Source organism: Tenacibaculum sp. 190524A02b (assembly GCF_964036645.1).
Taxonomy (GTDB): Bacteria; Bacteroidota; Bacteroidia; order Flavobacteriales; family Flavobacteriaceae; genus Polaribacter; species Polaribacter vairaonense.
The window spans coordinates 1,669,557-1,727,227 of record NZ_OZ038525.1 but is presented as its reverse complement, the minus strand read 5'-3'; the positions used below and the strand labels follow the sequence as shown (position 1 = coordinate 1,727,227).

Annotated in this window: 42 protein-coding genes (2 of these 42 cut by a window edge); 24 read left to right on the top strand and 18 right to left on the bottom strand. The window is 30.5% G+C overall.

Translation table 11 applies throughout. The features are described from left to right. The 7 genes from ABNT65_RS06715 to ABNT65_RS06685 form a co-directional block, all read left to right on the top strand. On the top strand, positions 1 to 1,083 hold the end of the coding sequence (locus ABNT65_RS06715; RefSeq protein WP_348747494.1) for a S8 family serine peptidase. 2,124 nt of this gene lie to the left of the window's left edge; the window shows 1,083 of its 3,207 coding nt (coding positions 2,125-3,207); the start codon falls outside the window, past its left edge; the stop codon is at positions 1,081 to 1,083. A 433-nt stretch (positions 1,084 to 1,516) separates the two neighbouring features. Beyond that, a complete protein-coding gene (locus tag ABNT65_RS06710; protein WP_348707375.1) occupies positions 1,517 to 3,508 on the top strand; it encodes a T9SS type A sorting domain-containing protein in 1,992 nt (663 codons plus the stop codon). A 174-nt stretch (positions 3,509 to 3,682) separates the two neighbouring features. Beyond that, a complete protein-coding gene (locus ABNT65_RS06705; RefSeq protein ID WP_348747493.1) occupies positions 3,683 to 4,687 on the top strand; it encodes an exo-alpha-sialidase in 1,005 nt (334 codons plus the stop codon). A gap of 29 nt (positions 4,688 to 4,716) precedes the next feature. Next, complete coding sequence (locus ABNT65_RS06700; RefSeq protein WP_348707372.1) at positions 4,717 to 5,463, top strand: DUF3667 domain-containing protein; 747 nt, start codon at positions 4,717 to 4,719, stop codon at positions 5,461 to 5,463. 40 nt (positions 5,464 to 5,503) lie between these two features. Next, on the top strand, positions 5,504 to 5,854 hold the full coding sequence (locus tag ABNT65_RS06695) for a DUF1801 domain-containing protein (protein WP_348707371.1): 351 nt from the start codon (positions 5,504 to 5,506) through the stop codon (positions 5,852 to 5,854). Positions 5,855 to 5,948: 94 nt separating this feature from the next. Beyond that, the gene (locus tag ABNT65_RS06690) at positions 5,949 to 7,547 is read left to right on the top strand and encodes a hypothetical protein (RefSeq protein WP_348707370.1); all 1,599 of its coding nucleotides are present in this window, start codon (positions 5,949 to 5,951) and stop codon (positions 7,545 to 7,547) included. A 250-nt stretch (positions 7,548 to 7,797) separates the two neighbouring features. Beyond that, positions 7,798 to 8,304, top strand: coding sequence for a hypothetical protein (locus ABNT65_RS06685; RefSeq protein ID WP_348747492.1), 507 nt, complete (start codon positions 7,798 to 7,800; stop codon positions 8,302 to 8,304). 145 nt (positions 8,305 to 8,449) lie between these two features. On the opposite strand, the gene ABNT65_RS06680 is transcribed toward ABNT65_RS06685, so the two are convergent. The 7 genes from ABNT65_RS06680 to ABNT65_RS06650 form a co-directional block, all read right to left on the bottom strand. Then, on the bottom strand, positions 8,450 to 9,526 hold the full coding sequence (locus ABNT65_RS06680) for a formylglycine-generating enzyme family protein (RefSeq protein ID WP_348747491.1): 1,077 nt from the start codon (positions 9,524 to 9,526) through the stop codon (positions 8,450 to 8,452). Next, entirely contained in the window at positions 9,504 to 11,114 is a 1,611-nt protein-coding gene (locus ABNT65_RS06675) for a sulfatase (RefSeq protein WP_348747490.1), read from the bottom strand. Before ABNT65_RS06675 ends, ABNT65_RS06680 begins: the two co-directional genes overlap by 23 nt. 24 nt (positions 11,115 to 11,138) lie before the next feature. After that, positions 11,139 to 13,109: a glycoside hydrolase family 97 protein gene (locus ABNT65_RS06670; RefSeq protein ID WP_348747489.1), complete on the bottom strand. Its 1,971-nt coding sequence runs from the start codon at positions 13,107 to 13,109 to the stop codon at positions 11,139 to 11,141. Positions 13,110 to 13,115: 6 nt separating this feature from the next. After that, positions 13,116 to 14,957 carry a glycoside hydrolase family 36 protein gene (locus ABNT65_RS06665; RefSeq protein ID WP_348747488.1) on the bottom strand — a complete coding sequence of 614 codons (1,842 nt, stop codon included), beginning with the start codon at positions 14,955 to 14,957 and terminating at the stop codon, positions 13,116 to 13,118. Between the two features lie 2 nt (positions 14,958 to 14,959). After that, positions 14,960 to 17,170: an alpha-N-acetylglucosaminidase gene (locus ABNT65_RS06660; protein WP_348747487.1), complete on the bottom strand. Its 2,211-nt coding sequence runs from the start codon at positions 17,168 to 17,170 to the stop codon at positions 14,960 to 14,962. A gap of 233 nt (positions 17,171 to 17,403) precedes the next feature. After that, entirely contained in the window at positions 17,404 to 18,939 is a 1,536-nt protein-coding gene (locus ABNT65_RS06655; RefSeq protein WP_348740300.1) for a RagB/SusD family nutrient uptake outer membrane protein, read from the bottom strand. Positions 18,940 to 18,955: 16 nt separating this feature from the next. Further along, positions 18,956 to 22,087 (bottom strand): TonB-dependent receptor, encoded by a 3,132-nt coding sequence (locus tag ABNT65_RS06650; protein ID WP_348747486.1) that lies wholly within the window; start codon positions 22,085 to 22,087, stop codon positions 18,956 to 18,958. A gap of 170 nt (positions 22,088 to 22,257) precedes the next feature. On the opposite strand from ABNT65_RS06650, the gene ABNT65_RS06645 reads away from it, so the two are divergent. From ABNT65_RS06645 to ABNT65_RS06595, 11 genes are all read left to right on the top strand, one after another. After that, positions 22,258 to 23,256, top strand: a complete 999-nt coding sequence (locus tag ABNT65_RS06645) for a GntR family transcriptional regulator (RefSeq protein WP_348707360.1) — start codon at positions 22,258 to 22,260, stop codon at positions 23,254 to 23,256. A 4-nt stretch (positions 23,257 to 23,260) separates the two neighbouring features. After that, on the top strand, positions 23,261 to 24,136 hold the full coding sequence (locus ABNT65_RS06640) for an aldose 1-epimerase (protein WP_348747485.1): 876 nt from the start codon (positions 23,261 to 23,263) through the stop codon (positions 24,134 to 24,136). Further along, a complete protein-coding gene (locus ABNT65_RS06635; RefSeq protein WP_348747484.1) occupies positions 24,129 to 26,132 on the top strand; it encodes an MGH1-like glycoside hydrolase domain-containing protein in 2,004 nt (667 codons plus the stop codon). The genes ABNT65_RS06640 and ABNT65_RS06635 overlap by 8 nt, the downstream gene beginning before the upstream one ends. Before the next feature lies 1 nt (position 26,133). Then, entirely contained in the window at positions 26,134 to 29,169 is a 3,036-nt protein-coding gene (locus ABNT65_RS06630; RefSeq protein WP_348747483.1) for an aminotransferase class III-fold pyridoxal phosphate-dependent enzyme, read from the top strand. A gap of 31 nt (positions 29,170 to 29,200) precedes the next feature. Further along, the gene (locus tag ABNT65_RS06625) at positions 29,201 to 32,470 is read left to right on the top strand and encodes an amidohydrolase family protein (RefSeq protein ID WP_348747482.1); all 3,270 of its coding nucleotides are present in this window, start codon (positions 29,201 to 29,203) and stop codon (positions 32,468 to 32,470) included. A 12-nt stretch (positions 32,471 to 32,482) separates the two neighbouring features. Then, positions 32,483 to 35,635, top strand: a complete 3,153-nt coding sequence (locus tag ABNT65_RS06620) for a glycoside hydrolase family 2 TIM barrel-domain containing protein (RefSeq protein WP_348747481.1) — start codon at positions 32,483 to 32,485, stop codon at positions 35,633 to 35,635. A gap of 4 nt (positions 35,636 to 35,639) precedes the next feature. Further along, a complete protein-coding gene (locus ABNT65_RS06615; RefSeq protein WP_348707353.1) occupies positions 35,640 to 37,223 on the top strand; it encodes a solute:sodium symporter family transporter in 1,584 nt (527 codons plus the stop codon). A 1-nt stretch (position 37,224) separates the two neighbouring features. Next, entirely contained in the window at positions 37,225 to 38,367 is a 1,143-nt protein-coding gene (galK, locus tag ABNT65_RS06610; protein WP_348707352.1) for a galactokinase, read from the top strand. 10 nt (positions 38,368 to 38,377) lie between these two features. After that, the gene (locus ABNT65_RS06605; protein ID WP_348707351.1) at positions 38,378 to 38,818 is read left to right on the top strand and encodes a nuclear transport factor 2 family protein; all 441 of its coding nucleotides are present in this window, start codon (positions 38,378 to 38,380) and stop codon (positions 38,816 to 38,818) included. Positions 38,819 to 38,901: 83 nt separating this feature from the next. Beyond that, positions 38,902 to 39,921: a UDP-glucose--hexose-1-phosphate uridylyltransferase gene (locus tag ABNT65_RS06600; protein WP_348707350.1), complete on the top strand. Its 1,020-nt coding sequence runs from the start codon at positions 38,902 to 38,904 to the stop codon at positions 39,919 to 39,921. A 144-nt stretch (positions 39,922 to 40,065) separates the two neighbouring features. After that, on the top strand, positions 40,066 to 41,091 hold the full coding sequence (locus ABNT65_RS06595; RefSeq protein WP_348707349.1) for a hypothetical protein: 1,026 nt from the start codon (positions 40,066 to 40,068) through the stop codon (positions 41,089 to 41,091). Here ABNT65_RS06595 and ABNT65_RS06590 read toward each other — a convergent pair. The 8 genes from ABNT65_RS06590 to ABNT65_RS06555 all read right to left on the bottom strand — a co-directional run bounded on the left by ABNT65_RS06590 (position 41,088) and on the right by ABNT65_RS06555 (position 46,579). Continuing rightward, positions 41,088 to 41,648 carry a hypothetical protein gene (locus ABNT65_RS06590; protein WP_348740288.1) on the bottom strand — a complete coding sequence of 187 codons (561 nt, stop codon included), beginning with the start codon at positions 41,646 to 41,648 and terminating at the stop codon, positions 41,088 to 41,090. The two genes, ABNT65_RS06595 and ABNT65_RS06590, sit on opposite strands and share 4 nt — an antisense overlap. 338 nt (positions 41,649 to 41,986) lie before the next feature. Continuing rightward, positions 41,987 to 42,490 (bottom strand): cupin domain-containing protein, encoded by a 504-nt coding sequence (locus ABNT65_RS06585; RefSeq protein ID WP_348707347.1) that lies wholly within the window; start codon positions 42,488 to 42,490, stop codon positions 41,987 to 41,989. 16 nt (positions 42,491 to 42,506) lie between these two features. Then, the gene (locus ABNT65_RS06580; protein ID WP_348747480.1) at positions 42,507 to 43,676 is read right to left on the bottom strand and encodes a hypothetical protein; all 1,170 of its coding nucleotides are present in this window, start codon (positions 43,674 to 43,676) and stop codon (positions 42,507 to 42,509) included. A 115-nt stretch (positions 43,677 to 43,791) separates the two neighbouring features. Beyond that, positions 43,792 to 44,127 carry a n-acetylglutamate synthase gene (locus tag ABNT65_RS06575; protein ID WP_348740286.1) on the bottom strand — a complete coding sequence of 112 codons (336 nt, stop codon included), beginning with the start codon at positions 44,125 to 44,127 and terminating at the stop codon, positions 43,792 to 43,794. Between the two features lie 98 nt (positions 44,128 to 44,225). Beyond that, positions 44,226 to 44,465, bottom strand: coding sequence for a hexameric tyrosine-coordinated heme protein (locus ABNT65_RS06570; RefSeq protein ID WP_348707343.1), 240 nt, complete (start codon positions 44,463 to 44,465; stop codon positions 44,226 to 44,228). Positions 44,466 to 44,533: 68 nt separating this feature from the next. Next, positions 44,534 to 45,157 carry a Crp/Fnr family transcriptional regulator gene (locus ABNT65_RS06565; protein ID WP_348740284.1) on the bottom strand — a complete coding sequence of 208 codons (624 nt, stop codon included), beginning with the start codon at positions 45,155 to 45,157 and terminating at the stop codon, positions 44,534 to 44,536. 71 nt (positions 45,158 to 45,228) lie between these two features. Then, a complete protein-coding gene (locus ABNT65_RS06560; protein ID WP_348740282.1) occupies positions 45,229 to 46,101 on the bottom strand; it encodes an aldose 1-epimerase family protein in 873 nt (290 codons plus the stop codon). Between the two features lie 4 nt (positions 46,102 to 46,105). After that, on the bottom strand, positions 46,106 to 46,579 hold the full coding sequence (locus ABNT65_RS06555) for a nucleoside deaminase (protein ID WP_348707339.1): 474 nt from the start codon (positions 46,577 to 46,579) through the stop codon (positions 46,106 to 46,108). A 216-nt stretch (positions 46,580 to 46,795) separates the two neighbouring features. On the opposite strand from ABNT65_RS06555, the gene ABNT65_RS06550 reads away from it, so the two are divergent. Next, positions 46,796 to 48,298, top strand: coding sequence for a hypothetical protein (locus ABNT65_RS06550; RefSeq protein WP_348747479.1), 1,503 nt, complete (start codon positions 46,796 to 46,798; stop codon positions 48,296 to 48,298). A gap of 172 nt (positions 48,299 to 48,470) precedes the next feature. Here the strand turns inward: ABNT65_RS06550 and ABNT65_RS06545 are convergent, their stop codons facing one another. Together ABNT65_RS06545 and ABNT65_RS06540 are read right to left on the bottom strand one after the other, a co-directional pair. Continuing rightward, positions 48,471 to 49,616: a tryptophan 7-halogenase gene (locus tag ABNT65_RS06545; RefSeq protein WP_348747478.1), complete on the bottom strand. Its 1,146-nt coding sequence runs from the start codon at positions 49,614 to 49,616 to the stop codon at positions 48,471 to 48,473. Positions 49,617 to 49,962: 346 nt separating this feature from the next. Next, positions 49,963 to 52,125 (bottom strand): LodA/GoxA family CTQ-dependent oxidase, encoded by a 2,163-nt coding sequence (locus ABNT65_RS06540; RefSeq protein ID WP_348747477.1) that lies wholly within the window; start codon positions 52,123 to 52,125, stop codon positions 49,963 to 49,965. Positions 52,126 to 52,308: 183 nt separating this feature from the next. Here ABNT65_RS06540 and ABNT65_RS06535 point away from each other — a divergent pair, with 183 nt between their 5' ends. The 3 genes from ABNT65_RS06535 (at position 52,309) to ABNT65_RS06525 (ending at position 56,046) form a co-directional block, all read left to right on the top strand. Then, complete coding sequence (locus ABNT65_RS06535) at positions 52,309 to 53,100, top strand: hypothetical protein (RefSeq protein ID WP_348747476.1); 792 nt, start codon at positions 52,309 to 52,311, stop codon at positions 53,098 to 53,100. A 476-nt stretch (positions 53,101 to 53,576) separates the two neighbouring features. Further along, positions 53,577 to 54,161, top strand: coding sequence for a hypothetical protein (locus ABNT65_RS06530; protein WP_348740275.1), 585 nt, complete (start codon positions 53,577 to 53,579; stop codon positions 54,159 to 54,161). A gap of 97 nt (positions 54,162 to 54,258) precedes the next feature. Then, on the top strand, positions 54,259 to 56,046 hold the full coding sequence (locus tag ABNT65_RS06525; protein ID WP_348747475.1) for a T9SS type A sorting domain-containing protein: 1,788 nt from the start codon (positions 54,259 to 54,261) through the stop codon (positions 56,044 to 56,046). Positions 56,047 to 56,357: 311 nt separating this feature from the next. On the opposite strand, the gene ABNT65_RS06520 is transcribed toward ABNT65_RS06525, so the two are convergent. Then, complete coding sequence (locus tag ABNT65_RS06520) at positions 56,358 to 57,038, bottom strand: hypothetical protein (RefSeq protein WP_348747474.1); 681 nt, start codon at positions 57,036 to 57,038, stop codon at positions 56,358 to 56,360. 138 nt (positions 57,039 to 57,176) lie between these two features. On the opposite strand from ABNT65_RS06520, the gene ABNT65_RS06515 reads away from it, so the two are divergent. Then, positions 57,177 to 57,548 carry a hypothetical protein gene (locus ABNT65_RS06515; protein ID WP_348705341.1) on the top strand — a complete coding sequence of 124 codons (372 nt, stop codon included), beginning with the start codon at positions 57,177 to 57,179 and terminating at the stop codon, positions 57,546 to 57,548. 8 nt (positions 57,549 to 57,556) lie between these two features. Beyond that, a protein-coding gene (locus tag ABNT65_RS06510; protein ID WP_348746436.1) for an IS3 family transposase crosses the window boundary here: on the top strand, positions 57,557 to 57,671 show its 5' end (the start). Its footprint extends 785 nt past the window's final position; only the first 115 of its 900 coding nucleotides appear in the window; the start codon lies at positions 57,557 to 57,559; the stop codon falls past the right edge of the window.

The following is a 57,671-nucleotide window of genomic DNA, read 5'->3' as shown; positions in this document are numbered from 1 at the left end:
AACATTATTTATCAGAATAAATGGTGGGCACAACTAACGGATACTCCAGGGAAAAGCAGTGTTTGGGAAAAGGTTAGAGAATGTGGAACAGTAGGAAATCAACAACCACAAGTTACAATAATAAATCCTAGTAATGGACAAATAATTGAACAAGAAACTCCAGAGTCTATTACTTTAACTGTAGATGCCTCCGATAATGATGGAACCATAGTTTCAATACAATTTGAAGTAAATAATGTTTCATTAATAGAAGGTAATAATGTTGAATGGACACCAACAAGTTTTGGTAATTATAAAATAAAAGCAACGGTTATAGATGATAAAGGAGCGTTAGCTTTTCAAGAAATAAATATCACAATAAAAAAGAAGACTCTAGGAAATCAATCTCCTCAAGTAACTATAACAAGTCCCATAAATGGAGAAGTCATTGAGCAAAAAACATTGGAGTCAATTACGTTAGTAGCTAATGCTTCGGATGCAGATGGGACTATAGAATCTGTACTATTTGAAGTAAATGATAATAAACTATCAGAAGGGAATAACAAAAGTTGGACGCCTGTTAATTTTGGAGATTATAAAATAAAGGTAACAGTAGTGGATAATAAAGGAGCAACAGGAAGCGATCAAATAAATATAACAATTAAAGAAAAAACAATAGGAGCAACTTGTGAAGGAATTACTGAGTGGAATGCGAATACAGAATATAAAGTAAAAGGTATACAAGTAGCACATAAAGGAAGTGTTTATGAAAGTAAATGGTGGACAAAAAATGAAGAACCTGGAACAGGAGGTAATTGGGGATCTTGGCAGTTTATCAGGTTATGCTCTCAGGATAAAAAAGAAAAAAAACTTACTAAAGTTTATCCAACCCCAGTTGATGAAACTTTGAATGTAAAGGTAAATTCGCCAAATGTTAAAATCACATTATACGATATAAATGGAAAACTGATAAAAGTTTTGCATAAAGGTAACTTAAATGGAAACATTTTTCAATATGATGTTTCCTCACTACCCAAAGGAATATATTTACTACAACTAAAAACTTTAGAGCAAGTGGAAAGGAAGAAGGTGATAATTAAATAAAAAATGAATTAGTAAATTCATAGACTTAAAGAACTAGTTCTTTTTTCATTGAGATGTCTTTAATAGTTTTATTTTGTCTAAAAGTTATTTTTGATTTTTATCAATAAGGATAAGGAAAGTATAATAAATAAAACTATTAAAAACTATCTTTCAGTAAAACATGAGATGGTTTTTTGTTTTTAGAAGTAAATATTAATATAACATTTTCATAAAAGATAAAATTGTCAGAGTAATAAAAAAAATATAAATTGCAAGCAGAAAGAACAAGTAAAAACACATTTATGAAAAACAAGAAGTTAAAAAGTGCTATAGCCAATACATAGTCCATACTATTTTAGAAAAACTAATATACCAATTGTAGTAAATAACTACGAGTGGTACTACTTATTATACGCAAAATAAAACCAATTTTTTAACACCAATCCCAATAACTATGAGGAAAAACTATTTTTTTATACTACTATTAGTAGTTTATTCAATAGGAGCAATTTCACAGAATGTGAACATTCCAGATGCCAATTTTAAAAATTACCTACTAGGTAAAAGCAGTATAAATACTAATAAAGATGACGAGATACAAATTAGCGAAGCAATAGCTTTTACAGGAGAAATCGATTGCTATGGAGATATGATTTCCGATTTAACAGGAATTGAAGAGTTTGTCAATTTAACAGTATTAGACTGTGCAAACAATCAATTAACAAATTTAGACCTATCTAAAAATATAGCATTACAAAATATCGACTGCTACAGAAATCAATTAACTAGTTTAATACTACCAGTAACAAATACATTAAAATATGTTTCATGTTATGAAAATCAATTGACCAATCTAGATCTGAGTAATAATGAAGGATTAAAAAACATTTCTTGTAAAAGTAACAAACTAACAAATTTAGTACTACCCAAAACAACCATACTAGAAAAAGTTAATTGTGATAAGAATGAGTTAACGAGTTTGGATGTAACAGCAAATACAGGGTTGATAGAGTTAGATATAGACGAGAATAAAATAGCTATTATAGATCTATCTCAAAACACAGCATTAAACAAATTTTATGGTAGAGGGAATTATATAAGATGTATTCAGGTTGCTGATGTAGCTGTTGCAGAAGGAAAAGCATATTGGTATAAATCTACTTTAGCAGATTATAATACGAATTGTAGTTTTCCTGCTTTTGTTAATGTTCCAGATGCAAATTTTAAAACTTTTTTAGTAGCATCTGAATACAGAGACAAGAATCAAGATGGAGAGATAGATATACATGAGGCAAGAGAAATAATAGATTTAAATTGTTCAAATAAGGAAATTCAAAACATAACAGGTATTGAAGCATTTGTTAATTTAGAAGCCTTACGATGTTATAATAATCAGTTAACAAAATTAGATGTATCAAAAAATACAAAGTTAAAAACGTTACGTTGCTATGATAACCTAATTTCAGAAATAAATATTAGCCAGTCTCCTTTAATAAAAAGACTTAATTTAGATAATAACTTATTAAGTTATATAGATATTTCTAACAATCCAAATTTAACAGATTTAAATTGTGCAAAAAACGGATTAACAAGTTTAGACTTATCAAAAAATACCTTATTGGAAGACCTATATATTCCAGAAAATCAGTTAGCAAGTTTAGATTTGAGTAATAATCTAAAATTAGATTACTTGGTATGTAGTGATAATTTACTAACCTCTTTAGATATTACAAAAAATACCTTATTAGAACGTATAAGTTTAAGAAATAATCAATTAACTGGTGATTTAGACGTATCACAAAATATAAAATTAGAGTATATAGACATTCTAAATAACAAAGTAACTAACATTGATGTTACTAAAAATACCCTTTTAGAGGAAATATTAGCGGGAGACAATCAAATTTCAACTATAGATTTCTCTAAAAATTTAAAGTTAGAAAGAGTGAGTCTTGATGAAAATAACATAACAAACTTAGATTTTTCGAATAATAAATTTTTAAATTATGTTTTAGTAAGTGAAAATAAATTAGCAACATTAAATGTTAAAAATGGATTTAACTCTAGATTAACTAAACTAATTAGTTATTTAAATCCAACACTAACATGTATTCAAGTAGATAACGTAAGCTTAGCAGAAAGTAAAGATTGGATAAAAGATGCTACGGCAAACTACAGTGTTGATTGTGGTTACTCGGTAGGAGTAGATGAGTTTTTAACAGATGCTATTACTATAGGAAACAATCCTGTTCAAGATTCCCTAACGATTAACTCAGCCATTGATTTAGATATTATCGCTGTAGAAGTGTATAATTTAGTAGGGAAGCAATTAGTAGTTACTAAGGAAACGGAGATAGATTTTAGAAGTTTTTCAAAAGGAATGTACCTATTAAAAATTGAAACTTCAGATCATAAAATAGCTTTAAAAAAGATTATTAAAGAATAAACAGGTGTATAATTAAACTGAATACATAAAAGAAGCTAACTGTTAAGTTAAAAAACAAATAATTCAGTTGAAAAAAATAGGTCTTTCTTAAAAAGAGAGGCCTATTTTTATATTCTAGTTTAACAAAAGTTTTTTAAGTAAGTTTACGTTTTAAAACCAAACAGAATCTTGATTATGAATCTATTCTTTTTATCAAAACAAGAAGTATTAAAAAACGTTATGTTTTTTACAGTTTTATTTTTTGCTTTTAGCTGTAAGAAAACTAAAAAAGACAAAACTTCTTCAAATATAGATTTAAATGTAACCTCAACAAAGCCAAGTTTGTTTGCAGAAGGAGAGGTGTCTACATCTTTATATGAAAGAGATATAGCGATAACTCCAGACGGGAAAGAGTTTACCTATACATTAGGAGATTATAAACAACACAAAAGATGTTTAGTAGTAGTAAAAAAAGAGAACAATAAATGGCAAAAACCAACAATTTTAAACATATCAGGTACATATCAAGATATAGAACCTTTTTATACAAATGATGGAAATCGATTGTATTTTGCTTCAAATCGTCCAATTTATGGAGATGAAAATAGAAAAGACTATAACATTTGGTATAGCGATAGAATTAAGGGAGGTTGGTCGGATCCTGTTGCGCTAGATTCTATAATTAATACTAAAGGCAATGAGTTTTTTCCTGCTGTAACCAAAAAAGGAAACCTCTTTTTTACGGCAACTAGAAAAAATGGTATAGGAAGAGAAGATATTTTTATAGCAAAATTTACAGATGGGATTTATAATGAACCAGAACCTTTACCAGAGACTATTAATTCTAAATTTTTTGAATTTAATGCCTATGTGTCACCAGATGAAAATGTGATGATTTTTAGTTCCTTCGGAAGAAAAGATGGATTAGGAGGAGGTGATTTGTATATAAGTCAAAAAGATAGTGTTGGAAACTGGAAAGAAGCTAAAAATATGGGCAAATTAATAAATTCTAAAAAGTTAGATTATTGTCCGTTTATAGATTGGAATGCAGGAAACTTTTATTTAACAAGTGAAAGAATGGAAATAGATAATATACCATTACAAAATGTAGAATCGTTAAAAAGGCAAGCTAATAGTACTATAAATGGTTTTGGAAATATTTATAGAATAGGTATTAAAGAGTTAGGTTTAGTAGAGTAAAACTTAAAATCAAAATATTTGATGATATAATGAACTGTAAAAATTGTAATGAAATAGTAAGAGGAAATTATTGTAATAATTGCGGGCAACGTACCAATATTGAAAGAATAACTATTTCAAGTTTTATGTATGAAGTAGTACATAGTGTTTTTCAAATTGATAAAGGATTTTTGTATACATGCACACAATTATTAATAAAACCAGGCTTAACTATAAAAGATTTTTTAAAAGGAAAGAGGAAAAGTCATTTTAAACCCATAGGTTATGTATTAACACTTTCTACGTTGTATTTTTTGTTAGCACAACTATTAGGTGAGAATACTTGGATGAATGATGTAGTATTAGGTTTTACAGAATCTGCTCAGGGTAATAAAAATAATAGAATAGAAGTCCCTGTTTTATTTACTTGGTTATCAAAAAACTTTGCCTATACAACTATATTACTATTACCCGTTTTTTCTTTTGCTTCATACATAGCCTTTAAAAATTTTGCTGTAAATTATATAGAGCATTTGGTTTTAAATGCGTATATAACAGGACAACAAGCTGTTTTTTATTCATTTTTTATAATTCTTAAGAAGCTTATAAAGATTGAGATTTTAGAATTAATACCTGTTGTCTTAGCTGTTCTATATACTTTTTGGGTATTTTGGGGATTTTTTAACGAAGGAAATAGATTAGTTAATATACTCAGAACTATAATTGTATATATATTATATTTAATATTCTGTTTAGGGTTACTATTCCTGTTTTGGTCAATTCAAGGGGGAAAATAAATTCTCTACTAACTAGTAACTTGATAAAGTAGTTTACAAAATGAAACCAATAGATCGATTTTATGAGGAAAAAGAAGAACCAATAAAAGGTTGTCTTATGGCTTTAAAAAGTATAATAAAGGATTACCATCCAGATATAGAACCAAGATGGTATTATCGATTACCATGCTTTATGTACAAAAATCAAATTTTTTGTTATTTATGGGTAGATAAAAAAACACAATTTCCATACATAGCAATAGGAAAAGGAATAAAATTAAAACACCCAGATTTGATACAAGGAAAAAGGACTTTTACAAAATTATTGCTGATAGATCCAAAACAAGATATTCCTATAGAAAAAATATACCAAATATTTGATATGGCTATGGAGTTTTACGGAGATAATTAAAAAGATTAAGAGCTTTATAAAAAGAAGAATTACATTGTGGATATAAGCCACCAAAAAGGAATAAAAAATAGTATTAGTAAAATAAAAATATGTTATGAGATTAAAAACCTCTCTGTTCGTAGTTACTTATATAATATCTAATGTAATGTTAGGTCAGGTTAATAATATGGTGAAAAAATTAGTAGAAGTAGAGTTAATTAAACCTGAAGATGAAAATTTATTAAAAGATGAGCTTTCAAAAACGGAAATAATAACCAAAGCACAATATGTTGATGTGTTGTTTCAACTTGAATTTAAAAAACAAACAGGATTTCAATATTCTGAATTAAATACATATTTCGATTTTAAAAGCGAAAAGCTAACTAAAGCTGAACAAAAAGAAGTAAATAATCAGCTTGTTGATTATGTAAAGAAGCTAAACAAAGTTCAAATAATAAATAATAAACAGTTAAAAAAGCAGATATATGAAATAAAAGATAGCAATTATGCACATTTATTTCAGATGCTTTTAGATATAATAGACCAGGTAGCCTTTGATTACTGGTTGTCAAATAGTAAAATAAACGAATTTCGTATTAAGCTTTACAATAATAAAATTATTACAGAAGAAGAAAACAAACAACTTGAATTGGCAATAAATACCAATACAATAAAATCTCCTTTTCAGATAATAAAATTTTGCAAGAAAGCTCGGTTTTTTGATTTGTCAAAATACTCAAATAATCCATTTGTCTATTTAAAAGAAATTCATCAAAAAACTTCTGAAATTTTACCAGAATTAAGTTTTAATAAGTTTAATTACCAAATAGAAAAAGATTCTTTACATGCGACTAATGGTTATATAACAAGTTATGTTGTTGTTTCTATCGCATCAAATGGAGAAGAGTACAGGTGTAAAAGTTTTATCGATTCGGATAGCATTGGAGGTGAACTGGGCTATTTGGGTAAGATAGAGGAACAAGAATATTATCAAATTTTTAATAAAATTCTAAGAGATTTAAACTCTTCTTATAGGCTACATTTAATAAGCTCATCTAATAGTTATAGAGAATGGAAGTCTAACCAATACTTTGGAATTGTAGCTTTAAAAGAGGATCAAAGAGAAATGTTTGAAGTTATAAACAGCCACTGGGAGCTTAGTTATGAAAACTATAATAATGAATTGAATACAAAAAAAATAAGAAATATAATTGAACAGTTTACAGTATTAGGTTTGTTAAATCATTTAGATAAAGAGGAAATAGGTAATAGTATAATAAAAATTAAAGAGAAGAAAATAAATAGTAAGAATGACATTTTAAAAACTTTTGCTAAATCAGTAATGTCTTTTGATTTTGAACTAGGGAATCTTGATAACCCTTATGAAGAAATGATTGAAGAGTACAAAATTATTTCTCACAATGATTTTAATCCAATTAATATCAAAGATAATTTTGATATACAAAAAGATAAGGTAGTTGTAAGTTTTGATTTTAAAGATAGACATTACCAAAAGGTATTTAGGGGTGATGGTGATTGGGTGGATACTGCTTTTTTTGAGTTTATGAATAAGATAGTTATAGAAAATAATTTAAAAGGGAGGTTTTATAGTTTGGATGGAGAAGGGAAAACAATAGTCTATTTAACAAAAGACCAGTATAATGTAATAAAGAAAAAGAAGCTTTTAGAGTTTGAAGTACCATTTGTAAAGTAATTCCCTATAATTTTTCCCGAAACGTTGCCGCATAAGTCAGGAAGGTTTCGGGTATTACCTAATTTGTTACTACCTTTTGCGGGAAGGTTTCGGGTAAAATAAAAAAGACATAATTTAAAGGCAAATAGATGTTTTCATGTTTTTTAGGTGAATTTTTTATATTACTTTGTAGGAGTAAGACACCTAAATAAGTATAAGATTTAATAAAAATCTGGTTATGAGGATTAAAATAGATTTGATATTGAGTTAAATGGATAATAAAGAAATAAAAGCATATAAAATATTTTTTACAGCAAGTATATTTTTAGGTTTTGTAAGTATGTTTTTTGGAATTATATATTATGAAAAAACTTTTATTAATGGTATGTTTTTAGTTTTTGTAGCTATAATTCCTTCACTATTATACTTTTTATTTATAAATAAAAAGTATAAAGAGGTTTATAATTCAACTTTAGTTATATACCCATTAATGCAAAGCGTGTTTTCAATAGGTTTTTTAATTGTATCATTGATTCTATTTGTTAACTGTTATTTTTCCTCAGTAGAAAGTAATATGATAACTCGCAAGATTATTCATGCAGGGAAACAAGGAGGAAGAGGTAAGCAATCTTATGGTATAATAAAATATAAAGGAATAGAAAAAAAGATACTTTTTAATAAAGATGTAATAATAAAAAAATCAGCTTATATAAAAATGAAAGTATCAAAAGGAGGGTTAGGTTTTTATATTATTAAAAATAAACAGATAGTTAATTAACCCACTTTTTAACTTAATAATGTTTTACATTGAAAAAATGTATCTATATTTAATTCTATTGAATAGTCGGTTTTTTGGTATTAATTCATTCCCGTTTTTTACGGGAAGGTTTCGGGTAAAATGTTTTAAAGAAGTGTAAACCTGCTTATTTCTGGTTATTTTTTAGCATGGCTACAGTAGCTACTGTTCTAAAGCCAATATGCTCCGTAGAAGAATTAACATCACTATTCATTTTAGCTGAGATTCGGTAACTAGCACAATAGGATGCATGGCATAAAAAAGAACCTCCTTTAATAACTTTTTGATTACCATTAGAAGTATTATCAGAAGAAAAACAAAAAGTAGGGTTTTTAATCGTTTGTTTAGAAGAAGCTAGCTCTCTATTTCTATTTTCATAATACCAATCAGAAGTCCATTCCCATACATTTCCAGCCATATCATACAAGCCATTAGTGTTTGGAGGAAATTGTTTTACAGGAGCCGTACGCTCAAATCCGTCATCAAGTGTATTAGAATACGGAAAATTACCATTCCAAGTATTTGCTTTTTGAGCTAGTACAGTAGCATCGTTCCCCCAAAAATAAATATCACTATTATTTTTTCCTCTAGCTGCATATTCCCATTCAGCTTCGGTAGGTAAACGTCTATTAGCCCATTTACAATATGCTATAGCATCCTCATAAGCAATATGAATTACTGGGTGGTTTTCTTTACCCTTTATAGAACTATTAGGGCCTTGAGGATGCATCCAGTTGGCATTAAGAGTCCATTTCCACCATTGATGATAATTAGTACGGTTTACAGTAGGCTGGGCTACCTTTTTAAAAGTTAGTGAACCAGGTTGTAATAGAGAATCATGAGGTTTTGGAGTGCCAATGGGGAGTTCTTTTTTTAGCTCATTCCATTTAACAGGTCTTTCAGCTACAGTAATATAACCAGTTTCTTTAATAAATTTAGAAAATTGTTTGTTGGTAACCTCGGTAATATCTATAAAAAAACCATTCATTTCTACGTTAAATGAAGGCAGTTCTCTAGACAATGCTAAACGATCATGAGGAACAGCACCTTGAGTAAAAGTTCCAGAAGGAATCCATATCATTCCCTCTGGTGTCTTTACTTGTTTTTCAGAAGGGTTTTTACAGCTAATATTGCTTAAAAAAACGAGTGAGCAATATAGCATATACCCTATTAACTTCCAACTATTTGTTTGATTGATTTGCATTAACTTTTACTAAAGGATCTTCTTTGCCAATAAAGGTAGAATCAATTAATTTAAATTTTTCACGTTTTAAATAAAACAGCTTACTAGCTAAGTTAGGAAATTTTTCTCTTAATATTTTATATTCTGGATTAACAGCATGCTTGCCCCATATACCTAACATTAATTTTAAATTTTCTTCATTTTCAGGATATTGCCCTTTGTCATCTGTTGAAGAAATCCAATTGTTTAAAATGGCAGCATGTTTTTGTAATATTTCTTTATGTTCAGTACTTTTAGCTAGGTTGTTTAGCTCGTAAGGATCATTTTTAAGATCGTATAATTCTTCAGTAGGACGCTCATCTGATAAAAACCTTGCTTGTTGAGGAGTTAGTTTGTTTTCAGTATACAACTTTCGCATAGTTTGAATAAAAGGAACGCTGTCCACATCCATATAGGTAGGTTGATAGTAAGGTCTATCCGTCATAAAATTACGGATGTATTTATAGTCTTTTGACCGAACTGCTCTAATACGATCAATGGTAAAATCACATCGGTCTCTAGTTGCAATTATATAATCTCTATTAAAATCATTAGCAAACATATTTTTTCCTTCTACGTTATCAGGTATTTTAATATTAGCTAAGGCTAAAGAGCTAGTTCCAATATCTAAGCCACTAATTAAATCTGAATTGGTAGTGCCAGCAGTTAGTTTAGGGTTAGATTTTGTAAAATCTGCAATAATAAAAGGTACATGAATTCCTCCATCATATAAAAATTGTTTGTTTCTAGTTAAACGCATTCCGTGGTCAGAAAAGAAGAAAACAATGGTGTTTTCAAGTACATTTCCTTCTTTTAATTTTTGAATAATTTTCCCAACACGTTCATCAGTAATTTGAATAGCGTCTAAATGATTGGCATATTCTTCTATAATGGTTGGATGATTTGGAAGGTAGGGAGGTAGTATTATTTTACTTCTATCTACAGGAGTTTTAACACGTTCTTTAAACTTAGATGAAAAGATTTCTTTTCCGCCATACAATTGAACTTGTCCAAAAAAGGGTTGTTTTTCTTTTAGTTTAGAAAGATCTAAACGAACACCGCTTTTTCCATACAAAGGGTGCATGTAAAAGTCTTGACTATACAAATCACGACGATTATAAATAAAATTATAATCATCTTTTCCATTATTAAAAGTAAAATACCCTGCTTGTTTAAACACTTCAGGAATGGTTTTTAAGTCCTCAGGAAGTTTAATACCTGATTCCTTAGTTCTTGAACTATGGTGGTTATGAGTTCCTGTAGTAGTAGACATAACGCCTGTAATAATACTAGAGCGACTGGCAGAACAAACTGGCGCAGGCATATATGCGTTTTTATAAGTTACTCCTTGTTGTGCTAAACTATCAATATGAGGTGTTTTTATAATGTCAGTTCCATAAGCACTCATTAAAGGAGCTGTATCTTCTAGAAAAAGCCATAAGATATTAGGCTTTTTGGTTTCTTTATTCTCGTTTTTAGTAGGTTTTGTTTTACACGAAGAAAATCCTGAAAAGAGAATAAGTATATAGAGATATAGTCGATTTTTAGAAGTCAAAATAGTTGATTTCATAATATTATAATAAAGTTAGATAGTTTATTGTTTTTTAATAATAGCTGACCATCCTCCGCCTTTGGCAAGTTTGGCAGTTAATGTGTCTTTTGAAGTAATAGTTTTTGTTATTAGTTTATAGTCTACAGCATTCCTATTTGCATTGGTTCCGTCTTTAAATATTTCTATCTTATAAGTACCTTTTTTTAAAAAAGAAAAATCAATGGTAAGTTCTTTTTCAGTTTCATTGGTCATTGCGCCTATATACCAAGTATCTTTATATTTTCTAGCTAAGGCAATATGTTCTCCTAATTTAGCATGTAACACCTTAGTTTCGTCCCAAATTGTAGGAATTTGAGCAATAAATTTAGTAGTAACATCTTCTTTTAAATAATTACTAGGTGAATCACAAAGCATTTGTAGCGGACTTTCATATACTACATACATAGCTACTTGATGTGCTCTAGTTCCTTTAGCCATTGGTCTTTTCCATGAGATTTTAAAATTAGCATCGTGTGCATTTCGCATAGCACCAGGCGTATAATCCATAGGACCCGCCACCATTCTAATAAACGGTAAAGTAACATTATGAGTAGGGGTAATGTATTTAGCCCATTTATTATTTTCTGCACCTTTTACACCTTCACGTGTTAATACATTGGGGTAGGTTCTTCGTAAACCAGCAGGTTTATATGAGCCATGAAAATCAACTAGTAATTCCCTGTCTGCACAGGCTTTGGCTACACGTTCATAATAAGTAACCATCCATTGATCGTCACGTTGCATAAAGTCTACTTTTATTCCTTTAGCTCCCCACTTTTGGTAGCTGTCTAGGGCTTTCTCTAGCTGTTGCTCTAAAGAACTCCAAGCAACCCATAAGATAAGACCAACATTTTTAGATTTACCATAGTTAATTAATTCTATAACATCAACCTCAGGCATAATACTTAAAACATTACCTAATTTATACCAACCTTCATCAAGAATGATATATTCAATACCGTATTTAGCCGCAAAATCTATATAATATTTATAAGTATCTGTATTGATGCCTGCTTTAAAATCAACGCCATAAATATTGTTGTCATTCCACCAATCCCAAGCAACTTTACCAGGTTGTATCCAAGAAGTGTTTTTTATTTTATTAGGAGCTGCTAATTGATAACTAAGTTGGTTAGTAATTAGGTCTTCATCATTCTTTGCTATAGCAATAATTCTCCAAGGAAACGTTCTAGTACCTTTTGTTTTAGCAATATAAGGAGCAGTTTGTATAGGTTTTAGGCTTCTATCGTCTTTCCATCTTTCAAAACGATTAACTTTAGTTTTTAAAACAAACTTAGGAAAAGTAGCTTTTAAACTATTGCTTTTGTTACCAGTTAACCACATACCAGGGTAGTCTAATAAAGCCGTTTCAGTTAATAATATTTTTATATTGTTTTTTGAAGAAACTAGAGTAGGTAAACTAGCTAAATCTTTAGTAGTTAATGTATCTAAAGCATTGTGTTCATACAAACGCTCATTATGTGAAAAAAAAGCGGCCTCTCTAGGGAAATAAGTTTTGTTATTTTGTGTAAAGTTAAACGTAGCTTCCTCATCTTTAACAATAATATCTTCTTTAAATTTTGTTTCAAATTGATAGGCAATACCATTATTGTAAGCTCTAAATCGAACAAGATATTTGTTCTTAAAAGTTAAGGTTAACTCGTTATAGATGTCTTGAATTTCTTTACTTTTTACACGAAGTACTGGTTTTAAAACTTGATTAACATTATTGGTTTTAGCAGTTACAATTATCGGTTTTTTACCTAAGTTAATACCATTGTCTAAAGTCAACGATAAACGAGAATCATCCATTACCAAATTATTATCAACCCAAATAGAGTATGAGATATGTTCACTAACAGTAATAATAGTTCTAATAGTTTTATCTGGAGAAACTAAGGTATAGTTTTGACCAACTATATATTGTGTAAAAAGAAACAAACAAATCTTTAAACAGTAGGCTAATTTTTTCATAAGAAATTAGTTGTTAATAGGATGAAAAGAAATACTTCCAGAAGCAGGTATATCAAAACCATATACCCCTTCTTTTAAGGTTATTTTTTGATTAGAGATTAATTTTCCCATACAATTATGTATATAACAGTTGTATTTTTGTTTGGTTCCTTTTACATCAAGAATAATTCTTTTAGATGATTTTGCGTTAATAATATCCTGTTTTAAATGATGATCAGTTTCAAGACTGATAGTTTTTGTATTGTAGGTTACTGTAATTTTTTTGTTTTTACCTTTAGCTTCAATTAAAGGATAGTTTTGTTGTGGTTTTTGAGGAAGAAATTCACCTTCTAACAAAATACTTCTATTTTCTAGCCAGTACTTAGTATAATAACGAATCATTTGAAACTGTTCCTTAGGGATGTCTGCTAATCTGACTGATATTTGAGGAACTGAGAACAATACATTTAAAAACTGCAAAGCAGCAACTTCTACAGGTTCGTCATAATGCCACATAATCATATCAGAATGTACAGCTGTTTTACCACTAATTAAGCGTAAATCAGTTGTTTCAATTCTATTGGTAACTGCCATATTGGGACAATCTGAGGCTCTAAGCATATTCCCATACTTTTTCATCAAAGGTCCCGTATACGGCTGTCTGAATTCTATTAGAATATCTGATTTTAAATGCTTTAAAGAAGCCATTAAATCAGTCATTAATTTATCTGTAGCTTCATTTACAGAAGCAAAATCCATCCCTTCTTTAGCTACTAATTTAGTGTCTTTAAAAGCTTTAAACCAACCAATAAAATCTAGTTTAAACCCATCTAAATTCCATTCTTTTACTGCTTTAATATACGTGTTGATAATAAATTTTCGTACTTCAGGATACCTTGGATCAACGACATAAGTTCCTTGACCTTTCCAATGAGTAAGGAACTTTCCTTTCATTTGGTTGTAAACACTTGACTTTTCACCAACAAAAGGAACAGCATACCAAAGCATAAATTTCATATCTAACTGATGTACTTTTTCAACTAATGATTTTATACCTTTTAAACGTTCCGCTTGCCAATCACCAGTATAGGCATAACCTCGATTGCTATCTAAAGTTTGCCAGCCATCGTCAACAATAACGGTTTCGTATCCCATGGCTTTAGATTGTTTACATTCTTTTAAAATGGCTTCTTCAGTTACATTTTGATGATAACTATACCAGGTAGAATATACAGGTAGTTTTGCTGCTTCAGGAACTTGAGCGGGTTTATAAATAGGAAAAGTTTCCCACCAGGTATTTACTTCATTAAGAGAAGTGGTATAATTAATAGGTCTAGCATCTAAACGGAGTTGTACTGTGTATTCTTTAAGTGCTTTGTGTTTTTCAGTGAACAATTGCACTTCATTATAAATCATACCGTTTTCTTCTTTAACAGAGGTGCTTGTAATTGCTGTATTTAAAGCATCTGATACCGCAAAAGTTTGTTGATTTATATCATCAAAACCAAATAGTGAAATAACAGGAGCATGCCTAGCTAACATTGATTTTACTTTAGCTGGTCCCCAGTCAGGTGTAATAGTTTTATTAAAAAAAGCTTTACTGCTCCAGTAGCCAGCTATATTATTTGAAGGAGTTGACCATTTAATAGATAGTTTTTTGGGGGTAAATTGTTGATTGCTTTTTAATGTAATGGAAGCAATGGCTAAACCCTTTTGAATATTTGCTGTTTTAATATCAATTGATGCATTATTGGAAGCATAATTAATAGTAATATTATTATTTAATAATGTGAAATTTTTCTGAGATTCTTGTGCGTTTATACATGTAATAAAGCAGAAAAGTAGGGTGTGCAGTAGAATTTGTTTCATGTTTATTTTGAGGATAGATTATTTTTATATTGGTTAAATAATTCAATTGATTTTCCCAAAGGGTTAGAAAAAGGTTGTATTGATGTATTGTATGGAGTTACAATCCATTTTTCTTCCCACTTTCTCATGTGTTGTTTTCGTTCATTAGAGTTGTCGTTATGGTAGTTTTCCCATCTAGGTATGTAATAATCTTTGATAAGCCCATTCCAAACACGTCCAGAATAATCGTTTACAGGGTCGCCGCCCCAAGTTGTAATCAATCTCTTAGCATTAGATTCGTAATAATTTTTTTCTTCTTTAGTATCTCCCCATTTTCTAGCAAAATCTATCCAATCATTTAATTTTCTATTAGGGTGAGAAGCTAAAAGTTTATCTATATTAAAAAGAATATGTAAAGGTTCCTTTAGAGGTTGCTCTTGAGAATTATCTAAAAAACGCAATAGTTGTTGGTCTGCAACTAAACCTAAATATTGAGTTACCATTTCAATAGCATCATAGGTATAAAGAGAGCTGTTTTTTAATTCTGGAGCACATTGTAAGAAAGCTTCAACAGCTTTACCAAATTCCAAAGAATGATGTACAGTTGCGTGATCTTCTACACCTTCAGGTTTGTGATAAGGTCTAAATTGATAACGATGCATTGGGTGATCAGTAAAAGTACCATAAGCAGACTTACGTAGCCAATCATAAGCTGTTTTCATGTTTTGAGGGTAGCTACCGTAGCGTTGAGTTGCGTAATTGGCTAACCAATTATCAAGGTTTATAGGTTGTGTTCTCCATGCAACATCAGATAAAAGCTCATAAATTAGTTCGTTATTTTCAATTCCCTCAGGAGCGAAACCAAAACCTATTAAATTCTTTTTGTTCTTATAATTTAGTGCATCAAAAGGGATAGAAGCATACGTGTTTAATTTTCCGTTTAAAGGAATTTTAGCTCCCATGTTTGGTATAAAAGAATAAATCCATTTTTTGTTAAAAAAACCATCATACATTTTCCAAGAAGGAGGTATTTTCCAAAAATCATGATTGTATTCATTGGCTAAATCAAGAATTAATAATTTATCATCAGGTACTTCAGATACCAAAGCTTTTAATCGTTCAGGAGTCCAAAAAAGTTTACCGTTTTTTTTATGATAAGGAAATGTCCAACCTTGCATAACCCAAGTAGCGTTAGGGTTAGCATTTTTAATAGATTGGTATACAGATTTTCCATAAGAAGCTAATTCGGCAAGTGCTTTTTCAGGTTCGTTAGAAAGAGGTGCGTCCATTTCATTAAAACTATCAGCTAAATAATATTCAGCTTCACCAAATTCTTTTTCCCATTCTTTAATATAAAGCGAACCAATTTCTAAAAATAGTTTACTAGTAGGCGAAAGGATAAAACCATTGTTTTCTAATGGTAATCCACCTCCCCAACCTAATTCTCTTACTTCTGCATCAGGAAAAACTCTTTTAATCCCTTTTGGGACAAAACCAGCAAAAGCATGAATAATAGGTGTTATATTTAAAGTACGCATTCGCTCTAACATCTGATGGGTGAGCTTAATCTGTTTTTGAAAGTAGCTTTTAGGTAAAGTACCGTCCCAACCATTTAAATTTCCCATTCTGTTCCAAGGGAAATGTGCTGGTCCTGAAAAATATTGATTAATTTCTTCTTCTTGTAATCCTATTTTTTTAAAAACTCTAGCTAAAATAGCCTCATGTGCTCCGCCTATTAAAGGCATATTGATACCATGCAAAGTCATCCAGTCAATTTCTTTTTCCCATCGTTCCCAATCCCAATAAGGAGTGGAGTAGCCATGAGTTACTACATTAAAATAATATCTGTATTGATAAGGAGATTGTACTTTTCTGTTTACAGGAGGAAGAGGAGAAGGAATTTGAATATTTTTTCCTGACCAACTATAAATACTATTACATTCATTTTTTAAATAATCATACACACCACGTATAAGTGCTACAGGAGAATTACCTTGGACTAATATTGAATCATTTCTATTTTCTAAAGAAAACCAGTCTGTGTTGGTACTGTCTTTAATTAACTCCAGAGAAAAGTGATTGCTATTTTTTGTTCCGATACTTCTATTTAGAACATTTTTAATAGTCATCATGGTATTGTCTTTTTGGGTTAAAGAAGATTGTTTGTTTGGTTTACATCCTAAACAATAAATAGTTGTAAATAGTAGTAATAGTTTTGTTTTTGAAAGGATCATTTAGTAGTTGTTGGCAGTGAGTTGTATACTAATGTAAGTGAATATAATTACAAAATAAAATTAGAAGACAACCTTTTGTAAAGGTGTTAAAATAATATGGTAACTAGGTTAATAAATAATTAAAATAAGCGCAAAACTTTAATTAAAAAGGAACAGCATGTATTTCTAAATTAAATTTCTTTCTTTTAGTTAGTATACATGCTGTTTTTATTAACTTGAGTTAATTATAGTTCTTAGTTTACTTCATTGTTATTATTAATTTCTGATAAAGGAACGGGTAAGTATGCGTGTGAATCAGATGAAAAACCGGTTCTTCCACTTGCATTCATAGCATTGTCTAACATTCCCCATCTTCTTAAATCGTAAAAACGAACAGATTCTAACGTTAACTCCATTGTTCTCTCGTGAATAATTTGGTTTTTAACATCATCTTTAGTTGTTACTGTAATTGGAGGCATTAAACCATGTTTAGCTCTTATTTCATTAATTAAATTAATGGCTTCATTTGTAGCGCCAGTTTCATTCAATGCTTCAGCATACATTAATAGGACATCTGCATATCTCATTAAAGTGACATTAAGACCTATATATGAATTGTTTCTGACATAATTAGGAAGCCATTTTCTAAAATATACTTTATTGTCATTGGTATTGTTATACTGGCTGTTCATAAGTGCATCCCAAGTAGAGCCTTGCATTTGTGATGTTGAGGTATCATTGTAAAAAGGATCTCTAAAATAGATGGTTCCATATAGTCTATTATCATATAGTCCATTAGTGGCTATCATTCCTTCAGATTTCATAGTGGTTTCTAAAGCTTTAGTAGCTTCAATGCCGCCCCATCCTCCAATAGACCAATCACCTATGAAGGCGTGAAGTCTTGTGGCATTCCATGAATTAGCATCTCCTGTTTTAAACTGTAATTCAAAAACAGATTCTTGATTATTCTCATTTTCACCATTAAAATTACTTAAAAAATCAGGCTCTAAACTGTAGTTTCCTGAGCTACCATCAGTAACTTTTTTAAATGCATCAGCAGCATTTTTAAAGTCATTAGTGTCAGCGGAACTAGCATCGCCTGCTTTATGTAGATATGCTTTACCTAAGTACGCATATGCAGCTCCTTTAGTGGCTCTTCCAGCTTCGGTCATTTCTTTGTTTTGTAGCATTGAAGCTGCGTCTTTGAAATCTTGAATGATAGCTTGCCAAGCTTCAGGCCTTGAAGCTAATGCTTTATCCAATGTTTTTTCTGAAATAATTTCAGTTCTTACAATTATTTTTTCATAGAGAGTTAATAATTTAAAATGATAATATCCTCTTAAGAAAGTTGCTTCTCCAATAATTTGTTTTTTATCGACATTAGAAATTTGCTCAGGTGTCATTTTATTTACCTTTGTAATTACTTGATTAGCAAAGTTCAGTCCTTTATAATTAGTAGTCCATAAAACATTAATAAATGTATGACCATTGGTGTAATTAAAATTAAATATTGACATCCAATGTGCGTAGTTTGAAGCATCTGGACCAGGTAAAGCATAGTCTGATCTGAAATATTCAACAACAGGTCTTCCTTCTTGCCATCCATCCCAAAAGTTACTTCTTGATTCTAATTCGGAGTATGCAGCGGTTAATCCAGCTTGTGCATCAGCTGCATTTCTCCAGAAAGAACCTGAAGTTAATTGATCAGGAGATTTTTGATCTAAAAAAGTATCATCATTACATGAAGTAAAAATGATTACAGTTAATAATGTGATTATTATATTTTTCATGTTATAAATTTTTTAGTTAAAATTGAAGTTGAGCCCCAAGAATTACAGATTTAAATTTTGGGTATAATGCTCTGTCAATACCTCTAGATAGGATAGAACCTGCAACTTCTGGATCTAGTCCACTATAATTAGTAAATGTGAATAGGTTTTGACCAGTTACAAAAAAGCGTAGTTTGCTTACATTTATGTTTTCTAGAATGCTTTTTGGAAGTGAATACCCTAATTGAATTGTTTTAATACGTAAGTAGTCACCTTTCTCTAAAAATCTAGTAGAGGCTCTATTGTTTCCGTTTGGATCACCAAGTACAGCTCTTGGAATATCTGTATTTGTGTTAGAAGGAGTCCATGCGTTTAACGCATCAGCTTCAAAGTTTCTACCAGTATCTAAGCCTAAAGACTGAAACCTGTTTCCGTTGTATATTTTATTACCTCCAACACCTTGAAAAAAGATATTAAAATCTATTCCTCTATAATCAGCTGTTAAGTTTAAACTGTATTCGTAACTAGGTAAAGCGCTACCTTGGTATGTTTCATCTTTATCATCTAATATACCATCGTTATTTTGATCAATAAAACGGATGTCACCTGGTTTAGCATCAGGTTGTAAAGTGCCATTTGGATCATGTTGATCTATTTCTGCTTGTGATTGAAAAATACCATCTGCAACAGGTAAAAAGTAAGCGCCTGGCTCGTATCCTACTTTGGTTTGATTAACAAAATGATCAGCACCAAAAAGGAGTCCATTACCTTTTAATATTTGATCAGCTCTACCAAGCTTTGTAACTTCACTATTTAAAGTTGAAAAAGTAGCAAAAGCAGAAAATTTAACTTCGTTAAAAGTGTCGTTATAGCCTAACTCAAATTCAAGTCCATTATTTTCAAATTCCCCTACGTTTACTACTGGATTTCTAACACCGCTAGAAGGAGCAACTTCTTTTACTATTAATAAATCTTTAGTTTGTGTATTGTAATAGTTAATAGAACCTTTTATTTTTCTATTCAGTATAGAGTAATCAATACCAATGTTTGAAGAAATATTAGTTTCCCATTGTAAATCTGGGTTTTCTAAGTCTCTTGCAATACTACCTGTAGATGAAGCTTGAGGAGTGCCAAATACATATCCACCATCCCAAGAATTTGGACCTTGAGAGATTAAAGCTTGATGTGCATAATAATTCAAAGCACTATCATTACCTGCTTGTCCCCAACTATAACGAAGCTTCAAAAAATCAAAAAAGTTTTGATCTTTCATAAAACTTTCTTCAGTAAGTTTCCAACCTAATGCAAATGAAGGAAAGATACCGTACTTACTGTTTTTACCAAATTTTGAACTTCCGTCTCTTCTTACACTAGTCTGAAATAAGTATCTATCTTTAAAAGCATAATTAATTCTACCAAATTGAGAAACAAGTGCATATGTAGCATTGGTTCCTGTTCCAGAAAAAGTAGCACCAGCAACTCTAAAGGCATTTAAGGTTTTGAAGTTTTCATCAGCCAAAGCAACAGGTTCCTTATCATCTAGGTCTCCATTTCCATCTAAATCAGTATCAGAAATTTTCCATCCTTCAGCTTGTGTGTTATTTTCTCTAAAAGGTTCATTTATTCTCTGATAACCAGCAAGTACCTCTAAGTTATGGTTGTCGGTCTCAAACTTGTAGTTAATAGTGTATTCTTGATTATTTCTTCTAAAGTTACTGTCGTATTCTGAAAGAAAGAAGAAACGATCAAGTTCGGCACCATTTCCATCAGTAATTTTAAATGGTTTGTGGAAATTATTAGTGAAATTTGATAAATTAGAAATAGAATAATTAGCGCCAAGAGTTAGGTTTTTAAATAATTCATATTTAACACCAACATTGGCTAAAAAATACTTTAATCTAGTGCTTCCTTCATTAAAAAAGTCTTCACCAACAGGGTTTCTGTGGTTTGGTATATCACCATCTCTATAACCAAAACCAGACTCTTTTGAAGGGTCGTATATTGGAATTAGTGGTGATATTTGGAAAGTTTCTCTTAACGAGAATTGATGAGTGCGTCTATTGGTTTCTGAATAATTAAAAGCACCAGTAACGGTTAATTTTTCATCTTTAAAAGAAGCATTTGCAAAAATTCCTCTTTTTTGAAACTCTGAGCCAATTAAAAGACCAGTTTCATTTGCGTAATTTCCACCTAAGCTAAAATTTAACTTGTCAGAAGCTCCACTTACTCTTGCATTAAGTATGTTTAAACTTCCGTCTCTATGCGTAGCATCTACCCAGTTAGAATTTATATTAGAAGGATTAGTAATGTAGTTTTTTAAAGTTTCACCTGCGTTCTCATACATTTGCCTGTGAACTTGTACATAACCGTTAGCGTCTAATAGATTAATTTTTTTTCTTTGTGTGTTAAAGCTATATGATTGTTCTATATTGACAGTAATTTTACCTTTTTTTCCTTTTTTGGTAGAAATTATAATTACACCATTAGCGGCTCTTGTACCGTAAATAGCAGCAGAAGCAGCATCTTTTAAAACTTCTATTGAGTCAATGTTACTAGGATCAATGAAGTATGGGTCAGCTTGGACACCATCTACAATAAAAAGAGGTCTGTTGTTTCCAAAACTACCAATTCCTCTAATTAAAATATCAGCAACGCTACCAGGAGAACCAGAGGAAGCAGTTACTGTTACACCAGCTACACGACCTTGAAGGGCATCGGTAGGGTTTGTTGTTGTTACTCTTGTTAGCTCTTTAGACTTAACTTGTCCAACAGCTCCAGTAACATCACTCTTTTTTTGGGTACCATATCCAACAATAACTACTTCATCTAAAGCTTGAGAGTCGTCTTCAAGTGTTGTATTAATAATTGTTTTGTTGCCAACTATAATGTTTTTCGTTTTAAATCCAATATAGCTGAAAATTAGAACTGTAGATGATGAAGCGTTTATTTTGTAATTTCCATCAAAATCAGTTTCTGTTCCTTTTACGGTTCCTTGAATAATTACGGATACTCCAATTAAGGGTTCTCCATCTTGTCCAATTACTTTACCTGTAATTTCTTTTTGTTGTGAAAAGGCAATACTCACTATCATTAAAAAAAACACTACTAGTAGGTTTTTTTTTGTGATAAAAAATAGTGGAATACTCTTTTTTAATTGTTTTAGTGTCATAGTAAAATAGGTTATTAAATTGTTTTCTTTTACCGTAAATACAAGTGTTTACCTGTTTTTTGTAATGATTTTGTATTAACGTTTTGTAGCCAATATATAAAAAAAGTAAAATAAAACAATACCAGTACCTACTAGTTTGGTTGTTTGTGTTTTTTTTGTACTTTTGTTTCATGAGTATAGTAGAAGTAAAGGAGCGAATAGGAATTCCAAAGTATAGACAGATAATTTCTTCTGTAGAAAACGCTATAGTTTCAAAGGACTTAAAGAAGGGAGATAAGCTGCCTTCAATAAATAGCATAAGGAATAAGTTTAAGTTATCAAGAGATACAGTATTGTTGGCTTATAATGATTTGAAAATTAGGGGTATTATAGAGTCGGTTCCAGGTAAAGGATATTATGTAAAGAGTGAAAGTATTAATGTTACTCAAAAGATCTTCTTGCTTTTTGATGAATTAAATACGTTTAAGGAAGATTTATATAATTCATTTTTAAATAATTTGGGAGATAATATAGAGGTAGATATTTTCTTTCATCATTTTAATTATGATGTTTTTCAAAAACTGCTTTCAGATAATATGGGCAAGTACAATTATTATGTAATTATGCCAGCAAAATTGAATAATATAATACCTGTTTTAGAAAGATTACCTAAGGATAAAGTTTATATTTTAGACCAGACAAAAGAAGAGTTATCTGAATACCCCGCTATATATCAGGATTTTGAAAAAGATATTTATAAAGGGTTAGAAGGGTGTAGGCATTTGATAAAAAATTATAAGCAATTAATTTTTCTTTTTGATAGAGATAAACAACCAGATGGCTTATTGTTTGGGTTCCAAAATTTTTGTAAAGATTATGGGGTTGCAGGAAAGCACATCAGTAGTATAAAAGAATACGAAATTCAAGAAGGAGATGCGTATATTATTCCTGATGATAGGAACTTAATACGGATTATAAAAAAATGTAAGGAATGTGAGTTTAGAATTTCAAAAGAGGTAGGAATTATATCATATAATGATACACTTTTAAAAGAAATTGTAGAAGATGGAATAACAACTATATCAACAGATTTTAAGGCTATGGGGGCCAAGTTGGCATCAATGCTACTGAATAAAGAAAGGGTTCAAATAGCCAATTCAAATAATTTAATACTTAGAAAATCTTTATAAAATATTGGAAGAAAAAAAGAATTCTAACTGTTTAGTTTCTTTAAGAAAGGGCGGATCACAGGCTTTTATATCTTTAGAAAATGGAGGTAGTTTAACAAGATTGTTTCTCAAGCAAAAAGAAATTATAAAAGACTTTTCAGCAAAACATCCATATGTAAATTCATTTGCCTCAGCAATATTATTTCCTTTTGCAAATAGAGTTTTTAAAGGAGAATATATGTATAAGAAAGAAAAGTATACATTAAAAACAAATCATGAAATAAACGCAATACACGGGTTAATTTATGATAAGAAGTTTGTTGTTGATGAAAGATATAATAATGTTAAGAGTCAGAGCGTGAGGTTGAAATATATAAATGAGGAGAGGATAAAAGGTTTTCCTTTTAGGTATAGTGTTATGTTAACATATATTTTATATGATGGTAGTATTTCATTAGAAGTGGAAGTTAAGAATATAGATGAAAAACCATTTCCGTTTACAATAGGTTGGCATCCTTATTTTTATACATACAATAAAGTAGATACGATGTTAACTTTTAAAGGGGAAAATGAAGTTATACATAATGATTATATGATTCCTATTGAATTTAAGAAAATAGATAAAGTTCAGAATTTTTCTATAGGTAGTCAAAAGTTAGACAATTGTTATGCTCTTCAAAATGGAGAAACATCTTTAATAACTCCAGAATATGCCATTGATATAAAATCATCTCATGATAACAATTACATACAAGTGTATACACCTGATTTAGATAATTATATTGCGGTTGAACCATTGACAGGTATTGCGGATAGTTTTAATAATAAAGTTGGTTTACAAGAATTAAACCCTGAAGAAATTTTTACCATTAAATGGACAATTGAATTACAAGATGCATAAAAAAATATACATATTAGTATTATTTATTGTTTTGTTTAGTTGTAAGCAAAACAAAAATGAAAAACCTAAAATTACTTACAAAAAAGAAAATTATTCAAATCTTTTAGATTATAAATTTTCACCCCAAGAAAAATTTGATAAAAAAGGATTGATCTTTTCAGATCAAGGTGCTTGGTTTGGTTATAGTATTCCTGAAAGTATTGGGGAGTCTATAGGGTTTAGTGGACCTTTTTTAATGACACAACAAAACGGGGTTTGGTTAACTACATCATTTAATGCTTTAACAATAACAAAAAAAGATAACTTTCCAATAGTGTTGCAAAGGTTAAAATCAAATGGATATGCAAGTCACTTAGCACAAGAGTATGCCAATAAAGACATTGAAATTACTCAAAAGTTAGTATATAAAAATGGACATACCGCACTTATAGAAACGGTATTAAAAAATATATCTAACAAACCAATTGAATTAAACTTATTATGGAGTCATTCACCCGTTTTTGCAGATGGATTATCTTTTGAGTTAAAAGATAAAGAGATTCAAATAAATTCAACTAAATCAAAAGCAAAAGGATATTTGAAATTTCCTGAAAATGTAACTGTTCAATTAAAAGGTAGTTTAGATTATCAAGCCAATACAACAGTTAATTTAAAACCAAAAGAAAAAAGAGAGTATATAATATCACAAACTTTTATTTTTCCTGAATATGATTGGAACGAAGAATTACAATCTATAGAAAAGGCTGTATTTAATGAGGTTTTAAATAAAAGAAAAAATGAAAAGTACCAAGAGTTATCAGCATTAACTAAGTATAGAAAAAAACAATTTCAGGAAGAGAAATACACAGAAGTTTTAGCAAAAGCAAAACTAACATTACAAAATAATTGGCGTATTCCTGCAGGTGAAATAAAAGAAGAGGGATTATTTCCTAGTTATCATTACAAATGGTTTAATGGCTTTTGGTCATGGGATTCATGGAAGCATGCTGTTGGACTGTCTTATTACAATACTACATTAGCTAAGAAACAAATGCGTTTAATGTTTGATTTTCAAATGGAAGATGGTTTTATTGTTGACTGTGTGTTTAGAGATACCTTGATAGAAAAGCATAATTATAGGGATACAAAGCCACCATTATCGGTTTGGGCAGTAGCAAAAATATTTGAGAGAGATAATGACATTTCTTTTGTAAAGGAAATGTATCCAAAACTTAAAAAATATCACGAGTGGTGGTATCTGAAAAGAGATCATGATAAAGATGGTTTATGTGAATATGGTTCAACTGATGGTTCTTTAGTGGCAGCAAAATGGGAAAGCGGTATGGATAATGCCATTAGATTTGATAGTGCTCAGATGTTAAAAAATCAAGAAGGCGCTTATTCAATGAATCAAGAGTCTGTTGATTTAAATGCGTATCTATATGCTGAAAAAATGTATCTAGCTACTTTGGCAAAAAGTATAGGGAAAGTATTTGACGCTACTAAACTAGAAGAGGAAGCAACTTTATTAAAAATAAAGATACAAGAACAGTTTTTTGATGAGGAAGACGGATGGTTTTATGATACAAACCTTGAAGGTAATAATTTTATAAAAGGAGAAGGAAGTGAAGGTTGGACTGCGCTTTGGGCTAAAGTAGCAACTCAAAATCAGGCAGAAAAAGTAAAAAATAAAATGATGAACCCTAAAAAATTCTATACAAAAGTACCTTTTCAAACAATGAGTGCCGATCATGAAAAGTTCAATCCACTAAAGGGATATTGGAGAGGGCCAAATTGGTTAGATCAGGCTTATTTTGGTGTAAAAGGATTACGAAATTATGGATATAATGAAGAAGCAAATAAAGCTACTCTTCAAATTTTAGAAGGAGCTGAAGGTGTATTACAAAAAGGGAAATCCATAAGAGAAAACTATCATCCAATAACAGGAAAAGGTTTAAATGCAAAGAATTTTAGCTGGAGTGCAGCACATATTATAATGCTTTTAATGAAAGATTAAAATGGTATATCAAGATATTAAAATAACTGCTAAACAAGCAGAAGAAATACTGCTAGATACTTTTAATATAAAAGGAACAGCGAGTGAATTGCCAGGAGAAATTGATTTTAATTTTAGAATTAATATAAAAGGAAATGATACCTATGTTCTTAAAATATCTAGACCAGATGAAGATGTTAGTTATCTGGACTTTCAACAGAAGTTATTACAATATGTAGCAGAAAATGGAGAAGATGTTTTGGCTCCTAAAGTAATTTTAGATAAAGAAGGGAACACAATAGCTACAATTAAAGATGAACAAGGAAATGAGAGAAAAGTACGTTTGTTAACTTGGATATCAGGTAGGGTTTGGTCATCAGTAAATCCACAACTTAATGATTTACGTTACAGCTTAGGACAACAATGTGGTAAATTAACAAAAGCACTACAAGGCTTTGATCATGAAGTTGCAGAAAGAACTTTTGAATGGGATGTTGCACAAGCATTATGGACTAAGAATCATTTAGATTTATTTGAAGGAGATAAAAAAGAAATAATAATTACTTTTCAAAACCAATTTGAAAGCAACTTAAAAAGTTATAAGAGTCTAAGAAAAGCAGTAGTACATAATGACGCAAATGATAACAATGTAATTGTTTCAGAAGCATTTATAAATCCTGAGGTAAAAGGCGCTATTGATTATGGAGATGCAGTATATACGCAAATAATTAATGATGTAGCCATTGCTAGTGCTTATACTATTATGGGACATAATGATCCATTAGAAGCTGCTTTGCCTATTGTTAAAGGATATCACGAAGAATTTCCTTTAGCGGAAGAGGAATTAAAACATTTATACAATGCAATAGCTATGCGCTTAGTAATCTCTGTTACTAAATCGGCTATTAATAAAGTAAAAGAACCAGATAATAAGTACCTGTTAATCTCTGAAAAACCAGCATGGGAGTTATTGAAAAAGTGGACTAAAATATCTTCTGAATTTGCGGAATATTCTTTTAGAGAAGCGTGCGGATTTGAAGCACATCCTAAACAACTAGCTTTTGAGAAATGGAGCAAAAATCAAGAAGTTAAATTAATCGATGTTTTTCCTAGTATACAAAAAGAAACTGTATACCCAATAGATTTAAGTGTAGAAAGTACTTGGCTAGGCCATAAAACTGAATTTTCAGATTTAGACATATTTCAATTTAAAATAAACCAATTACAAAAGGAAGAGCCTAATAAAATAATTGCAGGCGGTTATTTAGAGGCTAGAAGTTTGTATAATTCTAAAGAGTATGAAACTCAGGGGAACTATGGCCGTGAATCAAGAACAATTCATTTAGGTATTGATTTTTGGTTGCCTGAGGAAACACCAGTACATGTTCCGTTTGATGGCGTTATAACCACAATAGCTAATAATAACAGGTTCAAAGAGTATGGAGGATTGTTAATTATCAAACATGAAACAGAAGCATTTGATTTTTATACATTATATGGACACTTGTCATTAGCTAGTTTAGAAGGTAAAAAAGTAGGAGATAGCGTTAAAAAAGGAAACTGTATAGGTTATTTAGGGAGTAGAAAAGAAAATGGAAGTTGGGTGCCGCATTTACATTTTCAAATAATGTTATCTATGTTGAATTATGAAAATGACTTTGCAGGAGTAGCCTTTCATAATGAAGTAGCTGTTTGGAAGAGTATATGTCCAGATCCAAACTTACTTTTTAAGTCTGAAGAATTAACAAACATACAGCGAAAAACCAATGAAGATATAATTAAATACCGAAAAAAACACCTAGGGAAAAGTTTAAGCTTACAGTACAAAGTACCTATAAAAATGGTACGCGGTGAAGGGGTGTATTTAATAGATCAATTTGGAAATAAATATATAGATACCGTAAACAATGTAGCGCATGTAGGTCATGAGCATCCAAAAGTTGTTAAAGCTGGTCAACAACAAATGGCATTGTTAAATACGAATTCACGTTATTTACATGAAAACATTAATCAACTAGCAAAAGAGTTAATAGAAACGTTGCCTCCAGAATTGAATGTTTTACATTTTGTCAATTCAGGTTCTGAAGCCAATGAATTAGCTATTCGAATGGTGAAGGCAAATACTAGAGAAAGAGATATTATAGCTTCTGAAGTAGGTTATCATGGGAATGCTAATATGTGTATTGATATTTCTTCTTATAAGTTTGATGGAAAAGGAGGAACAGGTGTGCCAGAACACACGCATATTATTCCACTGCCAGATACGTTTAGAGGAAAATACACAAATGAAGATGCAGCTGAACGATATGCTGAAGAAGTATTAATACAAATTCAAAACATCAAATCAAAAGGAAGAAAGGTAGGAGCATTTATTATAGAACCTATTATCTCTTGTGGCGGTCAAGTTGAATTACCTGATGGCTTTTTAGTCAAAGCTTATGAATATATAAGAAAAGAAGGCGGGCTTTGTATTTCAGATGAGGTACAAACTGGATGTGGAAGAATGGGGAAAACTTTTTGGGGATTCCAGTTGCATGATGTTGTTCCTGATATTGTAACAATAGGAAAACCATTAGGAAACGGACATCCTTTGGCAGCTGTAGCTTGTACACAGGAAGTAGCAGATAAATTTGCTAACGGAATGGAATACTTTAATACGTTTGGAGGAAACCCTGTTTCATGTGCTGTAGGAACTGCTGTTTTACAAACAGTAAAAGACGAAAAATTAAAAGAAAATGCACAGGAGGTAGGAAATTATCTAAAAGAAGAGCTAAAAAAGCTAGCACAAGATTATCCAATTATAGGAGATGTTCGTGGACAAGGGTTGTTTTTAGGTTTTGAGTTGGTTACAGCTACTAAAAAGCCATTGACAAAAAAAGCTTCTTATTTAGCCAATAGAATGAAAGATCATAAAATATTGATGAGTACAGACGGTGTGGATAATAATGTACTAAAAATAAAACCACCAATAGTGTTTTCTAAGGAAAACGCAGATGAGTTGTTATTCTATTTAAGAAAAATATTCAAAGAGGATTTTATGGAGGCAATTGGAGCCTAATTCTATTGAATCTAAGAGATAAGACATAAAAATGAAACATACTACATACACACTATTATTATTTTTAATTACCACTATTTCTTTAGCTCAAAAAGAGAAAAAAGAAAAATGGGATGTAAACAATCCATATAAAAATTGGGGGTATAATACATTTACTTTAGATACAGATGAAGGAACTTGGATGAATTTAGATGTAAGCCCTGATGGAAAAACAATTGTTTTTGATTTATTAGGCGACATTTATACGCTTCCTATATCAGGAGGAAAAGCGAAAGTATTACGAAAAAACCTAGCTTATGAAGTACAACCAAGGTTCAGTCCTGATGGAAACTATATTTCCTTTACAAGTGATGCAGAAGGAGGAAATAATATATGGATAATGACTGCTGATGGAAAAGAAGCAAAATCTTTAACTAAAGAAAAATACCGATTATTAAATAATGCTGTTTGGACACCAGATGGTAAATCAATTATTGCTAGAAAACACTTTACATCAACAAGATCAGTTGGAGCAGGAGAAATGTGGCAATATCATTTGTCAAACTCTGGAGGAGTACAGTTAACAAAACGTAAAAATGATCAGCAGGATGTTAATGATCCAAGTATATCACCAGATGGAAAGTATTTGTATTATGCTGAAGATATGTATCCAGGAGGGTATTTTCAATACAATAAAGACCCTAACAAACAAATTTATGTAATAAAGCAATACAACCTTGAAAATGGTAAAACAGAACAAGTAACAGGAGGGGCAGGAGGCGCTGCAAGACCAGTAGTGTCAAAGAATGGTAAACTATTAGCTTTTATCAAGAGAATAAGAGAAAAAACAGTATTATATATCCATAATTTAGAAACAGGAGAAGAAACACCTGTCTATGATAACTTAAGTAAGGATCAACAAGAAGCGTGGGCTGTATTTGGAGTATATCCGCATTTTTCATGGCTGCCTAATAATAAAGAATTGGTTATTTGGAGTGGAGGAAAAATACTTAAAATAAATATTGAAAATCAAAAAATAACTAATATTCCTTTTACAGTTAAAGAAGAATTGAAGTTAGCTAAAACACATAGAATAGAAAAAAAGGTAAATGCACCAGAGTTTACTAGTAAAATGATTCGCGATGTACAAACTTCACCAGATGGAAAAATAGTTGTTTTTACTGCATTAGGACACATTTATAAAAAGATTTTACCTAATGGGAAACCACAGCGAATTACTTCACTAACTGATTTTGAAAGTGAAGCACAATTTTCAAAAGATGGAAAACAATTGGTATTTGTTACTTGGAGTGATGAAAGTTTAGGTGCTGTTTATACCTGTAATATAAATGGAGGTAACCTTAAAAAAATAACCAAACAAAAAGGAATTTATCGAACACCTTCTTTTTCTAATGCTGGAGATAAAATTGTATATAAAAAAGAAAAAGGTAATGGAGATCAGGGGTTTGATTATGATAAAAACACAGGTATTTATATAGTTGATTTAATAACCAATAATCACCAAAAAATAAGTAAAGAAGGAAACTATCCAGTATTTGCAAAAAATGATAAACGTGTATTTTATCAAACAGGAGGGTATTTCTTTGGTAAATTAACAAAGCACTTTAAAAGTGTGAATTTGTATGGGTATGACAAACAAAGTCATATAAAATCAAAACATGCAAATCGTTTTGTAGTAAGTCCAGATAATAAACACATTGCTTTTATTCATTTACACAAAGTATATGTTGCTCCGTTATTATTAAACGGAAAAGAATTGAATTTAGATAATAAATCAAAATCGGTAAAAGTAGAATCTTTGTCTAGAAAAGCGGGTATAAATCTACATTGGTCAACATCAAATAAAGTTCATTGGACTTTAGGCGATACCTATTTTAGTAAACATTTGTACAATACATTCACCCCATTTTCTGAATCAATTTTAAAAAGTAACTCAGAGGAAAATTCTATCAAAATAGGGTTAAAGGTAAAAAGTGATCTTCCACAAGGACGAATTGCATTTACTAATGCAAGAATAATTACCATGGAAGGAAACCAAGTCATAGAAAATGGAACAATTATTATTCATAAAAATAAAATAGAACAAATAGGAAAAACATCAGAAGTAACTATTCCTGAAAATGCTAAAGTATATAACATTTCAGGAAAAACCATAATGCCAGGTATTGTAGACGTTCATGCTCATGTTGGTGCTTTTAGAGAAGGGTTGAGCACCCAAAAACATTGGCAATTTTATGCAAACCTGGCTTTTGGGGTTACTACTTCACATGATCCATCAGTAAATACAACTACAGCTTTTACATTGGCCGAGCTACAAAAAAGTGGATTAACAGTGGGGCCAAGAATGTTTTCAACAGGGTTTATACTATATGGAGCTGAGGGAGATTTTAAAGCTCCCATCAATAATTTAGCAGATGCGAAATTTGCAATTGAAAGAACCAAAGCCTTTGGTGCACATTCTGTAAAAAGTTATAACCAGCCACGCAGAGAACAACGACAACAAGTAATGCAGGCAGCAAAAGAGTTAGAGGTGAATGTTGTTCCTGAAGGAGGTTCTAATTTCTTCGCAAATATGAGTATGTTATTTGACGGTCATACAGGTATTGAACATAATATTCCTATAGCTACATTATATAAAGATGTAAAAACATTATGGAAAAACGGTAAAACAGGATATACACCTACATTAGTGGTAAGTTATGGAAGTGTGAGTGGAGAATACTATTGGTATCAAAAAACCAATGTTTGGGAAAACAAAACACTGTTAAAATACACACCAAGATATGTAGTAGATTCAAGAGCAAGACATCGAATAATGATTCCTGATGAGGAGTATGAAAACGGACATATACTTGTGTCAAAAAGTGTAAACGCATTAGCTAAAGAAGGGGTGAAAATTAACTTAGGAGCACATGGACAATTACAAGGGTTAGGCGCACATTGGGAATTGTGGATGTTACAACAAGGGGGAATGAGTAATCATGAAGCCTTAAAAGCTGCTACTATTAATGGCGCATATTATATTGGAGTAGACAAGGAGCTAGGATCTTTAAAAGAAGGAAAGTTAGCAGATTTAATTGTGTTAGATAAAAACCCACTAGAAGATATCAAAAACTCAAATTCGGTGAAGTATACCATGGTAAATGGACGTTTATATGATGTACAAACAATGAATGAAATAGGAAACCGAAACTTAAAAAGAACAAAATTCTATTGGGAAAATAACCAATTTAACCAAAATGTACCACTAAACTATCAAACAAATAGCTTTTTACATGCTACTTGTAGTTGTCACGAGTAAAAAAGAATAACCATGAAAACCAAACTAACTATAGGTATTGGAGTTATAAGTATGTTGTTAAGCTTAGGAAGCTGTAAAACGGAACCTTTAACACCAGTAGCAGAGCAAACATTTCATTACAATCATAAAATTTTTGAAGATCAAAAACTAACGCCAAGAGCTACTTATTTTGCTTTTGAAAAGCCTGATATTTCAAGTAAAGAAGCATCTAAACGTTTTTTTAGTTTAAATGGAAACTGGAAGTTTCATTGGGTAAAAGACCCAAAAAAAAGGCCAACTACATTTCAAAATATAGACTTTGATGATACTGCGTGGAAAAATATTCCTGTGCCTGCCAATTGGGAGGTAGAAGGTTATGGATATCCAATTTATTTAGATGAACGTTTTCCGTTTACTACAAAATGGCCAGATGCACCTACAGATTATAATCCTGTAGGAACCTACCGAAAAAGAGTTGTATTGGATAAAAAGTTTTTATCACAAGACATTGTTTTGCATTTTGCAGGAGCAAAATCGGCAATGTATGTATATGTGAATGGGATTTATGCTGGTTATTCACAAGGAAGTAAAACACCAGCAGAATTTAACATCACTTCATTCTTAAAAGAAGGAGAAAATTTAATAGCACTACAGTTATTTAGATGGTCTGATGCAAGTTATTTAGAAAGTCAAGATATGTTACGAATGAGTGGTATAGAAAGAGAGGTGTATTTATACACGCAGCCCAAAACATTTATAGCAGATTTTCATACGCAAACAACTTTAGACAACTCTTATAAAAATGGAATATTTAAAGGTGAAATTTCCATAACTAATAAATCTGAAGTAAAGCAAAAAAGAGAATTAAAAGTATTGTTAAAACAAGAAGGAATACAATTATTAAAATTCAACAAAAAAATAGAAATACCAGCTAATGAAAGAATAAATATACCTGTAAATAAGGTAGTAGAGAATGTACAAGCATGGTCAGCGGAATCACCAAACTTATATAAGCTCGAAATTCATTTGGAAGATAAAGCTAACCCAAATTCAAATCAATATGTTAAGAGGAGTATAGGATTTAAACGAGTAGAAATTAAAAATGCACAAGTACTTATTAATGGGAAACCAATTTACATTCGTGGAGTAGATAGACATGAAACAGATCCTTATACAGGACATGTGGTTTCTAAAGAATCTATGGAGAAGGATATTCAATTAATGAAACAAAATAATATTAATGCAGTACGTTCAGCTCATTATCCAAATGATCCTTATTGGTTGGAGTTGTGTGATAAATATGGGTTGTATGTAGTAGATGAAGCCAATATTGAAAGTCACCCTTTAGCAATTAATAAAAAAACACAGTTAGGAAATGAAATGAGTTGGCTACCTGCGCATATGGAAAGAACACAACGTATGTATTACAGAGACCGTAATCATGTGTCAATTTATTCATGGTCTTTAGGAAATGAGGCAGGAGAAGGAGAAGTTTTTAGAAGAACTTACAAATGGCTTAAAGAACAAGATTCTAACCGAATTGTTCAATACGAACCAGCAGGAAAAGAAGACTATACAGATTTGTATTGTCCTATGTACCCTAAACCAGCGTATTTAATTAAGCATGGAGAGTCAGATTCAGATAAACCATCTATTATGATTGAGTACGCACACGCTATGGGAAATTCAGTAGGGAATTTACAAGATTATTGGAATATCATTGAAAAATATCCAAATTTACAAGGTGGTTATATTTGGGACTGGGTAGATCAAAGTTTAGAATATAAAGATGAAAATGGAAAACCGTATTTAGCATATGGCCATGATTATCATCCTGATTTACCAACGGATGGGAATTTCTTAAATAATGGATTAGTTGATCCTTATAGAAATCCACATCCACATCTTTCTGAAGTTAAAAAAGTGTATGAGCCAGCGCAGTTTTCTTATTTAGGAAATGGAAAGATACAGTTAATAAATAAGAATTTCTTTACAGACTTTTCTGATAAAACGATTTCTTGGGAATTATTAGAAGACGGAAAACAGGTAATTAAAACGGAAGGAGTAGTAGTTGATGTAAAACCTCAAAAAAGCATTATATTAACATTAGAACAATTACCTAAACAATTTCAAAAAACTAAAGAATATATATTAAGAACGTCTTTAGTACAGAGCAAGGCTACTCCATTAGTGCCAAAAGGACATGAAGTAGCTTGGGATGAATTTGTAATTAGTAAAGGAAAAGAAACAGTAATATCTGCAAATAATTTTGAAGATAAATTAACTGTGGAAATTGGTGAGTTTTATGAAATAAAAAATAAGAGTACCTCACTTAAAATAAATAAAGAAACAGGAGAGATAGTTGTTTGGAAATATCAAGGAAAAGAAATTACTTCTAGTCCAATAAAACCTAACTTTTGGCGTCCACCAACAGATAACGATTTAGGAAATGGAATGGACAAATGGGCCAAAGTATGGCAACAAGCTACCTATAATTACAAAGCAAAATTGGTTAAAAAACCTATAGTAGTAACTAATAAGGTTTCTTATGAAATAGAATATTATTTACCAGATGCTATTGCAAAAACAAATATACTTTACTCTATAAGTGCTAATGGAAATTTAAAAGCAGAGCTTAGATTTAAGCCTTTAAAGAACAAATTGCCTAATATGCCAAGATTAGGAATGTATGTAACCTTACCTAGCTCTTTTACTGATTTAACATGGTATGGTAAAGGACCAGAAGAGAGTTATTGGGATAGAAAAACAGGACAAAAAACCGGTATTTATACAGGTCAAATAAAAACACAATTTCATAGATATTCACGTCCGCAAGAAACAGGAAATAAAACTGAAGTACGTTGGGCACAAGTATCATCTAAAGAAATAAGTTTAAAAGTTACAGGGAATAAAACATTATTAAATACAAGCACTTGGCCATTTGGTATGAAGGAAATAGATTTCAGTAGTGAAGAGGCTGGAGCTTCAGCTTCAGGGTTAGTTCCTGTAACTAAAAAACATGGTGCAGATATTAAAGAAGGAAATACCATTCAATGGAATATAGACTATTTACAAATGGGTGTTGGAGGTGATACTTCTTGGGGAAGATTAGTGCATCCAGAATACACAATTCCAGCTAATAAACCTTATATTTATTCATTCACAATACAACCAAACAAACTATAAAATTATGCAGTTCGTTACATTTCTCGCATTTACAATTGCAGTAGCAGTTATTTCATATTATAAAAGTAAACAAACCAATGAACAAACTTCTGATGGCTATTTTTTAGGAGGAAGGAGTTTAACAGGGTGGGTAATTGCAGGTTCATTGTTATTAACCAATTTATCTACAGAACAAATTGTAGGACTCAATGGAGCAGCTTTTAAAGAAGGAATATTGGTGATGGCATGGGAAACCTTGGCAGCTATTGCTATGGTGGTTACAGCCATTGTATTATTACCAAAATATTTAAAAGAAGGAATTACTACAGTACCTCAGTTTTTAGAAACACGATATGATAAAATGACTAAAACAATTGCTTCAGGGTTGTTTTTATCAGGGTACGTAATCGTATTATTACCAATAGTTTTATATACGGGGGCTTTAGCTTTAAATAGTATGTTTGATGTCCCTGAATTATTAGGGGTAAATAAAACAGTAGCCTTATGGATTACAGTATGGGGAATTGGAATTATAGGATCAATATATGCCATATTTGGAGGGTTGAAAGCCGTAGCTGTATCTGATACCATTAATGCGATAGGTTTATTGATAGGAGGATTATTAATTCCTTTTTTCGGATTGCTTTTAGTAGGTAATGGTAGTGTATTCGATGGTGTGGCTATTTTAACAGAAAAAGCGCCAGAAAAATTTAAAGTTATTGGAGATTCAAAATCGTCAATTCCATTTGGGACTATATTTACAGGGATGATGTTGGTTCAATTATTTTATTGGGGAACCAATCAAGCAATTATACAAAGAGCATTAGGAGCTAAAAGTTTAAAAGAAGGACAAAAAGGATTAATCTATGCTGCCTTTATTAAAATATTAGGACCTTTAATTGTAGTATTACCAGGTATCATAGCTTTTTATGTATTTGGAAATAGTTTAGAAAACCCTGATGAAGCTTATCCAGAATTGGTTAAAAAGGTATTGCCAGTTGGTTTAGTAGGTTTTTTTGCGGCTGTTTTATTTGGAGCAATACTATCGTCTTTTAATTCAGCATTAAATTCGTCAGTAACTTTATTTGGTATAGATATTTATAAATCACATATCAATACAGAAGCATCAGAAAAAGAAGTTGTAAAAGCAGGGAAAAAATTCGGTGTTTTATTGGCTGTTTTAGCTATGTGTGTGGCACCATTATTAATGTATGCAGGAAGTATTTTTAATTACTTACAAGAAGCAAACGGGATTTATTCAATTCCAATTTTAACGATTATCATTGTAGGGTATTTTACAAAATATGTACCAGCTAAAGCAGCTAAAATAGGTATTGTATCAGGATCTATATTATATATAATAAGTCAATTTATATTAAAGCCTTACGTGTTTGGAGAGGAGAATTACCCTCATTTTTTACACGTAATGGCTATATTATTTGTGTTAAATACATTAATAATGTTGGCTATAGGGAAATTAGAACCTAGAAAAGATGCCTTTAATCTACCGTATACAAAACAAGTAAACATAACTCCATGGAAATACGTTTATGGTACGGGCATCGTTATTTGTATCATTGTAATTTATTCGTATATCCATTTTGCATAAAATGAACCAAAAACTAAGGAACAGCGTACAACAAGCATTTGTTGATAAGTTTGAACAAGAACCAATTCTTGTTTTTTCTCCAGGTAGAATTAACTTAATAGGTGAGCATACTGATTATAATGAAGGGTATGTTTTTCCTGCTGCTATTGATAAAGGAATCTATTTAGCTATACAAAAGAGCACATCTGTAAGTTGTATAAAAGCATTAGACAAAGAAGAAACATATGTGTTTGATACAAATAGTATAAAACCATCAGGAAAAGGAGGGTGGGAAAACTATTTGTTAGGAGTAGTTTCTGAAATGCAAAAAAAAGGAAAGCAAATACCTAATTTTAATGTGATTTTTTCTGGAGATATTCCGGATGGAGCAGGGTTGTCCTCATCAGCTGCGCTAGAGAATAGCATGGCTTTTGGGTTGAATACAATATTTGATTTAGGTTTTACTAAAAAAGAGTTGATTTTAATTTCACAATTAGCTGAGCATAATTATGTAGGAGTAAAATGTGGTATTATGGATCAATATGCTTCTATGTTTGGAGAAGAAGGTAAAGCGATTCATTTAGACTGTAGAAGCTTAGAAGGAGTTTCTTATCCAATTAATTTAAATCAGTTTGAATTGTTACTCATTAATACTAATGTAAAGCATAGTTTATCAGATAGTGCATATAATGATAGGAGAAAAGTGTGTGAAAAGGTAGCAAATTTGTTAGAAGTGAGTGCTTTAAGAGATGTTGTAGAAAAAGATTTAATATCTTTAAAAGAAACAATTACTAACGAAGAGTATGCAAAAGCATTATATGTTTTAGAAGAAAATCAACGCACGATACAAGCTACTGAAAGTTTGGTAGATAATGATATAAAAACTTTAGGTAATCTTTTGTTCGCATCGCATAAAGGATTGTCTGAAAAATATAAGGTAAGCTGCCCTGAATTAGATTTTTTAGTGGCTAAAGCTAAAGCTTCTACAGCAGTTGTTGGGGCACGAATGATGGGAGGAGGTTTTGGAGGTTGTACAATAAATATAATTGAAACTCAAAAAAAAGAAGTCTTTATTAAAGAAATAAAACAAGAGTATCAGAAAAAGTTTAATCACAATTGTTCCATATATGAGGTAAAACTATCTAATGGAACACAAAAAATATAAATCCAAACAAATGAAAAAACTATTACTCGTAAGCCTTACATTTCTAGTGATGGCTTGTGCTAAAACTACTAAAAAAACATCTGAAGTAACAGATAAAAAAGAAATTATTACCATAATGAAAGCACAAGAAAAAGCATGGTCTAACCATGATTTGGAAGGATTTATGGAAGGATATTGGAAAAGTGATTCTCTTAAGTTTTATGGAAGTAATGGGTTAACTTATGGATGGAAAAAAACATTAGAAAACTATAAAAAAGGATATCCTACCAAAGAATATTCAGGAACATTAAATTTTAAAATTAATGATATCTCTAAGATTAAAGAGGAAGCTTATTATGTAATGGGAGAGTATCATTTAACTCGTAAAGTAGGAGATGCAAATGGTGTCTTTATGATTATTTTTAAGAAGATTAATGGAGAGTGGAAAATTGTAGCTGATACTTCTTGCTAATACAAGACAAATTAATAAGCTTTAATTATTAAGTATTCAATTAAACACAAAACTACTTTTGTAGGTATTATTCAATACAGATAATGAATTCACATTTAGAAGATTATTCCCATAAACGTTTAAACATTTTAACGGGGGAATGGGTGTTGGTATCACCACATAGAGCTAAACGTCCATGGCAAGGGCAAGAAGAAGAGGTAGTGTCAATAAAAAGACCAAGTTATGACCCTAATTGTTATTTATGTCCAGGTAATACAAGGGCTAACGGAGAGGTAAATCCAGAATACACAGATACTTTTGTATTTACAAATGATTTTGCTGCTTTACAAAGCAATACACCAACATTGAAAATACAAGAAGGATTGTTGCATGCGGAGTTAGAAAAAGGAATTTGTAAAGTAATTTGTTTTAGTTCTGATCATTCCAAAACACTGGCTAATATGGAGGTTTCAGAAATTGTAAATGTGGTAAAACTTTGGCAAGAGGAATTTACTACTTTACAAGTCAATCCATCTATAAATTACATTCAAATTTTTGAAAATAAAGGAGCGGTTATGGGATGTAGCAACCCACACCCTCATGGACAAATATGGGCGCAATCAAGTTTGCCAAATGAAATTGTGAAAAAGGACAATCAACAAAAAAAATACTTTGAAGAAAATAAAAAAACGTTATTGAGTGATTATTTAAAGCAGGAACTAAAAGAGAAAGAACGTATTTTGTTTGAAAATGAATACTTTATAGTTTTAGTGCCTTTTTGGGCAGTGTGGCCTTTTGAAACTATGATTATACCTAAAAAAGCAGAACCTAATTTAGCAATCATAACATTAAAAGAACAAGAGGCATTTGCAGAAGCAATAGCAAAAATTACTCAAGGGTATGATAAGTTATTCAATTGTTCATTTCCATATTCTAGTGGTATACATCAAATACCAACTTCTAAAAGTGCTAATGAACACTGGCATTGGCATATGAGTTTTTATCCACCGTTATTAAGGAGTGCAACCGTAAAAAAGTTTATGGTTGGGTATGAAATGTTTGGAATGCCACAACGTGATATTACTGCTGAAGGTGCAGCTTTAAGACTACGTGAATTAATTTAATAAATTATCAAAATAACAATAGCATGGAAATCCTTTATTAGTTACTATTTCACATTGTTTTTAATTTGATTATTGATACATAAAACATACTAAATTAGTATCTTTATACTCAGTTAAATAACTTTTTAAATCATTGAAAAAGACATGAGTATAATAACCAATATAACCCGTTATAAGTTAGCTTATACAGTTACTAGTGTAACATTTTTACTACTAGTTTTACTAGCATTTTCTAATTATGCTAAAAACCATCCAATTTTATATACTGGACTCATTTACGATTTATTAATAACCGTACCTATATTATTTTATTTTTTATCAAAAAGAAAAGCATCTAGATTAATTTTAGGAATTATAGTGGCTGTTGGAATGGTAACAGCTTCAATGATAATTCCTAACACAGAGAAGGAGCATTTAAATATGATACGTTATATAGTGCTACCTATGGTTGAGATAGTAACATTGATCTCTATATTGTATTATACGATTAAAACTATTAAAGAAACCAAAAAATTAAATAAAACAAAGAGCATAGATCATTTACAATTGTTTGAGTTTAGTGCAGTGAAAGCACTAAAAAAAGAATTTGCGGGAAAAATATTTGGAGGTGAACTAGCTATGCTATATTATGCCTTGTTTACATGGAAATCTAAAAAGTTAGCAAATAATGAGTTTAGTTATCATAAATTATCTGGTAGTATTGGGTTAGTTGGCGCTATAATTTTAGTCTTGGTAGTAGAAACTTTTGTTGTTCATGTTTGGTTAGTAAAGTGGAGTCTAGTGGTAACATGGATACTAACAGGGCTAAGTGCATACTCAATTTTAATGTTGTTAGGACATGCTAAAGCAATAATAAAAAGACCACATTTATTAAATCAGAATACACTAGTATTAAAGCAAGGATTAATTGGTACTTGTTCAATTCCGTTAGATAATCTTAAAAACATAATTTTCACTTCGAATTTAAGTGAAAAAGAAACTGCTAATGCCTATTACTTAACTCCTTTAGGAGAGATGGAGTCATTTAATACTGTTGTATACTTGCAAAAACCACAAGAGGTGAATTTTATGTATGGGTTTAAAAGAAGTTATACAATATTACTTTTATCAATTGATAATAAAAAAGCTTTTCAGCAATTAATAACAAAGTATTCTAAAATGACTAGCTAGTTTAAAGAAAAGGTAAAGAAATCTTCTTTTTTCTTTGGTTTTTCTTTAGCAAAAACTTTCATAATCATTTGGTCAAACTCTTGAACATCACTTTTACTTAAAAGCACTGTAGTTTTATGTATAAGCTTGGGTAGTGGGTTGGTTTTTGAATAATCATAAAAAAGAAGTCTTCCTGTTTCATTTTTTAATGCCCCATTTACTTTCTCATAATCAATATTTAATTTGTTATAGGTAATAGTTTTTAATTTGGTTTTAAAAAAACCGTAATTGTATGACCAGCTTACTGATTTTGTGTTAACAATTAACTCTTCAACTCCATATAAGTTCCATAACAAGTATTTTATAGGCAAGCCTACCAAAAAAACACATAGTATAATAAGGGGAAAAATCATAGTTACTAACTCTTTAGGAGGAATTTGAAAAGAAGCCCAAATAAGGAAAGATATTTCTATTAAGAGTAAAGTAATTAATACTTTAATACCTATTTTAGACGCATTTACTTTAAGGGAAGCATATACATTGATACCATCGGTAACCACTTTAATTTTATTTTTCATTTTCTAATTGTTTTAGTCTTAGACCAAGTTTTAGCGATTTTATATTTTAATTAACAATAAAGTTAAGGCTTTATTAATTTATAAAGAATTTTAGTAGGTTAAGTTTTTGAAGATTAAGCATTATTTAACCTAATAATATTAAATATTTGATATGAAACAATTGATATAGCCGTTTAAATTAAAAATGAAAACGAATACATTACTACTATACAAAAGGGATGAGAAGAAGCAATTTTTTAGTATTCATAACACTTTGGTGGCAAATATATAAGCTTTTTTGGAAGAATAAAAAGGAAATACCTGATTTGACGTACAAAAATCAGGTATGGTATTTTAGTTTAGGAATGGGTAAGTTTTGTAATAATAGCTTCTTGATTTGGAAATAACTCTAGGAGCTCCTTTTTAGATTTTAATACAAAATCATCAAAACTAAACCCAGGAGAAACGGTGCAACCTACTAAAGAAAAACTATCTTTTTCTACAACTTCAGCACCAAACCAATAACCACCAGGAACCACAAATTGGGGAACTTCGCCTTTTGAAAAATCATTACCTATAATATGTTCAGAATGTACTCCTTTGTCTGAAATCATGTGTAAACGAATAGGAGATCCGTCATAAAAATGCCAAATTTCATCTTGGTTAATTTTATGAAGGGCAGAAAAATTATCTGAAGTAAGTAAAAAATAGATACAAGTAGCATAATTTCGTTTACCATTATATGCTCCACTTAAACTATCAGTATTAATTTCACCATTACTTCTATAAGTTTCTTTAAAAAAGCCACCTTCAGGATGTGGCTGTAAATCAAGTTTTTTAATTATTTGATCAATTGTGTTCATTTATTTTTTGTTTAACTTAAAAATTAAATATATCATTTAATAAAACATAAACCCCATAGGAGTAATCAAATTGATGTTTTTTATTTCCTTCAACACCAACACTTTCAAAAGAATTGTTTAACTGGAAAAAAGCTTCGCCTTGTACACCAACTTTTACATTTTTAGCTAATTTTTTTTCATAATATACCTTAGAAAAAAGTAGTTTTCTGTTTGGTTCAGTAAGTCCAACATATCGATTGTCCAAAACACCATTCCAATAATTAATATTACTTCTAAGAGAATAAGTTTGAAACATTTCATTTCCTCTTGAAGAAATAAATTGATTGGCATGATAATAAGCTAACATAAAGTTAAAATCTCTGATCAAGTATTTTACTCTAAAGTAGTGAGCATTTCCATTAGCAAAAGGATATTCTTTAACTCCATTGGCATTGTGAGCTAAAAAATAATAGCTAAATATAAGCCCTTTGCTTGTCTTATTTGAAGTCTTGTATTCTAAACCCAAAGCTACATTATGAATATCTGAAATATCAGTTTGAGTTTGTTCATCTCTAAATTTTAAATTTACCTGTCCACCTTTATGTCGAACAGTATATTGAATAGGCATCGAAAAATTTTTAAAGAGATTTACTTTTGAAGAGATCCCAACCGTAAATACTTCTCTAAAATTATCAAAAGGGCGAATGTATTTTTCCCAGTCCATCCAAGCATCTATTGAAAACTTAGAAGTAGTATATTGATATCTAGCTCCAGTTTCAATTAATGCATTCGTTAAAATTTTTTCACTAGCCATCATAGGTTCAATCATTCCATGATTGTTTTTGGCAGACCAATTACCTATAGTAAATTGATGATTACCTTGTAAATAATTGAAGCTAAAAGTAGGAATGATAAAATCAATTTTAGTCTCACCAAAGTTTTTTTGAAGAAAAACACCTGCTTTAAATTGTGTTTTTTCAGAATTATTATAAATGAATTCTGGATGTAATTGCGTACCCAACAATGTCAATCCATCTGTTATAAAATTAAAATACTCATTATTTTTAATAAAGTTTAGATTGTATACTTCAAGTCCAAATTTATTTAGAGTAAAATTTTTATTAGTTTCTTTAGTATAGAAAACAGATTCCTGAGCTTCGACGTAGAAAAAATTTATTAAAAATAAGAGAAAGAACGTTTGTTTCAAAGGTAGTTGATTTGGTATAATAGCTTTAAATTTTGAATGATTAGATATCTAACGTCAAATATAAGCCAAGTAGTATAGAACGCAAGTTATTTGTAAAAAACTATTAGACATTGTGTTAAATTTCTTCTAAAACAGAACTACCTTTAGATTTATTTCCTGAAGTCCATTGCCATTCCTCATAGAGTTTTATTTTTCCATTAGTTCCTACTTCAGGAGTAGAGGTACAAGTTCCAGTCATTAACTCTCCTTGTTTATTTATTTGATGATATCGCATGTCAATCACACCATCATCACTAACCTTGCCTATTAAGTGTCCTTTTAAAATATGTTGGCCTTCATATTCACAGGTAAGTATGTTTTTTTCTTGTTGGTAATGAAATATCATATCGCTTGAAACTTCACCATTACCGGAATTATACAAAGGGCGAAATTTTTTATTGTGGTAGTTCATATAAAAGCATTGAAATTTAATTCGCCTTAAAGAAAAACAATTGAAAATAAATACACAAAGTATCCATTTTTAAAATGAATACTTTGTATACAATTAACTTACTTCCAATAATTATTAGCTTTAGCAATAGTGGCAAATTCAGTAGCTATTGTTTGACCAATTGCAATTAACATAGCAGCATCATTTGCATATGTAGGACGCAATTGATCTCGTATTTCAGCATCGGGCTGCGTTAGTTTTATAATAAGACGAGCCATTTTTACAGCTAAGGCTCTTCCTTCTTCTGGAGTTTTTGTTATTAATGAGTTATTAGGTACTAAAATAGTTTGTACAGACATGAGCATGTGTTTTTTGTTATAAACAAAAATATAAGAGGAAGATAAAGGCTACAGTGACACATGTCACATTAGAATACTTTTATTTTACGACCTATTTGTTGTACTTGTTGGTTATTATTTAATTTTTTTAACAGTCGAGTAACAACTTCTCTTGAAGTACCTAGATCATTTGCAATTTCTTGATGAGAAATAGAAAGGATATCAGTTTTTTCAAGAGTAACTTTCTTTTTTAAGTAATCAATTAATCGTTGTTCTAAAGTATTACCAATAATTTGTTTTGTTGTATTTAAAAGGTCGGAATAATGTTTTTGATAATTGGCAATTATAATGTTACTAAAAGAAGGGTATTGTAGAATCCATAACTTTACATATTCTACAGGAATCATTAATAAGGTAGCATTAGACTCTGTAATAGCAGAAAATTCAGCAGGAGAACTATTTATAATATGTGTAAAACTAAAAATACAAGATTCACCAGAAGTAAGAAAGTATAATAAAAATGGAACAGTATCTTCTTCACTAAATACTTTAATTGTACCATCAATTACAACTGGTAAATGGTTAATTGTTTGATTTTGTTTTACAACATATTCATGGTTATTAAACTTTTTAATATAAGCATACTTCTCTATTTCCAGTAATAACTTTTTATCAAGGTTAGGATAGCATTGTGTTAGAAAATTACGATTCATTTATTACTTCAATGTTATAAAGTAAATATACAAATAGCTGTGAAATCTTTATTTTATACTTTTAGTTATTATTAAAAGAATTCAAAAGTATAAGTACTCTCAAATGTATTGGTAGTAGGTAATTCTATAATTCCTTTTTTACCCTTAAAGTTTCCAGTACTATCTTCACCATCGGTAATACCCAACCAAGGTTCAAAACAAATAAAAGGCGTATTTTCTCTTTTAGTCCAAAAAGCTAAATATTCCCAATTAGGGATGTATAAATGAATTCCGTGAGAGTGCTTGGTAGATTTTAAGGAAACTTTTTGAGACTGTATATCTTCAAAAATAACAGCATCGTTTTTAAATAAATCGTAGTTGAGTGGCAATTGTTTACCTATACTTACCTGATTACTTTCTCCATTTCTAAAGCCAGTAGATGGATCTAAACTTAGTTGAGTAGGTGTTTCTTTTTGTTCAAATTCAACATAATAATCGTGAAAAGAACTGTTAGGTGTAAGAGGACAATTGAAGGCAGGATGTGCGCCTATAGAAAAATAAATAGCTTTTGTATCCGTATTAAGTACCTTATAAATTACTTCTATTTGTTGTGCTATCAATTTATAGCTCACCTGTAAAGTAAATTTAAAAGGGTATTTATCAAGTGTTTTTAAAGAGTGTGATAACTCAAAAGTGATTTGTGTATTGGATTGAGAAGCTATTGAAAATACTTCATCTCTGGCAAATCCATGTTGTGTTAGTTGGTATTCTTTATTATTTATAGAGTACGTATTATTTTTTAACTTACCAACAATAGGAAATAAAATAGGAGCGTGGCGCTTCCAAAAAGAAGCGTCACCCTTCCATAAGTAATCTAATTGGGTTTCTTTAGAATAAATTTTGGTAAGCTCGGCGCCTAAAGTTGTTAATTCTACCGTTAAGGATTCGTTTTCTAAAGTAACCATAAGTTTAGTATTCTATTTTATCATCTTTTTGTGACCATTTTTGAAAAGGCTCTAAGGCAATATCTCTGCCAATTTGCTCAAAAGGTATACTTCTTTTCTCATAAGGCAATGGAATTTCTTTGTAAATAAACTCGTCATCAAACCCAATATTAGCAGCATCTTGTTGATTACTTCCATAAAATACTTTATCAGGACGTGACCAATAAATAGCACCTAAGCACATTGGGCAAGGCTCACAAGACGTGTATACGATACAACCATCTAATTGAAACGAACCTAAATTTTTACATGCATCACGAATAGCAGTTACTTCAGCATGTGCAGTAGGATCATTTGTAGAAGTTACTTTGTTATTTCCTCTACCAACAATTTCACCATCTTTAACAATAATACATCCAAAAGGCCCACCTTCATTATTGCTCATTCCCTTTAAAGCTGCTTTTACAGCTTCACTCATATATTCTTCGTGTTTATTCATGTTTTTGTTTTTAAAAATAAAAAAAAGCCTGCAAAACTAACGCTTTTTTATTGAAAGTTAAGAACACTATTTAAAAATTAATCATTAACTTTAAAAGACTACACTTAATACGTATATAACAGTACTTGTAACAAAAAATAGATAGCTCATGACATTTGCTAAAAGTACTATAGCGTAAAAACCTAACTTTGAACATAACGTAAAAACTGACTTATTATGAAATCAACCATTAAATTAACAGTAACCTTACTAGCTTTTAGTATGGTGTTTTTTTCTTCATGTAAGAAGAAAGAAACAGAAAAAAAAGTAATTGAAAAAGAAACAGAAAAAGTAGCCTATAATGTGAAAGCAGATAAGAGTTTGTGTGAAAGTGATTGGTTTCCGCATTCACAAACTAAAAATCCAGCAGAAGGAAAAGGAAGTCCATTTGATGTTTCAAGTACTACCAATGCTATATTTCATCAATGGTCTTGGCAAAAGTTTTTGTGGTTAACTAAACCTACTACAGAAGTAACTTTAATCCCTATTATTACAAGAGGAGAACCAACACCAATACCAGTTAAAGTAAAAATTCCATTGTTTTTAAATCCTAAAGAAGTACATCAGGTAGATTCGCATATGCAACCTGTAAAACAGCAGGCAGGAGCTGCTTTAGTATTAACAGATTCATTACAGGCAGGATCAAGTGGTGTTTTAAAAACCAATCCAACGTATGGGACTAAAGGAAAAGAAGGTACCGTTTTATATTCTATCCATGTAAACCCCACTATGAAAAATGCTGCAGAACAATTTAAAGATTCTATCCTTAAAGGAACTTTAGCAAAAAACAACTTGTCTTCTTTTCCTGTAGGGTCGTTTGAGTTAAAGGTATCTTGGGTAGCTAAGAATGCTATTAAAGAAAGTGAACAGAAGAACTATTATACAACTGTAGCAGCAGTGAGTAGAGATGGAAAGAATTATAAAAATACAGAAGTAGCCTTGTTAGGAATGCACGTTGTTGGAGTAGTAGAGAATCATCCTGAGTTTATTTGGGCTACTTTTGAGCATCATGATTTAGCACCTAATTATAATTGGAAAGAAGATAAAGCAGAAGCGTCAGCAGATAAATTATTATTTGCAAAAGGTAGTACTACTGGTATTGATGGAATTTTATGGACAGGATCTTCAGCTAAAGAGAAATACAAGGCATATGATCTATTCAAATATGGAGTTCCAGTAGATACCACTGGAGCTTTTATGAAAACAAGTCAATCTGAACCAGTGAATTTTGAAAACATTCAAAATATTAATACCTGTGTAAAAAAGAATTTAGAAAAAGAAGAAGGACCTTGGAAAAATTATTTTTATAATGGATCTATTTGGATAGATACTGATGGTTTAACCACACAACAACAAGCTGAGTTATTAGTAAAGTTAAAAGGAGATGTTCATAAAGGGACTCCAGGTTCAGTAGCAAGAGGTTCATTAAATTGTGCTAATGTTACTATGGAAACGTATACACAAACATTTCAAAGTAGTTTGTCTAAGGTAAATGTAGAAACTTTAGCAAATTGTTTTAGTTGTCATAATGCAGTAAGTTATACAAGTGATACTTCTCCAATTTATATGAGCCATTTATTTGATGCCTTTATTAAGCGTGCAGAAGGAAAATCTACAAAACAAGTAGAAGATTTAAAAGCAAAACAAGAAGTAGAAGAATACATGAAGCATCAATTGTAGAAAAAGGGATTCATAAATAAGATAATAGAATTTAGGTATCGAGGGCTAGTATTTAGTTCTCGATATCTTTTTTGTTTGTTCGAGAAACGAAAATAAGATAGTTTAAATGAGTGAATTTATGTAGGAAATGATATAATTATTCGTGATATGTTTTCATACTTATAATCTAGTATTACACTTTTACAGTAACTTCCTCTTGTCTTCGTTGCCAAAAAGGATGCTTATTCCAACGTTTTTCAGTAGTGTAGAATAACGATTTATGTTTTAAGTAATGTTGCCAAATAGCTTCAATTTGTTGTGAATATAAGTATGAAAACTGCGCCATTTTTTCAGTATTATATTGGTGTATAAAATTATTAGCAATTAATAAATCAGTTACTTGCATGGCGGTAGCCATGGCATTAAACATACCCTGAGAAGAAAGTGGGTCAAAACTAATTGCCGCATCACCTAAAGCAATCCATTGTTTACCAGAAGGTTGAAGTAGTCGGGTAGAATTAGCACTTACAGTACCATGGAAATTAATGTCATTAATAGAAACGTTAGTAATGAGTGGTTGCATTTTAGAATTAGAAGCTACTAATTTTAAAAAATCAGTTTTGTGTTTAAAAGTAGTTCGTGATACTAAATCAGGATCGGTTTGAAAAGATAAAACCCTTTTATTATTAGGAGTTACAGCGCTATACCACCAACCTAAAGCGTCAGAAACAATAGTACTCATGGTATTAGTAGCGGTATTAGGTAAACTTATCCAGCAAGAAATTAATTGATCAAAAGTTAACCGTTTAATACCTATGCTACGGGAAAAATGACTCCCTCTACCAGTAGCATCAATCACTAACTTAGAAGTAATTTTATACTCCTTTCTGTTTTTCTGATCGTCATTTTTTATAGTAAGGTTCCAGTTTGATTTTTCTAAGGAAGCATTAAAAAAACGATAGCCCCAAAAACAAGTAATTCCTTTTTTAACCACACAGCTTCTTAAATAGCTTTCAAACTGTTGACGATCTAGACTAAGGGAACAACCATCAGGATTTTTTAAATGATCTACAAATTGTACAGCATCACTTCCCCAATACGATTGCATTCCTATATTGTTAATATACAATCCATTTTCAATCGATTCTTCATTCGTAGAAAGAAGCCCTAACTGTTTCAAAATACGTTGTGCAGCAGGAGCTAAAGATTCTCCAACACGTTCCATAGGTTTTTCTAGCTTATCTATAATAGTTACTTTAAACGTATCAGCTAAAGAAAGTGCAGCTATACAACCTGCAATGCCACCACCAATAATAACTATTTCTGTTTCTTGTGTCATAAAAAAGTATTAATTTATTAGAAAAAGATTCCGATTGTGCTCAACCTAACCTATAAATGTTTTACTTGTAATATGGTGTACGAATAAATTCTTTGCATATGTAAGTTCGAGTGTTTTTTATGAAGTGTTAACGCAGTAAAAAAATTATCGAGAACAGTTAAATTTATACGAAACTATTATTCATAAATAGGATAAGTAATTTGATTGATTTTGAGCTCATTGAAATCAAAATAAAATTGTATCGAGAATTACTTTATAACGTCTCGATACAATTTTCCTTTCTTTCATTCAGAAAAATCACTCGACGTGACATTCTATGTTTTAAAGTTAAAATTATAAGTCTATTCTATTTAGGGATAAACCTTGAAAAACGAGACATTTTTTCAGGAATACCTACTTCAACTTTCTCCGGTGCAGCAGTAGCTAACGCTTTTACTTCATCAATATCATGTAGCTTAGAAGCTAACATACCCATGGTGTTTACAATATTAGGGGTAGCTTCAAAATCTTTCATTTCATCATGTACTAAAGCTATTAAATCTCCTTTGGCACTTTCTATTAAAAGTTGTTCATTTAATAAATTCTCATGAGAAAGCTTTTCAACAGCAGTTTGAAGCGCTTTTTGAGTATCCGCATTTAAAGCTTTACTATTTACAATAGTATTTAAATCGTCTAAGGTAGCGGCTATTAAAGCAGCATCTTGTTTTGAGCTAGGTACAATACCTACTTGCATTTCTTTAGGGAAGTTAGCATCACCAGTTACCCCAGGACGTTTTTGCACCACCGCTAACTTATCAAAATACTTAACCATGCTATTAATCTGATTGGTATAATTAGCAGGTTGTCCATCTAAAGGTAAATCATTCAACCAATCAGGGCGCGTAGCAAAAGCATCAATTCTTTCTGGTTCTGCTAAATTCGGATCAATAGTTTTTGCGTAATCCGTTTCATTTAAAATATTATTTGGTACTCTTGCTGGCCAAAAAGTAGGTAAGTATGGATCATACGGCGCTGTATATCCATCTCTACAACTAGCCGTATCGGTTTGCCAAGGAATAGCCATCCAACGCGTAATTCCTCCAGCTACCTGACCGTTTAATAAAGGCCCTTTTGCTAAAGTTAATGTATCTGTAGTCATAGTTGGTCCATAATAAATAGTATTTACAGGAGGTGTTTTAGGCGCATGTTTTAAACGAAAAGGCGCCATATACATTCCAGAAGTACGCATAGGCCATGTCATTTCACAACCAGGATGAAAAGCATCTGCCAAACAAAATTCCATAGCAGCTTTGGTTAACATATCAGGCTGTTCAGTTACTGGAATGTCATCAATGTTAGTAGGGGTTGATGCATTAGGATTGTAATCGGCATCAAAATCTCCTTTTACCCATTGATCTAAAAACTCCAATTGTAAACCAGATAAAGTAGCGTGCTGACGTACAGAGCCTGTAGTGGGAATACTAATAGCATCACCATATAACCAAGGCCATAATTGAGGTGCTTCTGCACCCGAAACGTCGATTCTTCTAAAGTTATTAGAAATAGTTCTTCGCATTTCAGTATAAGCAGTAGAAGGATTTCCTAAACGAGCAATCCATTCTTCAGAAGTATAATTAAATGGCCCTCCAAAACCAAAACCACCAGCAAAACCTGCATTTACCCATTGTAAATCAGTCATACGTTGAAAAATAGGTAAGATGTCTTTTGTAAAAGATGGACGTTCTGGACGCGGTAACATTTTTGATTTTACGGCAACATCTCGCATTAAGTCCCACATGGTACGTACAGATTTTTGCATAGGAGCATAATCTGGCGGAGCACACACAACCCAAGCAGGATCTACTTCTAATATTTGTGCACCATATTTAACGGAAGCTGTTACTGGCCCATCAGAGGTATCGTCATACCAACCTTCATTATTAGCAAAGGTAATGGCAATATCTCCATTGATGTTTTCAGATGTACCATGTCCTCCTAACATTAATAAGCGTCCTTTGTCATCCGTACGCATTTCACCAAGATATACAGATTTCCCCATAAAACTACCTTTAAAAGTAGCACCGCTATCTACATTTACACCACTAACAGTTTGTGAACCACCATCAATTAATAAGTCCTTTCTATCTTTAACATCAATATTTCTTAAAAAAGAAGGAGGTGCGTCGGCAGCTTCAGGAATATCCAAAGCAATTTGAAATTGATACCAAGAAGCTTTTTGATTAGCTAAATGGCTACTCCAGCTAATAATAGCATTGTCTGAGTTTAATTCTTTTACCGCTTGTCCGGCAGCATTTAAACCGTAGATTCTAAACTGTGCTGCTTGTCTTTTTAACGCGCCTAATTCATCTCTATAAGCATACGGATCGGTTTTAGGAGTTGGATTATCTACTAACGGGCCTATAAAGTATTCATTAACACTATTTCCAACACGCATAATACCAATTGGCGGATAAATAGCTGCTTTTACAATAGTTTGGTCAATCTCATTGTCATGTAAAGAGGTAGTCATAATTTATAATTTTTTAGTTGGTTATCTATTCTTTACTAAAGATACTAAGAATGTGAGTGTAAAAAACTGAAAAAGGCATGAGTGTAGAAAAGTAGTGACTTAGTGTTGAGGTAGTGGTTATACAGTAATTAATTATTGGAAACTTCATTTTGAAATTGCTAAAGAAATTAAGTACTTTGCAATATGTCAAACCCATATAACGACATATTTGATAGTGGTGAAAAAGAAGAAACAACTCCACAAGCTCAAAACACTAATAGAACAGCGAATTCCTCGTTAGATTTCGATACAGATAATCGATTTACTACGGATGGAAAAGAGGCATTAGATGAGGTTATAGAAAATATTACTGTATTTCAAAAGCAAGCAATTCCTTTTTCAGAGTTATTAACCAAAGTAGCAGCCATTAACCATAAAGTAACTAAAAACCCTTTTAGTTTATTTGTTATTACTAAAGATCCTCACAATCAATATACTTTAAAAGCAGAACGGCAATATCATAGTTTACTACAACAAAAATTCAATGCCATTATAGTTCCGATGAAGGTTTTGGCAAAAATGCATTTAGAAACCGTTTTAAAATTTAATAATGAAGTAGGGAAGGAGTATTATTCAGTAGATAAATCAGACAAAACAATCAAAAAAGAAAAAGAACTAGCTATAGAAGGACTGAATAGACAACGAATCATTTTAGTAAATGGGGCTAGCGATTTAGAAATTTTATTTGATGCTATTAAAAATACCGAGCAACGTATTAAAAAGTACATCAATGCAGGTGGTCATAACCATATTTCCAGAGCAGAGTATGAAGTGATTACTGAGAAAACAGAAGCTTTACTTCACGGTTATAACCATCAGTTTGATTATAGTGTATTTGCCATTAATACAATAGATAAAGCCGTTATTTATTTAGGTTTTTATATGAAACAGACTACTAAGCAATACACTAATAAGCTAAAAAAAGCTTTTTTGTAACATAAAAGAAGCTACCTTTTTAGGCAACCTCTTTTCTATGTATAATAAACAATGTTTATCCATTATTTTAAAGCTAAGATATTTTATAACTCCTTATTAAAACGTTCAATCCAACTCTGTTGTTTTAATTCAAATTACTTATGGATTTAAGTTAGTATTACTTTAATAGGATAAAAGGATATTTTTAATCACCTCTTTCATATGATAAAAACATAGGCTTTCTTATAAGTTGTTATTATATTTTTAAAATATCACTGTTCTTAAAAATGTAACATTTCTTATATAATTTCCATGGTAAATAAATCCTAGGTTTTTATAGCTATCATTTTTTTTAATTTTCTCTTTAAAAGCAGATTTAACTATGTTAAATCTGAACGTTTAATATTGAAAAAAATTTTAATCACTTCTACTTTTTTATACACTTCTCATACTAAAGTTTCCGTTTTATATAAACATTAATTTAAACATTTATAAAAATGAAAAATTTTACAAAATCTAATTTTCAATTATTAATTATTCTTTCTGTTGTTTTAACTTCATTTGGTGTTAATAAAAGTCATGCACAAGGAGCAGGCTTTAGTACTGTAAGCGGAAACTCAGTAACTTGGGATAACAATATTGCATTTGACACCAATGAAAACCAATCTAATAGAAAAATCTATTTTGGAAAAGTATCAAACAACACTCCTATATTTAAATATAGAGGAGAACGCTCAAATGATCACTTCGAGATGAATCGTAATCTTTATGTAGATGGTTTAGTACGTACCAATAAGGTGGTAGTATTAACAAATGTAATCCCAGATTATGTTTTTGAGAAGTATTATACAGGTACATCAAACTTAAAAAAAGATTATAAAATGTTATCACTCAAAGAAATAGAAGAGTTTACAAAAAAAAACAATCACTTACCTAATGTACCATCTGTCAAGGAAGTTCAGAAAAATGGATTAGAAATTGGAGAAATGACTAAAATCCTTCTGGAAAAAATAGAAGAGCTTACATTACATTTAATAGAACAAGATAAAGAAATAAATAAGCTAAAGAGCTTAATAAAATAACACTTATATATTCTATTAAACCTCTTTATTTTAGTTTGGTTAAATTTAAAATAAGAGGGATAATAATTCATAATTAATAAAAATAAATATATAAAATATGATACATATATATAAAAAGTTATTTGCATTATTAGCTCTTATAATGATTAGCTTTTATGCGAATGCTCAAAATCAAATATTAACAAGCGGAAATAGAGTATTAGAACGGTTTGTACATGAGAATTGTCTATCTTTTCTAGGAAATCAACAATATGGAATAATGATTAATGAGTTATCGGGGCAAATAAGTAATCAGGACCTTATTAATTATTTAAGAAGTGAGTTCCCTCAAGCTGGTATTAATGATGTTAATTTGGTTGTTGGAGGTAGTAGAGCTGCTGGAGCTGCTCTGACTACTTCTGATGTAGACTCACAAATAGTAGTGGGAATCAATGGAGAGAGACCAGATGCGAGAGCAATGAGAATATCATTGCATAATTTTTTAGTTAACAGAGTATTTGATAATAAGGCTAGGTATAGATTAGAATATAAACCAGCTGTTACCATTGTTAATTTATTAGGTAATGGTCTAGAAGGTTTATCTTTAGATGTTGCCCTAGTTTTAAGAATAAATGGAGGTAGAGAAGATATTAATTTGATGAATGCAAACAGACATGTTATGGGATTTGGGGGAAATCAACCTTTAGGGGCAACAGCAGATCCAAATGACGTATGGAATAGGTGGATTCCTGATAATGCTCCAGATTTTTATCATGAATATCATGAATTGGAGCAAAACGATCCTAGTAATCGTAATGAAATGAGGCATAAAGTTTTAAAACTTTTAAAATTATGGCTTAAAAGTGTGGATAAAGCACAATTTTCAAAAAAAACTATACCTCCTTCTTCATTTATTACATTTACCATGTTCAGGTTCTATAATGATGCTAGTTTACATATAGACCCTAATAATTTAATTGAATCAACAATTAGCTTTCTTTGTATTCTTATAAATGAGGTAACATCTCCTAATTTTAGGATGCCATTTGCTGCAGAAAGAGGTGTTTTTAGAAATTTTAACCAAGCAGATAAAGAGTTATTTGCAAGATACTTAAGAAGCTTAAAAAATGCCTTAATTCAATTGAGAGAAGAAAAAGACTCTGGCATTGATGTAAACACTTACGTTGTAGGTATATTAAGCGCATATTTCCCTAGTCTGGTGGAGTCAATAACGGATCGCCCTCTAAACCGATGTCGTAGAATTATTTCTTTTACTAGTGATTGGAATGCTAATGCCCAGATAGCAGCTAGCAGTAGTATTAATCTAAACAACTTTAAGGTTAGTCACTCTGCTAATGGAAATACTGTTGATGATATACAGTTATATATAAGTGCTTCTCATGTAAGTTTAAGTGGGGTTTCGAGTATCACTTCAAATAATACTAATGATAAAATAGTTATTGAAGCAAAGGATAATAATGCCTGTGATTTACTTGTGAGAGAAGATGATATAAAAAATGTTAGAGCAAAACAATTTAGTATAACCTTCCCTTCTTTTATTCGTGATGGAGAACGAATTGGAGATTTAGGAAATTATTTACGTCCAGGAGTTTCATTTAGAAAGTCTGCTACCACTTTTGAAACAAATAATGATGATATATACATAAACCAAGAAGAAGTACTTATATACCCAAACCCATCTGATGGTAAATTTATGATAAAACCTAAAAATAAAGAAGGTATCAAAAATCTTATAATATCTGATGCTATTGGAAAAACAGTTGTTACAATTCCAAACATAATTAAAGAGGTTGAAATAAACATAAGTAAATTTGCATCTGGTATGTATTTTATAAATTATAACGCAGAAGGTAAGTTACATACCAAAAAAATTATAAAACGTTAAGAAATCAAAGGTTGTGAAAACAACAAGTTTTTCATAAACAATAAACTATTGTTTAGAGTTAAACAAAAAGAGGCTAAATTCTAAGTTAAAAAAACAAATAATTCAGCCTCTTTATTATTAACTAAATTGTTATATAAATTTTATTTTAAAAATTACAAAACAACTTAAGTCTTTATTTTTCAGTGATTGTTTTTTATAAAGGGTATGAATAAAAAAATTAATAAAAATATTCTTTTTTTATTCATCATCAAAAGACCCAAATACATCTAAAATTAAAAAGAATTGTTTTATAGTAATTTAAGTTAAAATTCTTAATAAATTACTTCTACATTTTTTAAGTCTCCAATTTCTGTAAAACTCATTCCTGTTAGCCCCTTTGCTTCTATAGCTTCTTTCAGTCTTTCAGATATATAATACCCACTTCTAGGGGAGTTCATTATTTTAAACATATCTTCTTTAACTCTTCTTAAATCAAAAACTATTTTCTCATCTAAAAGGTGTAACTTGTTTTTTTCATTCTTTACGGCTTCTCTCTTTTCTAAAAAATCTTGATAATTTATAATTTCAACAATTTCACCTTTGTTTTCATAGTCAAAGAACTTTCCTTTATAAAATTTACTTTTAGTATAATCAATATAATCAGATTGTTTTATATCATTTAAAAAGAAAAGGTTATACTTTTCAATTAATTCTTTTTCTTGATAGATTTTAATCTTCCAACTTTGATACTCTCCTATATTAAAATCTTTTAAAAAATTCAGAAAATCATCATCTATAACTAAGAACTTTCCAGAGGTTATAATTACATTAAGAAATGAAGTCTGTTTTGCTTTTTTTTCTAGTTTTGGTTCTGGTAATTTAAAATCAAAATCTATTAAACCTTCAAAAGGAATAAAACTTTGTTGCACATCTCCAAAGTACCCGTCTTCACTCTGAGGTAATTTACCTACTTCTTTTATATTTGTACTGTTTTTTAACTCAAAATATTTCATTTTATAAAAGATTAAATTAATTCAGCTATTTGCCCCGAATTTAAGTTAGGGTTTGCTTCAATAATTTTTTAGATTATAAACTAGTAAAAGGTCTGAATTGTCTTGTCCTGAAATAGGTTTACATTCAAATGTAATTAAATGGAACGATATTCAAAGACATCATCATCTAAGTGGCAAAATAGATATAGTGAAGAATTTAAAAGATTTGTTTGTAATGAGTTTTTAACAGGAACAGCAACTCGTAGAGATATAGAACAGAAATATAGAATTGGTAATTCACGAATTACTTATTGGTTAAGAGAATTTGGTTATAATGATTCCAAATCTACTTTTGTACCTTTACCTACTATGTCACAATCTAAGAGTCAATCTAACATTAAAAAATCTAATTCTGATTTACTTAAAGAATTAGAAGAAGCTAAATTATTAGCTGAAACTTATAAAAAAATGATAGAGTTGACTGAAAAAGAGCTAAAAATTAAGATTGTAAAAAAGTCCAATACCAAGTAATCCAAGAGATGAAAACTAATTATCCCAAAGTAAGTTTAGGCAGGTTCTGCCGATTACTTGGTGTGACTCGTCAAGCATATTACCAACATTTTTGGTATAAAGAACAGTTATGTTTTGAAGAAG

Excerpts from the sequence above, each read along its gene's own strand:
- ABNT65_RS06710 (WP_348707375.1), top strand. The coding sequence starts at position 1,517 with ATGAGGAAAAACTATTTTTTTATACTACTATTAGTAGTTTATTCAATA.
- ABNT65_RS06705 (WP_348747493.1), top strand. The coding sequence starts at position 3,683 with ATGAATCTATTCTTTTTATCAAAACAAGAAGTATTAAAAAACGTTATG.
- ABNT65_RS06700 (WP_348707372.1), top strand. The coding sequence starts at position 4,717 with ATGAACTGTAAAAATTGTAATGAAATAGTAAGAGGAAATTATTGTAAT.
- ABNT65_RS06695 (WP_348707371.1), top strand. The coding sequence starts at position 5,504 with ATGAAACCAATAGATCGATTTTATGAGGAAAAAGAAGAACCAATAAAA.
- ABNT65_RS06690 (WP_348707370.1), top strand. The coding sequence starts at position 5,949 with ATGAGATTAAAAACCTCTCTGTTCGTAGTTACTTATATAATATCTAAT.
- ABNT65_RS06685 (WP_348747492.1), top strand. The coding sequence starts at position 7,798 with ATGGATAATAAAGAAATAAAAGCATATAAAATATTTTTTACAGCAAGT.
- ABNT65_RS06680 (WP_348747491.1), bottom strand. The coding sequence starts at position 9,526 with ATGCAAATCAATCAAACAAATAGTTGGAAGTTAATAGGGTATATGCTA.
- ABNT65_RS06675 (WP_348747490.1), bottom strand. The coding sequence starts at position 11,114 with ATGAAATCAACTATTTTGACTTCTAAAAATCGACTATATCTCTATATA.
- ABNT65_RS06670 (WP_348747489.1), bottom strand. The coding sequence starts at position 13,109 with ATGAAAAAATTAGCCTACTGTTTAAAGATTTGTTTGTTTCTTTTTACA.
- ABNT65_RS06665 (WP_348747488.1), bottom strand. The coding sequence starts at position 14,957 with ATGAAACAAATTCTACTGCACACCCTACTTTTCTGCTTTATTACATGT.
- ABNT65_RS06660 (WP_348747487.1), bottom strand. The coding sequence starts at position 17,170 with ATGATCCTTTCAAAAACAAAACTATTACTACTATTTACAACTATTTAT.
- ABNT65_RS06655 (WP_348740300.1), bottom strand. The coding sequence starts at position 18,939 with ATGAAAAATATAATAATCACATTATTAACTGTAATCATTTTTACTTCA.
- ABNT65_RS06650 (WP_348747486.1), bottom strand. The coding sequence starts at position 22,087 with ATGACACTAAAACAATTAAAAAAGAGTATTCCACTATTTTTTATCACA.
- ABNT65_RS06645 (WP_348707360.1), top strand. The coding sequence starts at position 22,258 with ATGAGTATAGTAGAAGTAAAGGAGCGAATAGGAATTCCAAAGTATAGA.
- ABNT65_RS06635 (WP_348747484.1), top strand. The coding sequence starts at position 24,129 with ATGCATAAAAAAATATACATATTAGTATTATTTATTGTTTTGTTTAGT.
- ABNT65_RS06630 (WP_348747483.1), top strand. The coding sequence starts at position 26,134 with ATGGTATATCAAGATATTAAAATAACTGCTAAACAAGCAGAAGAAATA.
- ABNT65_RS06625 (WP_348747482.1), top strand. The coding sequence starts at position 29,201 with ATGAAACATACTACATACACACTATTATTATTTTTAATTACCACTATT.
- ABNT65_RS06620 (WP_348747481.1), top strand. The coding sequence starts at position 32,483 with ATGAAAACCAAACTAACTATAGGTATTGGAGTTATAAGTATGTTGTTA.
- ABNT65_RS06615 (WP_348707353.1), top strand. The coding sequence starts at position 35,640 with ATGCAGTTCGTTACATTTCTCGCATTTACAATTGCAGTAGCAGTTATT.
- galK (WP_348707352.1), top strand. The coding sequence starts at position 37,225 with ATGAACCAAAAACTAAGGAACAGCGTACAACAAGCATTTGTTGATAAG.
- ABNT65_RS06605 (WP_348707351.1), top strand. The coding sequence starts at position 38,378 with ATGAAAAAACTATTACTCGTAAGCCTTACATTTCTAGTGATGGCTTGT.
- ABNT65_RS06600 (WP_348707350.1), top strand. The coding sequence starts at position 38,902 with ATGAATTCACATTTAGAAGATTATTCCCATAAACGTTTAAACATTTTA.
- ABNT65_RS06595 (WP_348707349.1), top strand. The coding sequence starts at position 40,066 with ATGAGTATAATAACCAATATAACCCGTTATAAGTTAGCTTATACAGTT.
- ABNT65_RS06590 (WP_348740288.1), bottom strand. The coding sequence starts at position 41,648 with ATGAAAAATAAAATTAAAGTGGTTACCGATGGTATCAATGTATATGCT.
- ABNT65_RS06585 (WP_348707347.1), bottom strand. The coding sequence starts at position 42,490 with ATGAACACAATTGATCAAATAATTAAAAAACTTGATTTACAGCCACAT.
- ABNT65_RS06575 (WP_348740286.1), bottom strand. The coding sequence starts at position 44,127 with ATGAACTACCACAATAAAAAATTTCGCCCTTTGTATAATTCCGGTAAT.
- ABNT65_RS06570 (WP_348707343.1), bottom strand. The coding sequence starts at position 44,465 with ATGTCTGTACAAACTATTTTAGTACCTAATAACTCATTAATAACAAAA.
- ABNT65_RS06565 (WP_348740284.1), bottom strand. The coding sequence starts at position 45,157 with ATGAATCGTAATTTTCTAACACAATGCTATCCTAACCTTGATAAAAAG.
- ABNT65_RS06560 (WP_348740282.1), bottom strand. The coding sequence starts at position 46,101 with ATGGTTACTTTAGAAAACGAATCCTTAACGGTAGAATTAACAACTTTA.
- ABNT65_RS06555 (WP_348707339.1), bottom strand. The coding sequence starts at position 46,579 with ATGAATAAACACGAAGAATATATGAGTGAAGCTGTAAAAGCAGCTTTA.
- ABNT65_RS06550 (WP_348747479.1), top strand. The coding sequence starts at position 46,796 with ATGAAATCAACCATTAAATTAACAGTAACCTTACTAGCTTTTAGTATG.
- ABNT65_RS06545 (WP_348747478.1), bottom strand. The coding sequence starts at position 49,616 with ATGACACAAGAAACAGAAATAGTTATTATTGGTGGTGGCATTGCAGGT.
- ABNT65_RS06540 (WP_348747477.1), bottom strand. The coding sequence starts at position 52,125 with ATGACTACCTCTTTACATGACAATGAGATTGACCAAACTATTGTAAAA.
- ABNT65_RS06535 (WP_348747476.1), top strand. The coding sequence starts at position 52,309 with ATGTCAAACCCATATAACGACATATTTGATAGTGGTGAAAAAGAAGAA.
- ABNT65_RS06530 (WP_348740275.1), top strand. The coding sequence starts at position 53,577 with ATGAAAAATTTTACAAAATCTAATTTTCAATTATTAATTATTCTTTCT.
- ABNT65_RS06525 (WP_348747475.1), top strand. The coding sequence starts at position 54,259 with ATGATACATATATATAAAAAGTTATTTGCATTATTAGCTCTTATAATG.
- ABNT65_RS06520 (WP_348747474.1), bottom strand. The coding sequence starts at position 57,038 with ATGAAATATTTTGAGTTAAAAAACAGTACAAATATAAAAGAAGTAGGT.
- ABNT65_RS06515 (WP_348705341.1), top strand. The coding sequence starts at position 57,177 with ATGGAACGATATTCAAAGACATCATCATCTAAGTGGCAAAATAGATAT.